Source organism: Alkalimarinus coralli, from assembly GCF_023650515.1.
In the GTDB taxonomy this organism is placed as follows: domain Bacteria; phylum Pseudomonadota; class Gammaproteobacteria; order Pseudomonadales; family Oleiphilaceae; genus Alkalimarinus; species Alkalimarinus coralli.
Genome location: NZ_CP096016.1, coordinates 1030414 through 1088084, shown reverse-complemented (window position 1 = coordinate 1088084; position 57671 = coordinate 1030414). Strand labels below are relative to the sequence as shown.

Annotated in this window: 51 protein-coding genes and 3 tRNA genes (2 of these 54 only partly in view); 8 read left to right on the top strand and 46 right to left on the bottom strand. The window is 46.0% G+C overall.

Annotation, left to right across the window (positions count from 1 at the left end; translation table 11 throughout):
* The 33 genes from MY523_RS04825 to fliT form a co-directional block, all read right to left on the bottom strand.
* Window positions 1-174 carry the start of an RNA polymerase sigma factor FliA gene (locus tag MY523_RS04825; protein ID WP_250657675.1) on the bottom strand. Its footprint begins 558 nt before the window's first position, so the window shows 174 of its 732 coding nt (coding positions 1-174); its start codon is at window positions 172-174; its stop codon lies beyond the left edge, outside the window.
* 11 nt (window positions 175-185) lie between these two features.
* A complete protein-coding gene (locus MY523_RS04820; RefSeq protein WP_250657674.1) occupies window positions 186-998 on the bottom strand; it encodes a MinD/ParA family protein in 813 nt (270 codons plus the stop codon).
* A 473-nt stretch (window positions 999-1471) separates the two neighbouring features.
* Window positions 1472-2818 carry a flagellar biosynthesis GTPase FlhF gene (flhF, locus tag MY523_RS04815; protein ID WP_250657673.1) on the bottom strand — a complete coding sequence of 449 codons (1347 nt, stop codon included), beginning with the start codon at window positions 2816-2818 and terminating at the stop codon, window positions 1472-1474.
* A gap of 107 nt (window positions 2819-2925) precedes the next feature.
* Window positions 2926-5097 (bottom strand): flagellar biosynthesis protein FlhA, encoded by a 2172-nt coding sequence (flhA, locus tag MY523_RS04810; protein ID WP_250657672.1) that lies wholly within the window; start codon window positions 5095-5097, stop codon window positions 2926-2928.
* Window positions 5098-5269: 172 nt separating this feature from the next.
* Window positions 5270-6403 carry a flagellar biosynthesis protein FlhB gene (flhB, locus tag MY523_RS04805; RefSeq protein WP_250657671.1) on the bottom strand — a complete coding sequence of 378 codons (1134 nt, stop codon included), beginning with the start codon at window positions 6401-6403 and terminating at the stop codon, window positions 5270-5272.
* A 1-nt stretch (window position 6404) separates the two neighbouring features.
* Entirely contained in the window at window positions 6405-7193 is a 789-nt protein-coding gene (gene fliR, locus MY523_RS04800) for a flagellar biosynthetic protein FliR (RefSeq protein ID WP_250657670.1), read from the bottom strand.
* Window positions 7194-7246: 53 nt separating this feature from the next.
* Window positions 7247-7516, bottom strand: a complete 270-nt coding sequence (gene fliQ, locus MY523_RS04795) for a flagellar biosynthesis protein FliQ (RefSeq protein ID WP_250657669.1) — start codon at window positions 7514-7516, stop codon at window positions 7247-7249.
* A gap of 12 nt (window positions 7517-7528) precedes the next feature.
* Complete coding sequence (gene fliP / locus MY523_RS04790; RefSeq protein ID WP_250658774.1) at window positions 7529-8266, bottom strand: flagellar type III secretion system pore protein FliP; 738 nt, start codon at window positions 8264-8266, stop codon at window positions 7529-7531.
* 31 nt (window positions 8267-8297) lie between these two features.
* A complete protein-coding gene (fliO, locus tag MY523_RS04785; RefSeq protein ID WP_250657668.1) occupies window positions 8298-8825 on the bottom strand; it encodes a flagellar biosynthetic protein FliO in 528 nt (175 codons plus the stop codon).
* Window positions 8826-8903: 78 nt separating this feature from the next.
* Window positions 8904-9368, bottom strand: a complete 465-nt coding sequence (gene fliN / locus MY523_RS04780; protein ID WP_250658773.1) for a flagellar motor switch protein FliN — start codon at window positions 9366-9368, stop codon at window positions 8904-8906.
* Between the two features lie 34 nt (window positions 9369-9402).
* Window positions 9403-10407 (bottom strand): flagellar motor switch protein FliM, encoded by a 1005-nt coding sequence (gene fliM, locus MY523_RS04775; protein ID WP_250657667.1) that lies wholly within the window; start codon window positions 10405-10407, stop codon window positions 9403-9405.
* An 11-nt stretch (window positions 10408-10418) separates the two neighbouring features.
* Complete coding sequence (locus MY523_RS04770; RefSeq protein ID WP_250657666.1) at window positions 10419-10934, bottom strand: flagellar basal body-associated FliL family protein; 516 nt, start codon at window positions 10932-10934, stop codon at window positions 10419-10421.
* Between the two features lie 504 nt (window positions 10935-11438).
* Complete coding sequence (locus tag MY523_RS04765) at window positions 11439-12674, bottom strand: flagellar hook-length control protein FliK (protein WP_250657665.1); 1236 nt, start codon at window positions 12672-12674, stop codon at window positions 11439-11441.
* A gap of 205 nt (window positions 12675-12879) precedes the next feature.
* The gene (locus MY523_RS04760; RefSeq protein ID WP_250657664.1) at window positions 12880-13227 is read right to left on the bottom strand and encodes an Hpt domain-containing protein; all 348 of its coding nucleotides are present in this window, start codon (window positions 13225-13227) and stop codon (window positions 12880-12882) included.
* A 71-nt stretch (window positions 13228-13298) separates the two neighbouring features.
* On the bottom strand, window positions 13299-15017 hold the full coding sequence (locus MY523_RS04755; protein ID WP_250657663.1) for an ATP-binding SpoIIE family protein phosphatase: 1719 nt from the start codon (window positions 15015-15017) through the stop codon (window positions 13299-13301).
* Between the two features lie 88 nt (window positions 15018-15105).
* The gene (locus MY523_RS04750) at window positions 15106-15408 is read right to left on the bottom strand and encodes an STAS domain-containing protein (protein WP_250657662.1); all 303 of its coding nucleotides are present in this window, start codon (window positions 15406-15408) and stop codon (window positions 15106-15108) included.
* 191 nt (window positions 15409-15599) lie between these two features.
* The gene (locus MY523_RS04745; protein WP_250657661.1) at window positions 15600-16667 is read right to left on the bottom strand and encodes a protein-glutamate methylesterase/protein-glutamine glutaminase; all 1068 of its coding nucleotides are present in this window, start codon (window positions 16665-16667) and stop codon (window positions 15600-15602) included.
* A gap of 93 nt (window positions 16668-16760) precedes the next feature.
* A complete protein-coding gene (gene cheD, locus MY523_RS04740; RefSeq protein WP_250657660.1) occupies window positions 16761-17405 on the bottom strand; it encodes a chemoreceptor glutamine deamidase CheD in 645 nt (214 codons plus the stop codon).
* A 53-nt stretch (window positions 17406-17458) separates the two neighbouring features.
* Window positions 17459-18280 carry a CheR family methyltransferase gene (locus MY523_RS04735; RefSeq protein ID WP_250658772.1) on the bottom strand — a complete coding sequence of 274 codons (822 nt, stop codon included), beginning with the start codon at window positions 18278-18280 and terminating at the stop codon, window positions 17459-17461.
* Between the two features lie 73 nt (window positions 18281-18353).
* Entirely contained in the window at window positions 18354-18905 is a 552-nt protein-coding gene (locus MY523_RS04730) for a chemotaxis protein CheW (protein WP_250657659.1), read from the bottom strand.
* A gap of 52 nt (window positions 18906-18957) precedes the next feature.
* Window positions 18958-21102 (bottom strand): chemotaxis protein CheA, encoded by a 2145-nt coding sequence (locus MY523_RS04725; protein ID WP_250657658.1) that lies wholly within the window; start codon window positions 21100-21102, stop codon window positions 18958-18960.
* A gap of 69 nt (window positions 21103-21171) precedes the next feature.
* Window positions 21172-21534: a response regulator gene (locus tag MY523_RS04720; protein WP_250657657.1), complete on the bottom strand. Its 363-nt coding sequence runs from the start codon at window positions 21532-21534 to the stop codon at window positions 21172-21174.
* Window positions 21535-21597: 63 nt separating this feature from the next.
* Window positions 21598-21864 carry an STAS domain-containing protein gene (locus tag MY523_RS04715; RefSeq protein ID WP_250657656.1) on the bottom strand — a complete coding sequence of 89 codons (267 nt, stop codon included), beginning with the start codon at window positions 21862-21864 and terminating at the stop codon, window positions 21598-21600.
* Window positions 21865-22102: 238 nt separating this feature from the next.
* A complete protein-coding gene (gene fliJ / locus MY523_RS04710; RefSeq protein ID WP_250657655.1) occupies window positions 22103-22534 on the bottom strand; it encodes a flagellar export protein FliJ in 432 nt (143 codons plus the stop codon).
* A 65-nt stretch (window positions 22535-22599) separates the two neighbouring features.
* The gene (gene fliI, locus MY523_RS04705) at window positions 22600-23979 is read right to left on the bottom strand and encodes a flagellar protein export ATPase FliI (RefSeq protein WP_250657654.1); all 1380 of its coding nucleotides are present in this window, start codon (window positions 23977-23979) and stop codon (window positions 22600-22602) included.
* Entirely contained in the window at window positions 23948-25030 is a 1083-nt protein-coding gene (locus MY523_RS04700) for a flagellar assembly protein FliH (protein WP_250657653.1), read from the bottom strand. Before MY523_RS04700 ends, fliI begins: the two co-directional genes overlap by 32 nt.
* 24 nt (window positions 25031-25054) lie before the next feature.
* Entirely contained in the window at window positions 25055-26086 is a 1032-nt protein-coding gene (gene fliG, locus MY523_RS04695; RefSeq protein WP_250657652.1) for a flagellar motor switch protein FliG, read from the bottom strand.
* The gene (gene fliF / locus MY523_RS04690) at window positions 26079-27800 is read right to left on the bottom strand and encodes a flagellar basal-body MS-ring/collar protein FliF (protein WP_250657651.1); all 1722 of its coding nucleotides are present in this window, start codon (window positions 27798-27800) and stop codon (window positions 26079-26081) included. Before fliF ends, fliG begins: the two co-directional genes overlap by 8 nt.
* A 212-nt stretch (window positions 27801-28012) precedes the next feature.
* Entirely contained in the window at window positions 28013-28387 is a 375-nt protein-coding gene (fliE, locus tag MY523_RS04685; protein WP_250657650.1) for a flagellar hook-basal body complex protein FliE, read from the bottom strand.
* Between the two features lie 233 nt (window positions 28388-28620).
* Window positions 28621-30069, bottom strand: coding sequence for a sigma-54-dependent transcriptional regulator (locus MY523_RS04680; RefSeq protein ID WP_275975308.1), 1449 nt, complete (start codon window positions 30067-30069; stop codon window positions 28621-28623).
* Window positions 30070-30088: 19 nt separating this feature from the next.
* Window positions 30089-31438 carry a sensor histidine kinase gene (locus MY523_RS04675; RefSeq protein WP_250657648.1) on the bottom strand — a complete coding sequence of 450 codons (1350 nt, stop codon included), beginning with the start codon at window positions 31436-31438 and terminating at the stop codon, window positions 30089-30091.
* A gap of 432 nt (window positions 31439-31870) precedes the next feature.
* Entirely contained in the window at window positions 31871-33307 is a 1437-nt protein-coding gene (locus tag MY523_RS04670; protein ID WP_275975289.1) for a sigma-54-dependent transcriptional regulator, read from the bottom strand.
* A gap of 311 nt (window positions 33308-33618) precedes the next feature.
* Window positions 33619-33927, bottom strand: coding sequence for a flagellar protein FliT (gene fliT, locus MY523_RS04665; RefSeq protein WP_250657646.1), 309 nt, complete (start codon window positions 33925-33927; stop codon window positions 33619-33621).
* 139 nt (window positions 33928-34066) lie between these two features.
* Between fliT and MY523_RS04660 the strand changes: the two genes are divergently transcribed.
* Window positions 34067-35146 carry a mechanosensitive ion channel family protein gene (locus tag MY523_RS04660; protein ID WP_250657645.1) on the top strand — a complete coding sequence of 360 codons (1080 nt, stop codon included), beginning with the start codon at window positions 34067-34069 and terminating at the stop codon, window positions 35144-35146.
* A gap of 86 nt (window positions 35147-35232) precedes the next feature.
* Here the strand turns inward: MY523_RS04660 and MY523_RS04655 are convergent, their stop codons facing one another.
* The 10 genes from MY523_RS04655 to MY523_RS04610 all read right to left on the bottom strand — a co-directional run bounded on the left by MY523_RS04655 (window position 35233) and on the right by MY523_RS04610 (window position 45781).
* Window positions 35233-36561, bottom strand: a complete 1329-nt coding sequence (locus MY523_RS04655; protein WP_250657644.1) for a sodium ion-translocating decarboxylase subunit beta — start codon at window positions 36559-36561, stop codon at window positions 35233-35235.
* A 15-nt stretch (window positions 36562-36576) separates the two neighbouring features.
* Entirely contained in the window at window positions 36577-38355 is a 1779-nt protein-coding gene (oadA, locus tag MY523_RS04650) for a sodium-extruding oxaloacetate decarboxylase subunit alpha (RefSeq protein ID WP_250657643.1), read from the bottom strand.
* A 51-nt stretch (window positions 38356-38406) separates the two neighbouring features.
* Window positions 38407-38652: an OadG family protein gene (locus MY523_RS04645; protein ID WP_250657642.1), complete on the bottom strand. Its 246-nt coding sequence runs from the start codon at window positions 38650-38652 to the stop codon at window positions 38407-38409.
* Window positions 38653-39043: 391 nt separating this feature from the next.
* Window positions 39044-39120 (bottom strand) — tRNA-Arg (locus MY523_RS04640).
* Between the two features lie 127 nt (window positions 39121-39247).
* Window positions 39248-39324, bottom strand: a tRNA-Arg gene (locus MY523_RS04635).
* 20 nt (window positions 39325-39344) lie between these two features.
* Window positions 39345-39434, bottom strand: a tRNA-Ser gene (locus MY523_RS04630).
* Between the two features lie 119 nt (window positions 39435-39553).
* The gene (gene csrA / locus MY523_RS04625) at window positions 39554-39745 is read right to left on the bottom strand and encodes a carbon storage regulator CsrA (RefSeq protein ID WP_250657641.1); all 192 of its coding nucleotides are present in this window, start codon (window positions 39743-39745) and stop codon (window positions 39554-39556) included.
* Between the two features lie 290 nt (window positions 39746-40035).
* Window positions 40036-41256, bottom strand: a complete 1221-nt coding sequence (locus tag MY523_RS04620; protein WP_250657640.1) for an aspartate kinase — start codon at window positions 41254-41256, stop codon at window positions 40036-40038.
* A gap of 105 nt (window positions 41257-41361) precedes the next feature.
* Complete coding sequence (gene alaS / locus MY523_RS04615; RefSeq protein WP_250657639.1) at window positions 41362-43986, bottom strand: alanine--tRNA ligase; 2625 nt, start codon at window positions 43984-43986, stop codon at window positions 41362-41364.
* 406 nt (window positions 43987-44392) lie between these two features.
* The gene (locus MY523_RS04610; protein ID WP_250657638.1) at window positions 44393-45781 is read right to left on the bottom strand and encodes a DUF5610 domain-containing protein; all 1389 of its coding nucleotides are present in this window, start codon (window positions 45779-45781) and stop codon (window positions 44393-44395) included.
* Window positions 45782-45940: 159 nt separating this feature from the next.
* Between MY523_RS04610 and MY523_RS04605 the strand changes: the two genes are divergently transcribed.
* The gene (locus tag MY523_RS04605; RefSeq protein WP_250657637.1) at window positions 45941-46828 is read left to right on the top strand and encodes a prenyltransferase; all 888 of its coding nucleotides are present in this window, start codon (window positions 45941-45943) and stop codon (window positions 46826-46828) included.
* A 106-nt stretch (window positions 46829-46934) separates the two neighbouring features.
* Entirely contained in the window at window positions 46935-47423 is a 489-nt protein-coding gene (locus MY523_RS04600; protein WP_250657636.1) for an RDD family protein, read from the top strand.
* 53 nt (window positions 47424-47476) lie between these two features.
* Here the strand turns inward: MY523_RS04600 and lptG are convergent, their stop codons facing one another.
* Together lptG and lptF are read right to left on the bottom strand one after the other, a co-directional pair.
* Window positions 47477-48538, bottom strand: a complete 1062-nt coding sequence (lptG, locus tag MY523_RS04595) for an LPS export ABC transporter permease LptG (protein ID WP_250657635.1) — start codon at window positions 48536-48538, stop codon at window positions 47477-47479.
* Window positions 48531-49622: an LPS export ABC transporter permease LptF gene (gene lptF, locus MY523_RS04590; protein ID WP_250657634.1), complete on the bottom strand. Its 1092-nt coding sequence runs from the start codon at window positions 49620-49622 to the stop codon at window positions 48531-48533. Before lptF ends, lptG begins: the two co-directional genes overlap by 8 nt.
* A 329-nt stretch (window positions 49623-49951) precedes the next feature.
* Here lptF and MY523_RS04585 point away from each other — a divergent pair, with 329 nt between their 5' ends.
* The 5 genes from MY523_RS04585 (at window position 49952) to MY523_RS04565 (ending at window position 56614) form a co-directional block, all read left to right on the top strand.
* Entirely contained in the window at window positions 49952-51439 is a 1488-nt protein-coding gene (locus MY523_RS04585) for a leucyl aminopeptidase (protein ID WP_250657633.1), read from the top strand.
* A gap of 199 nt (window positions 51440-51638) precedes the next feature.
* A complete protein-coding gene (locus MY523_RS04580) occupies window positions 51639-52070 on the top strand; it encodes a DNA polymerase III subunit chi (RefSeq protein ID WP_250657632.1) in 432 nt (143 codons plus the stop codon).
* A 101-nt stretch (window positions 52071-52171) separates the two neighbouring features.
* Window positions 52172-52579 (top strand): hypothetical protein, encoded by a 408-nt coding sequence (locus tag MY523_RS04575; RefSeq protein WP_250657631.1) that lies wholly within the window; start codon window positions 52172-52174, stop codon window positions 52577-52579.
* A 155-nt stretch (window positions 52580-52734) separates the two neighbouring features.
* Complete coding sequence (locus MY523_RS04570; protein ID WP_250657630.1) at window positions 52735-55563, top strand: valine--tRNA ligase; 2829 nt, start codon at window positions 52735-52737, stop codon at window positions 55561-55563.
* Window positions 55564-55660: 97 nt separating this feature from the next.
* Window positions 55661-56614: a 2-dehydropantoate 2-reductase gene (locus MY523_RS04565; protein ID WP_250657629.1), complete on the top strand. Its 954-nt coding sequence runs from the start codon at window positions 55661-55663 to the stop codon at window positions 56612-56614.
* Window positions 56615-56843: 229 nt separating this feature from the next.
* On the opposite strand, the gene MY523_RS04560 is transcribed toward MY523_RS04565, so the two are convergent.
* Window positions 56844-57671 carry the end of a methyl-accepting chemotaxis protein gene (locus tag MY523_RS04560; protein WP_250657628.1) on the bottom strand. The gene runs 1203 nt beyond the window's last position, so 828 of the gene's 2031 nt are visible here — the last part of the coding sequence; the start codon falls outside the window, past its right edge; it ends in the stop codon at window positions 56844-56846.

Genomic DNA, 57671 nt, shown 5'->3' with positions numbered 1-57671 from the left:
TAACAGCCCCATCATACCGGACTGGATCAGGTCATCCACCTGCACGCTTGCCGGAAGCCTTGCCATCAGATGATAAGCGATACGCTTCACCAGTGGCGCGTGCTGCCGAACCAGACTATCAGCCCGTTCAATATTCGAATCACTATACATCATTTGGCCGTGTACCAATGCCATAAATTAATAATTTACGCCTGCACCAAACGCTCAACAAAAAACTCCAAGTGCCCTCTCGGTGACGAAGGCAAAGGCCAGCTATCCGCTTTTTGCGCTAACGACTTATAGGCTAGTGAAGCTTTTGCACGAGGGTAAGCATCCAATACAGCCCGCTGACGTTGAACTGATTTTTTAACTGCCTCATCGAATGGAATGCTACCAACGTATTGAAGGGCAACATCAAGAAAACGATCTGTTACTTTAACGAGTTTTGAATAAAGGTGACGGCCTTCCTGCTGTGTTTTGACCATATTAGCCAACACTCTAAAGCGATGAATTCCGTAATCTCTGTTTAGTAATTTAATAAGCGCATAGGAGTCGGTAATTGAAGTCGGTTCATCAACCACCACCACAACGATTTCCTGTGCGGCCCTCAAAAAGCTAACCACACTGTCAGATATACCTGCGGCTGTATCCACAACCAATACATCCAAATCGCCTGAGATTTCGCTAAACGCATTAATCAAGCCAGCATGCTCCAAGGGGCTTAAGGAGACCATTTTTTGAGTCCCGGATGAAGCTGGGACAACTTTAATTCCCCCAGGGCCTTCGACCATCACATCTCGCAAGCCACACTCACCTGAAAGAACATCTGCTAAATTTCTGTTCGAAGTAATTCCCAAGAGAACATCAATATTTGCCAACCCCAAGTCCGCATCAAGCACCACGACTCTTCGCCCCATAGAGGAGAGCGCCAAAGCTAGGTTAATCGATACATTACTTTTGCCAATACCGCCTTTACCGCCTGTAACAGCAATAACCTGGACTGGATTTGAATTACTCATACAGGTGTTTATCCCCTATTACTGCAATTTGCTCTATTTCTACAATCTCATTTATTACTACGATCTTAGTGGCACTTACCTAAAACATAATGACTCTGTACTGTCATTCCCGCGCAGGCGGGAATCCATTTGGAACGGAGTCTATAACCCTATGGATCCCCGCGTTCGCGAGGATGACAAGCTTAAGTCAGTGCCATTCACTACGATCTCATTTATTACGACTATCTTATTGCTCTTAACGGAAAAGGCATGCTTCGGCTGAAACTATTCAGTTCTTTGTGCCGCAGCGTTATTTAACGCTTAACCGCTTTAGCTGAAATAAACTACTTTTATTGTTATCACAAACGAAGCGATATATGTTTTCTCAATCGGCCAATTCGATCAAAAAACAGACATTTTATTCACTTAGATAGCTATAAAACAACTAAACTTTTCATCAGTTTAGCAGAGGATACTGTTTTATGTTCTTAATTTCAGGCTGTGTTGCCAAAATACATTGAAGTTAGCTCATTGGCGCGCCCGGTATTATGTATCCGGCCTTGCGTATTAGACAATAACTCTGCTTCAAATTTTTCCTGCTCTTTAAATAACGTAATCGCTTTGCTAACAATGATATGCGCTTTTGCCAAATGAATATCATCGGGTATTTTTTGCCCATCAGTCACATAAGCGACCGATAAACCGCTTAAGTAAAGGAAACTAATTACCTCACCCAGGCTAACAGCCTCGTCCAACTTAGTAACCAGGCACCCTGCCAATCCGACCATCTTATAATAATGGTAGGTGGATTTCATAATCTGGGTTTGTGTTATTGCCGACAGAACCAGATAACTTTGAATATCGAATTTTGAATTACGCAACTCATGCAGCTGCTCAGCCCAATCAGGGTCTTGGTGGTTAAGCCCGGCAGTATCGATAAGTACTAACTTCTTATCCTGTAGCGACTCCAGCACATCGTCCAGCGGGTTTTGTTCATCCACGACTCTAACAGGGATATTTAAAATACGACCAAAGACCATTAGCTGCTCATGCGCGGCTATTCTATATCGATCAGTGGTGATTAACGCAATTGAGTCAGCCCCATGCTCCAACACATACCGCGCAGCCATCTTGCCAATTGTTGTGGTCTTACCTGCACCTGTCTGTCCAACCAATGCATAAATGCCTCCCCGGTCAGTTAGCTCGGCATCTTCAACCGCCAACACATGGGATAACTCAGCCAGAACCCGATTCCAGGCTTGACTGATATCGGTTCCATTTTTTACCCCCGGCAACAGCGCATCGATTAAAGAGCGCTCAACCCCCATACGGCAAAGCCTGTCTGAAATATTATTCTTAACAATTGAACGATCAGCATCACTTTCGACTGGCGCTTCATTGCTGCTCTGAATTTGCTGATTAAGCAGCCCTTTAAGATGGCTTAACTCAGCCTTCATCTGCTCAAGTTCTGAGGGCGCTGCAGCTTCGCCTGCTTTTTCTGAAGTAATTGCTTGAACAGGCTGTACAGGTTCATCACTACCTGCGCGCCTATTTCTAACACCATTTATTTTTTCGCGCGCCCGCTCCATCTCTTCCTGTAATCGAACATGGCGCTCTGCTTGCATTCGGCCAACCTGAGTCGGTGAAGGGGCCTTATCTTGCCCTTCTATTGTCTCAACCTGACTCATTGCTAGCTGCTCATCATAGTCCAGTGCAGTTACTATCTCGACGCCACCACCCACTTTTTGGTTTGAAAGAATAACCGCATCTGCCCCCATCTCCTCACGAACCATGCGCAAGGCTTCTTGCATAGTTGCGGCAAAAAAACGTTTTACTTTCATGGCGTCTCTCCTAAATTCTTTCAGTTGTCCGCAATTATTCGGCGACAACACGATCGTCTGACATATTAATTGACGGCGCTTTTTGTTTTTGATGAAAACGCGTCAAATTACTGACCTACGGTTGCGACAATTGTTATTTGCTTATTATCAGGCACTTCCTGATAAGAGAGCACATGCAACCGCTCAATACCAAACCTTACAAACTTCGCTAGCACGGGCCTCAATGGCGCTGAAACCAGTAGTATTGGTGGCTTACCCATCACCTCCTGGCGCTGAGCGGCATCGTTCAATGACCGTTGTAATTTTTCTATCATTCTCGGTTCAAGAACGAGCCCTACATCATCCCCTGCGCCAACTTTCTGTGCTTGCTGTACAGACTTAAGCAATAGTTGTTCCAGTTCAGGGTCTAAGGTGATAACGGGGATTTCACTCTCCGCTCCACAGATATTTTGAATAATCAGTCTCTTAAGGGATTGCCGTGCAGCAGCGACTAACATCACCGGGTCCTGAGTTTTAGGTGTCACATTCACGACCGCCTCGGCAATACTTCTCATATCACGTATAGGCACGTTCTCTATCAACAGACTTTGCAGTATTTTCAATAGCAAGCTAACTGACAACGTTGACGGAACCAGCTCTTCTCCAAGCTTCGGAGAGGCTTTTGTCAGCTGCTCCAGCCACTGTTGAACCTCTTCATGCCCAATCAATTCGTGAGCATGTTTTTGTAGAATTTGATTAAGGTGAGTTGCGACAACCGTACTGGCGTCTACCACCGTATAACCCAGTGTCTGGGCATGATCTTTCTGGCTGGGCTCTATCCATACAGCATCCAAACCAAACGCAGGGTCTTTCCCCTCAATCCCCTCTAGTTTCCCGAATACCTGGCCCGGGTTAATGGCAAGCTCTCTATCAGGATGAATCTCCGCCTCAGCCAGATTAACGCCCATAAGGGTAATGCGGTATACGTTGGGCATTAAGTCGAGGTTGTCCCTGATATGGACCGACGGCATCAAAAAACCCAATTCCTGAGACAGTTTTTTCCTTACCCCCTTAATTCTTCCCAGCAACTGCCCCCCTTGGGATTTATCGACCAAGGGAATAAGGCGATAGCCGACTTCGAGCCCGACAACGTCAACCGTTAGAACATCATCCCAGCCCAGCTCTTTGGTTTCGCCCGAAGGTACCGGGGCCTGAGGTGAGCCGCCAGGTGCCGGAGAAGGTGCAGCGCCTGGAGCAACCGCCCCTGCGCCACCTGGCGCCCCCGCTCTAACCACACCTTCATCAACCTGACCTCTGTTCTTGCGATACCAAATATAGTAAGCGCCTGCTGCCGTCAAAACGCCCAACCCCAAAAACGCGAAATGAGGCATCCCTGGAATTGACCCCATAATAATCAAGATGAGAGAGGCAACCGCCATAGACCTTGGCGAAGAGAACATCTGGTCAAACATTTGGTGAGACATGTCTTGCGTGGTGCTGACACGCGTCACCATAATTGCTGCGGAAGTAGACAATAGCAACGATGGAATCTGCGCTACCAAGCCATCACCAATCGTTAGCAGCGAGTATTTCTGCATGGCATCGCTGAACTCAAGATCGTGCTGAACCATGCCTATGGATAAACCGCCAACAATATTGATAACCAAAATCAGCAGGCCTGCAATCGCATCACCTCGAACAAACTTACTGGCACCATCCATTGAGCCATAGAAGTCAGCTTCTTGAGCAATGCCTTCCCGACGCGCTTTTGCTTCGTCCTGCCCGATTAGGCCGGCATTTAGGTCGGCATCAATCGCCATTTGCTTGCCTGGCATTGCATCCAATGTGAAGCGGGCGCTTACCTCTGAAACCCGGCCCGCACCTTTTGTCACAACAGCAAAGTTAATAATCATCAGTATCGCAAATACCACCAGACCGACAGCGTAGTTACCGCCAATAACCACCTCTCCAAACGCCTCGATTACTTTACCCGCTGCATCGCCTCCTTCATGCCCCCAGAGCAACACCACGCGCGTAGAAGCAACATTAAGCGCCAGTCTTAATAGCGTTGCGACCAGCAATATTGTCGGGAAAATAGCAAAATCAACAGGGCGCATGGCATATACACACACCAGCAATACGACAATCGCCAACGCGATATTAAAGGTAAACAACAGATCCAGAAGGAAGGGGGGCATGGGCAGTACCATCATGCCCAAAATAACCAGTAGCAATACAGGAATACCCAGGTTTCCCTGAGTTAGGCTTTTAAGGTTCTGTACGCTGAAGGCTTGTTCCATACTTATTCCGGTCAGGATATAAAAACGATATGACGTTTTTTTGACTTAATTGAGTGAATACGTATGTCTATAGCAGGAACTGTACCTACTTTTTGATTTGGATTGTTTTAAGTAAAGAAAGGCGTGAAATTTACTTTAACACCGCACTGTTAAGCAGCTAACAATGCAACGTTTAATCGTGCTTCAGATCATCCGGTATTGGGAAATCAGGCATTTGTGGTTTTGGATTGGCGCCGCTGCGGTAACGCCGTAGCTGGAATATATACGCTAGAATCTGTGCAACCGCCACATAGAGCCCACTTGGAATTTCATCCCCCACCTCAGAGTTGTAGTATATTGATCGTGCTAAAGGCGGAGCCTGTACAATTTCAATTTTATGTTCGTTGGCTATCTCTCTGATTTTAAGCGCGATCTCATCACCACCTTTGGCAAGAACCACGGGAGCAGCCATCGTGTCGCCATCATATTTTAATGCGACAGAGAAATGGGTTGGGTTAGTGATAACGACATCCGCTTGTGGGACATCCTGCATCATTCTGCGCTGAGCCATTTCCATTTGTAGCTGTCGAATTTTTTGCTTAACTTCTGGTTTCCCTTCGGTATCTTTATATTCGTCCTTAACTTCCTGCTTTGTCATTTTCAGCTTTTTATTGTGGTCGTATAGCTGAAATGGCACATCAACGACCGCAATAACAACCATTGAGCACGCCAGCCAAAACACAATCCAGACTAAAATATCAAGCGCATGCCCCATAGCCGGGATAACAGATTCGGCACCCACTGCAAGTAGCTCTGCCGTATAAGCATTGAGCATCAACAGCGCAACCGTCACAACGACACCGACTTTTGCAATACTCTTAACCAGCTCTACCAGTGACTTTAAGGCAAACATTCGTTTAATGCCTTCAACCGGATTTAAACGACTAAATTTCGGGGCGAGCGCTTTTGTTGAAAATAACCAGCCACCCAGACCAACAGGGCCTAAAATAGAGGCAACCAACAATATTGTTAAAAAAGGAGCCATAGACCAGACCACTTCGGAAAAGCTATGTCCAAGAAACAGCCCCATCTGACCTATATCAAACAGTACTTCCCGAGGAAACGAGAAGCTATGTAGCATTACGCTTTTCAGCGCCATGCCTAGGTTTTCCCCGAACATTAATAATCCGACCGCACCGCTAATGAGAATGGCCATGGTATTAAGCTCTTTCGAGCGGGGGATTTGCCCCTCCTCCCGAGACTTTTGCAAGCGTTTGGCGGTGGGTTCCTCACTTTTGTCAGCGCTACTATCTTGACCTTCAGCCACTTTATACCCCTAACATCTGTCGGAGAAACTCAAAAACATCACCACTAAAGCGCTGAAATTGAGGCAAAAATCCTACAAAGCCAACCCAGATGATCAACATTCCGAATAGTTGTGAGATAGGAAACCCCAATGCAAATACGTTCATCTGAGGCGACGCTCGGGACATAATGCCAAACGATATGTTAACAACCAGCACCGATGTTATGACCGGTAATGAAACCAGCAATGCTGCCCCAAACATCCAGGATATCCGGTGTATCATCTCCCATAGAATCTCAGGGGTGAACCCATTAGCGGTAAACAAGCTACCCGCAATAGGCCAAACCCTAAAACTCTCCAAAAACAATTCAATCATCACCAGGTGGCCATTTGTAGCCAGAAACAACAACGTTACACAAATCAGGTACAGCTGTGATAAGACAGGCACCGACACACCATTCGTGGGGTCAACCATGGAGGCAAAACCGAGTCCCATCTGCATCGCAATGATTTGGCCCGCAACGACGAAAAGTTGTACAAAAAGCACGAACATAAAGCCCATTGTGCTGCCAATAAACATTTGTTGTATCAGCACGCCTATTGAAGACAACGACAACGGATCCACAATAGGGGGAACATCAATAAGCGGGGCAACCAGTATGGTGATCATCATCGCCAGGCCCAACCTGATTCTGGCTGGAACGAGCTGGGTTCCAATAATCGGAATGATCATAAAAAAGCTGGCAACCCTGAACAGCGGCCATAGATGCCCTGCTATCCAGTTGAAGATAACCTCTTCAGTGAACTCCACTCAGCCCCCTGATCCTATCCAGCCGGTACACTTAAACATTTGCTTGCACCGAGCTAGCCTATCAACATAGGAATATTAGTCACCAGCCGTTCAAAATACTCAATCAAACGCTGCACCATCCAAGGCCCCATAACAATAATGACGGCCAGGGTAACCAATAAGCGAGGCAAGAAGCTCAGGGTTTGCTCATTTATTTGGGTCGCTGCCTGAAACACGCTCACCATCAGACCAACAACCAGGCTGGGCGTAATGATAACGGTGACCATCAATAAGATGAGGTATAGCGCTTCACGTACCAGCTCTACTGCCACTTCAGGGGTCATTCTGTACGCTCCTCAGATTCCGAAACTGGCGGCGAGAGTACCAATAATAAGCGCCCAGCCGTCAACCAATACAAACAGCATAATTTTAAATGGCAGCGAAATAATCATTGGCGACAACATCATCATCCCCATTGCCATCAATACACTTGCAACCACCATATCGATAATCAAAAAGGGGATAAACAAGATAAACCCAATCTGAAAAGCCGTCTTCAACTCACTTGTTACAAACGCAGGCATCAAAACCCAAAAAGAGACATCCTCAAGTGTTTCATATGTCTTACCGGAAATTCGTACAAACAGGTTTAGGTCATCCTCTCGTGTTTGAGCCAGCATAAAGTCCCTAAAAGGGAGACTCGCCTTTTCCAAGGCCTCCTTTGGCGCAAGTGTTTCATCGAGATAAGGCTGGATTGCGGTTCGGTTCGCCTCTTCCAGAACAGGGGTCATGATAAATATCGTGAGGAATAACGATAAACCAATCAGTATCTGGTTTGAAGGGGTTTGCTGCAGCCCCAGCGCCTGACGCAGAATAGAGAAAGAGATAATAATTCGAGTAAATGATGTCATCATCATTAACGCTGCAGGAAGAAACGTTAATGCCGTCATCAGCGCCAGTATCTGAATAGTTACCGTATACTTTTGCTCACCACCCTCTTCCGTGACCATAGTTAAAGCAGGAATACCAGCAGGCTCAGCAACCGCAGAAAGAGACAACACAGATAGTGCCAAAACGGTGACGCCTGCCAACATCTTATTCAAAGGTCGCCTTCTAGGTAAGGATCTACTCTGCAGAGCCTTTACTAAGGATTGCCTGGAGGCGGCTGGAAAAATCAACAGCGGTTTTATCATTTTTATTAACGACCGGTTCATCAAAAGAATGTAATAAATTAATGTTATGCTGGGTAATACCAACCAGAAGTTGCTTGTCCGCCACCTCAATGAGTGCGATTCGCTCCTTAGCCCCCACAGGGATCGCTGATATGATCTTCATTTGCTGCTGATTTGAAACGGCGAGCCCCGTGAAACGTTTCACGAACCATGCAATGGCAAAAATAAGCGCGATAACAGCGACTAACCCAAGCACGGCGTTTAGCCAGGCAGTCGAGTCTATACCCGGTGAGGGAGCCCGTTTTGAGTTGGCCGCAGGCGGTGCAGGTTCAGCAACTTCGACACTGGCATCATCAGAGTTAACGACGGTTTTACGAGTAACAGCGTCTTTAGCAGCCAGCCGTTCGCTAGACGCTTTGGATACAACCTGAGTTGACTCGACAGCAGAGACAGCGCTTACCAAACACACCGATAAGAGCACTGCCAGCAGGCAACGCCACACTCTCAGATAACACAAAGAACTGAGTTTACAGGGCGCATTGTCCCAACACACCATACGCTATTTCAACCGTTTAATACGTTCTGATGGACTCACTACATCCGTTAAGCGAATACCGAACTTTTCATTCACCATAACCACTTCCCCATGGGCAATCAGCGTACCATTGACCAGTACATCAAGCGGCTCACCAGCCAGTCGATCAAGCTCAACAACGGACCCCTGGTTGAGTTGCAGCAAGTTCCGGATAGGAATTTGAGTGCTCCCGACCTCCATAGAAATCATAACGGGAATATCAAGAATAACATCCAGGTCAGGGTTTACACCTGAAGCACCTCCTTGTGCGGGCGTGCTTTCAAAATTCTCAAGTGGCGCAGCTTTAATATCATCATCACTTTTGTCGCCTTCGGTAGCCTCGGCTTCTGCCATCGCTGCAGCCCACTCATCATCGACACTATTGGCATCATCTCCAGATTCAGCCATGGCTGCGCCCCACTCCTCGGCTAACTTCTCGTCTTCTGTCATTCCTGCTTCACCCTGCTCCTCAGGTACATCATTTTCACTCATCTTTGTCATCACTCCCGGTTTTACTCAAGAAAGACTCCTGCCGCCCAACCCGGCTCTCAATTTTTAACGCCAAACTTGGGCCTAGGCTCCCGACCTTAGCTTTGAACATGGGGATTTTGTTCGCCGTCATTGTCACAACCTCAGGGATATCCACTGGAATAACATCCCCTGGTTGCAGGTTAGAAACATCCCTTAGAGATATCTGCTTCTCAACCAATGTTGCATTAATCGGAATTTGCGCATCAAGAATATCCTGCTGGAGTGCTTTTACCCAACGTTCATCAACATCATCAATGTCACTTTGCACACCCGCATCCAGAACCTCGCGGATAGGTTCAATCATTGAATAAGGCACCGCGACATGTAAATCACCGCCACCGCCATCAAGCTCAATATGGAACGTGCTAACAACCACCACTTCACTTGGGCTAACAATATTAGCCATAGCCGGGTTAACTTCAGAGTTAACATATTCAAAGTCAACCTTCATCACCGCATTCCAAGCCTCTTTCATATCGATAAAGACTTGCTCAAGTACCATTTGAACGACACGAATTTCAGTTGGCGTAAACTCTCTACCCTCAATTTTTGCGTGTCGGCCATCTCCCCCAAAAAAGTTATCCACCAGTTTAAAGACTAGTTTGGCATCGAATATAAACAGTGCCGTACCGCGAAGCGGTCTTATTTTGACAAGATTCAAACTCGTTGGAACATAAAGCGTATGGATGTATTCGCCAAATTTTAAAATCTGAATCCCCCCTGTTGCCACATCCGCATTTCTGCGCAACAGGTTAAATAGACTTATTCGGGTGTACCTGGAAAATCGCTCATTAATCATTTCCAGCGTGGGCATTCGCCCACGAACAATACGATCTTGGCTGGCAAGGTCATAACTCCTGACACCTTCATCATCAAGGTCGTCATCGGTATCAATGTCACCGTCATCAACGCCATGTAAGAGCGCATCAATTTCGTCTTGTGATAATAAATCCTGCACTTGCCTTCCCGTTATTGCATGACAAAATTAGTAAATAATACCTGCTCAATCGACGAGCCACTGGCCTCTTTCTCAAGCATTTCGTTAATCAGGCTTAAAGACGCGTCTCGCAGTGCAGTTTTGCCTTCTGCGGTTTGAAGCTTTTCAAAGTCCTGCCCACTAAACAGCATGATCAATTTATTACGAATCAAAGGCATATGCAGCTCCATAGTGTCTAAAGATGCTTGATCACGACTTTGAACCGACACAAAAACCTGCATATAACGCTGTCGACCAGCAACATCATAGGTCACAACAAAAGGGGGCTTGATATCCAAATACACGGCTGGCTTTTTGACCTCCTCAACGGCGGCCTGCTCCTCACCAGCTTCAGATTCACCACCATCACCCTTTAAGAAAAAAAGCGTAGCGCCAATTGAAAGTCCGATTGAAAGTATTACCACGATTGCCACAATGATAATAAGTTTCTTGTTTGACTTACCGCCCTGCTCTTCTTGATTTTCGCCTTTCTTATCGTCTGCTGCCATGTCAAATTCTCGTCATTAATCCCCATGACACCCGTCATGCCTAGATATAGAGCAATCCTTGTGCCAATAAATTTCAACTATTCAATCAGTTATAACTCATTTCTAATATTCATTGTAGCCTATTAAGCTAAGAGATAAATCTGATTGAGAAGAACAAGACAGTATTTGTCTGTTGGCGAGGAAAAGATGGGCTGCGCACCAAAGACTTCGAGATACCCGTAGCCGTGATACAGCGCAGCAGAGCCAAGGAGCCCGCCACACTGAAATCTCAAATAGTCCAACCCTGATTTCAGTCGTACCTCCTTTCATCAAGGCTACAACTTATATGCGCTTACGCACCAAATAATGTTAGAAATCATCAACCGCTACGCTTAAGCAAGCGCTATTCGGATCTGGAGTAACAAATGAAGACCTGGAATTTTGAAGATTCACAACATAGCGGACATAGCAATAGAATAAATATTACAACTAACAGGGTAGCTACCGATCAATCAGCCCTCCCCGCTATGCGTAAAAATCAACCAGGTTATCCAGCGTAATTGAGTCAGTGTCACTTACCGTCCTATCCCGGCTCAAGCTATCTTCTCCATCGCTACCAGATTGGCCGCCCCCCTCGCCTTCGACATCTTCACCAGATTGTTGCTGAGAAGATTGATCAGATACATCAACGTGCGCCAGGTCAACACCGTTCTCACTCATCATTTCACGAAGCCGGCTAACATTCATTTCCAGCAACTCACGAACACCTTGATGCTGGCTATTAAAGGTGACTGTTGCCTGGTCATTCTGAACATTTATCTTAACCTCCATGGGGCCAAGATCTTGAGGGTTGAGGTGTATCTCCGCAAATTGGATTTTTTGATTCGCTAACCAGATGATTTTATCATTGACCTTGTCTCCCCAAGCACCTTGAGAAACCGGCAAATCAACCGACGTCGTATAGGTCTTCAAGGTCGACTGGCTTTCCTTCAACTGAATATCGTTGAAACGAAAAACCTCTTTCACATTTGCCTCACCATCGATATCGACATCAACCTCCAGTTCGGCTAATGACTCTACGCCTTTTTCAAGTGATGCCTTGAGTTGCTCCAACGTCATCAACTTTTCCGTGGGTTGTGACAAAAGCGCATCATCGCTCAGTGCGCCTGCACTTGCAGCAGCACCACTCATTGCAGACGTCGGATTCATAGATTGACTTAAAGTAACAGATTGACTATATGCTGACAGATTGCCGGAGGCTTCCGCTACACTATTTGCCAGTTCGAGTTTGTTGCCAAGTACCGCTGAAGCGTTAAGCAAAGCAGAGTCTTCTTCAGTTTCTGAAATAAGCGTCAGAGGGTCTGTTGAATCGGTTGCTTCTGGGTCTAAAGCTGCCGCTTGCTGACTCTCAAGCGCATCCAACTCACTCAGCGATAACCCGTGCGCCATTTCACCTGATAACTCTTCCTGAGAGATATCTGCGTATTCGCTACTAGCCGCCTGCTCAGGCAATTCTTCGCCGTTTTGCTCAACGTCAGCGGCAACAGATGCCCCTTTGGAATTAGGTTTTACGTCATTCTGACTGTTTTTTGCGTCATGGGCAGACTTCGAGTCAGACACTTTATCCTGGGTATTTCTTTCCTGCTTACTCAACTCTTTCTCAAAGCTGTCGGCCTCAGCACCACGGCTCTCTGACGCGCTAGCCTTGGGCTTATTGCTAGAATGACTTGTTAAATCAATAGATACCGGTAGTGAATTCATAAGCTGCTCTGTAATAAACAATTGATCAACAAAACGCGAGTAAAGCCATACCGGCCTCAGTAGTTCGAGCCAATATAACCAGATCAAGATCGGTATTCACGACTGAACACACAATCTCTCTCAGTTAATCAGCAAAATACAGACCAGAATATCAGGAGGGGGAAATACTGGTTACAAAAAACCTAAACCCATAAATGGAAATGCACTAGGATAGCTGTTCTTTTAGCAGCTCAGCAACCCTGGAAAACTCTCGTTCTATTTCAGTCACAAGTTCATCAATACCTTCCAAGTCGCCTTTTTTGCCTTTAACTTCGGCATCCATGCAGAGCTGTGCAAGCACAGGGACACCAATATTGGTACAGCTTCCTTTAAAACTATGTGCGGCTCGGGAGAGAGACTCCGCATCTCGTGCTGAAGCAGCACCTTGAATCTGAATAATCCGTTCGGCTGAATCGTGCAGGAACGTTTCCAATAAAATATCAAACTCTTCTTCCATTACCTCTTTTAATTCAGCAAGCGCTGAAAAATCGAGATGTTCCATATTTTCACTCATAGATTAACCTATTTGCTATCCAAGTCTGGCGATATCAACGTATAAATTCATAATAGACAACTTTAGCAAGATTAACGACCCTCGCTAATCTCTGGTTGCCAGGCAAATTCGGCTTCCACAGTACTGCCTGTTCCTGTGTATTCGAAGTGCCGACATAGAGAAACCAGTAATGGTATTCCTCGGCCCGAATAACGGTCATTGCTCATTTTTGCTTGCTTGAAGCCACTATAATCAAACCCTGTACCGCTATCCTCAATTTTTATTTTTAGCAGCCCACCCATGCCTTCTGGAACGTGATCAACTGAAATTTTGACCCACTCATCCTCCAGCCGCTCTAACCGCTCTGCCCTTAGCGCATAATATTGAGAAAAACCTTCCGGCGAATTTTTCAGCCCAGAATCCAATTTCAGTACACCATGCTCTAGAGCGTTAGAGGTCAACTCTGCCAGAATGGTGTAAACCTGCCCGCTAAACAGACGAAGACCCGGCACCTCCATAATGACATGAAGCAATAACGGTAATGGGTTAAAGTCTTTAAGGGTTTTCCCCCGGAGTTCATAACAAAGTGCCCAGTTTACCGGCCCAATCAATGCACTCTTAAGAAGGTTGGAACTCACATCTGTTGATAGATCTTCCTCTCTGACCATTTCCACTTCTACCATGGTCAGGTCGTCATCACGCTCTCCTTCACCAATAAAGCTATGAACCCTCTGTTTTATACTGGAGAACAGCTCAGCAGCTTCGTGTTGCTCCTGATAGACCTGATAAAGCCGATCTTCACCAAACATTTCGCCACTAACATTACGGGCTTCAATAATTCCGTCTGACCACATAAAGAAGCGGTCTCCAGGAGACATCTCATAACGATAAGTTTCTGTCGCAAAGCGGCTTGCCTCTAACACCCCCAACGGGAGGTGATTAGATGATATTTTAATCAGCTCGCCATTGGTTCTATAAATAATAGCTTCCGGTAACCCGCCAACCCATATCTCTACGTCTCCCCTTGCGAAGCTCATATCTATCATGCACGCACAGCAAAAAAAGCCAACAGGCAGGATTTGTTTTAACTTTTGGTTGATCTCCCTGAGCACGTCCGTCATGGCAAAACCTTTATTGGTCATACCATAGAATATTTCTGCAATTGGCATCGCGCCTATCGCGGCAGGAAGTCCGTGGCCGGTAAAATCTCCGAGTAACACATGCATTCCACCCGACGGTTTTTGGCAGGCCAATAACACATCACCATTAAAAACGGACAACGGGGATAACAAGTGTTTGATGTTCTTTGCATGGAGGCAGCCAAGGTGAGCCACGTTATCGAAAACAGTTTTGGCTACTTGCTGTTCCTGAAGGAGGTGTTCATTGTTCTCTGCAATCTGGTCTCGTTGAAACTGCAGCGTACTATGCATGATACGCATTCGATTAAATGCGTTAATTTTGGCCTGTAAGATAACACGGTTGTATGGCTTGGATAAGAAATCATCACCGCCCGCATCCAGACACTTGGCTAATGATGGTGCATCCGTGAGAGAGGTCAGGAATATAATCGGCACTAATTCCTCACCCGCAAGCTGCTTAATACGTCTGGCCGCTTCAAAGCCGTCCATTCGAGGCATCAAGGCGTCCATCAAAACAATCTCCGGGGCAGACTGTTTAAACTTATCTACTGCTTCTACGCCATCTCTAGCCGTTACCACTTTATGACCTTGCTTACGAACGATAGCTTGTAAGATCATACGATCAGAGTCATTATCATCCGCAATCAAAATTTTAAGTGGCTCTGCGTCCATCAGTCCCCCTAGAGTAGCCTGTTATGGCTGGCTGCGAGAAAAAACCTTGCGCAGCGCCATTCAATGCGTGACCGAACGGCTGAATAACTTACTTAATTACAAACAACTGTTCGAAATTAGATATTGTAAGAATCTTCTTAACGTCGCTATTACAATTGCTAATGGACACATTAGCGTGATCTCCGCCCGCAAAGTCCCTCAGCAACAATAACATCCCCAATGCAGAGCTATCCAAATAGGTCGTCTCTTTCATATCGATAAGATACTCTTTTACGTTATCGTTATTCTCGTAAGAGTCCCTGAACTCCTGGTGCGAACTAAAGTCAAAACGCCCCTGAATCCTTATAGTCAATACACTACCGTCCGCTGACTTGCTCGTTGTAATAGACATTTCGCCCCCTGATCAATAAAGCGCTGCTTCAATGCAGCAATGAAAAACTGTTTATACTGAAATTTAGCCAATTTTGCTACTTTGGAATGACAAAGCGACCAAATATGCGTACTCCAGACTACCTGTAACAAATTAATAACTAAGAGAAATAATAAACACTAAATACAAAAAAGGTAAATTATAAATTGTATCTAGCTCAAATTTTGTCGATTACTACAGCAACTCAGTGCTTTTGAAAATATTTTTTCCAACGGCAATACATCTACCGCAGCACCTATTGCAACAGCGGCACCCGGCATCCCCCATACCACACTACTTTCTTTGTCCTGTGCAATGGTATGGCAACCTGCATCTCGCATCTTCAACAAACCGTTAGCGCCATCCTTACCCATACCCGTCAGTAATACGCCAACAACCTTACTCCCGGCGGCGTCCAATACCGACTCAAACATCACGTCTACAGCCGGGCGATGGCGATTCACCGGCTCAGACTTATCCAGCTTAGTGTAGTAGGCGCCGCCTTTATAGACTATTTTCAAATGGTGATCGCCAGGGGCGAGGTACGCGCAACCATTCTCCAGTTTCATATCGTCTTTGGCCTCAAAGACAGAAATATCGCAGATTCGATTCATTCTATCAGCATAGGTGGCGCTAAAAACCGGAGGAATATGCTGCGACAACAACACCGGCGGACAGTTAACAGGCATACCCAGCAAGACTTCTTTAATGGCTTCTGTGCCTCCTGTCGATGCCCCAATGGCGATAATATAGCCGGGTCTAAAACCGTAAGGCGCTGATTTCTCCCTCTCGATGGGAATACGGCTGCGCGCATTCTGCATACGTTCCAGTGTATATACATTGGCCGTTGCCGCAGTTCTAACCTTTTCAATAATATCGATTGAGTACTGATGTAAACCTTGCACCTGATCAACCTTGGGTTTGGGAAGGTAATCAACGGCCCCTAAATCTAACGCTTCAAGCGTCGCTGGAGCCCCCTTTTCAGTCAGTGTTGATATCATTACCACGGGCATTGGCCTAAGCTTCATCAAATTTCGCAGAAACGAAATGCCATCCATCTTGGGCATTTCAATATCCAGTGTTAATACGTCAGGATTGAGCTGCTTTATTTTGTCTCGCGCATCATAGGGATCTACCGCAACGCCAACCACTTCGAGATCGTCTGCTGAATTAATTATCTGGCTCAATAGTTGGCGAATAAGCTCGGAGTCATCAACCACCAATACTTTCACTTTACTCACTGACGACTCTCCTTAAACCACTCTCAATACCAACCATGCCTACAACTGCCTCCCCTAACAAACGACACAACTGTCGCCTAAACACACCTGATGCTAAAACAACTCAACCTCGCCCGAGGCTGGCTTCTTATTAATATCCTCAATATATGCTTTTTCACGCTGTATAATTGTGTCGTTTCTTGTTTGCTTCATTTTTCTCACTTTAACCGCGCCCGTATCTGGGAAATAGAGCACCTTTCTCGGAAATGAACCTCCCACATCCGACGCAGCTATTTGTAAGCCCTCGTCTGACAGGTAGTGTTTTACAAACTCGATATTCCGAAGCCCGATGTTTGTCATATTTGACAGCACGTTTCCGCCACCAAACACTTTAACCTCAAGGTTCTTCCGCTCACCTCCGGCCTTCAGTATCTCGTTGATAAGAAACTCCATCGCCCAATTTCCATAACGAGACGCTGAACTGATATGATTCGACCCCCATTGCGATGACGAGTGCTCACCTTGAACAGGCAGCATAAAGTGGTTCATTCCGCCAATGCCATGAATCCTGTCCCTGATACAGGCAGATACGCAGGATCCTAATACCGTAACAATCATCTCACCATGCAAGCTGACATAGAGTTCCCCTGGCATAATCTTGGCTGCGGCCAGGTTCATCCTTTTGTCCCAGTATCGATTTATATGTTCGAACCCTGGCAATGCCCGAGGGGCCTGAATTTTGATATCGCCATTTTTCATTAATGACCTATTAACTCTTGTTTTACTTTAAAATACTGCTTTCATGTACATCGTTAACGTATCTTTTTATATATGGTTTTTCCCAACGAAGTGAATCGCTCTGTTACTTTATGAAGCGATTCCGAGTGCCCTATAAACAGGTACCCTCCATCAGCCAAAATGTCCGCATAACGATCAAACAGCTGTCGCTGCGTATCCTTGTTAAAGTAAATCACGACATTTCTGCAAAAAATAATATCGAACGGCCCCTTCATGGGCCAATCTTCCAGTAAATTAAGCCGCTTGAAGCGCAAACACTGTTGTAACGCGGGCTTTACCTTAACAACCTCCGGGTTTTGGCTATCTTTATAAAACCACTTCTTTTTGCTCTGCTCCGTCAGCGTGTCAATTCTTGAGATGTCATAAACCCCATTATGGCCGTGACTCAGCACATTTGAGTCCAGGTCAGTAGCCAGAATTTTGCAATCCCAGCGCGCCATATCCATATTCTCATTTACGGTAATTGAGAGGCTATAGGGCTCCTCCCCCGTCGAGCAGCCTGCAGACCAGATTCTTAGGCGCTTATTGAGGCTGTTTTTACGCTGAATGTCTGGCAGAGCCGTCTCTTTTAGAAAATCAAAATGATGGGGCTCTCGAAAAAACGAGGTTAAGTTGGTTGTTATTGCATTAATAAAAAGACTAATTTCCGGAGAGGATGAATCCGATATTAATTCACAGTATTGGTCAAAGTTAGACAGCCCCAATGCACGGGTTCGCCTGGCAAGACGCCCATAAACCATATCGCGCTTATGCGCGCCAAGAACTATTCCGGTATAGTTATGGGCTAGCGCACTAATGACCTCAAAATTCTCGTCGGTCATTGGGAATTCACGCACTTGTGTAGGTATTGCCATAGCCCTCTTACATCTGCCAAATTGATAGTATCGAAAAATTAATGCTCAGGAACCACTAACCAAGTTTTGCACGCCCAACCTCACTAAGATCAACATCATCAGGTGCAGTGAGCAGCTTATTAATATCAAGAAGGATGACCATTTTATCTTCGCTACTCCCTAATCCCTTAACAAAAGCAGTATTTTTGTTAAATGTTAATTCTGGTGCGGGGTGTATATCAGCAGTGGAGAAATTGCTCACATCAGAGACGGCATCAACCACAATCCCCATAATTTTTTCACTGTTGCCTGATTTTACTTTCACCACTATGACGACCGTTACGGGGCTGTATTCAAACTGCTCAATTCCAAACCGAAGGCGTAGATCAGTTATAGGAACAATCGCACCACGCAAGTTAATAACACCTTTCAAGTAGGCGGGTGAATTCGGAATTTCAGTCGCAGGCTCCCAACCCCTTATCTCCTGAACCGACAAAATATCGACGCCATATTCCTCATTATCAATGAAAAACGTCAGATACTGCTCAGAGGGCTCATGGGCGATGGCATCACTAATTTCTTCGTTAATGCGCGCCACATCAGCATCAGCACTCTGTTGCTCAGCCATTTACTCTCCCTCCAGCATATTGGCGCTCTCGTTAGAGCATTCCCGGTTAATGTCATGCCGCACAGTCATCACCATTACTCACGGTTTTATACTCGTAACGTTGAACGCCGGAAAGTTTAATTAGCCCTGAGATATCAAGGATCAGCGAGACGGTTCCATCTCCCAGAATTGTCGCGCCAGACACCCCTTCCACCTTTTTATAGTTCTCTTCCAAACTCTTAATCACCACTTGCTGCTGGGCTTCAAGATCATCAATTAGAATGGCTACTTTCATATTATCCCCTTCCACCACCACAAGCAGACCGTCTTCCATTTCGTTGCCATCCGGCTTTATGTTAAAAATTGAGGACAATCTGATAATCGGTACGTACTCATCACGTAACCTGAGCAAATCGCAGCCACCGACAACCCTGTGCAACATACGCTGGAATGACTGTATTGACTCAACAATAGAGATAAGGGGAAGGATATAAATGTGTTTTCCGACACGAATCAGCTGACCATCCAATATCGCCAAAGTAAGCGGTAGTCTGATGGTAAACGTACTCCCCTCTCCTTCAACTGATTCAACCTCAACTGATCCGTTTAGCTCATTGATATTTCGGCGAACCACATCCATTCCAACGCCTCTGCCTGAGATATCAGATATCTGATCGGCAGTAGAGAAACCCGGCCTGAAAATAAGATCATGAATTTGATCATCTGCCAACGCATCACCATCAGCCACAAGCCCGTTTTGCTTTGCTTTTTCAAGAATTCTCGTTTTGTTAAGGCCCGCGCCATCATCGATAATTTGAATGACAATATTGCCCCCTTGATGGAAGGCGTTCAGGGTAATGGTGCCAGTTTCGGGTTTGCCTGATTTAACTCGCTGTTCTGGCGTTTCAATACCATGATCCAGAGAGTTGCGAACCAAATGAACAAGCGGGTCACCAATCCTTTCCATCACCGTTTTGTCCAGTTCAGTCTGCTCACCAAGCATCTTTAGCTCAATTTTTTTGCCCATTGACCGGCTCAGATCGTGAACCAAACGAGGGAAACGGCTAAACGTAAAGCTAATCGGCAACATCCGAATGCGCATAACACTTTCTTGTAATTCTCTTGTATTCTGGCTCAGCTGCTCAATACCTTCGAGCAGGCGCGGCAAACTATCCATAGAAAAATCAAGCCCAAGTTCACCCAGCATAGACTGCGTTATAACAAGCTCACCTACCATATTGATCAAGTCATCGACCTTATCTATTCCAACCCTTATCGAAGAGACTTCCACCTTCGACTTATCCTTAGGCTCAACCGAAGAAGGCTTGGTGGGTTCTTTTGATGAAGCGGCAGGACTAACAGCCGGGCTTGAATTGGACGCCGGGCTAACAGGCGCAACACGCTGTTCCTGTTGCTCTGGCGGTGCTTGCTCGGCAATATCGGGCTGTTCATCATGGCTATCAACCTTGTCCGCGCTATCACCTGAAGACAACGGTTCAATGGTCAATTCACTTTCATCAACGACCCATTCAAACACCTCCTCGACAGTAGACTTGTCAACATCAGCCTCCAGTAGCAGTGTCCAGGCCAGGTAACACGCTTCAGGGTCAATTGAGTTAATAGGAGGAAGTTGCGATATATCAGCCGTAACAGTTAAAGGCCCAAGAGATTCAAGCTCCCTGAACATCCGCAATGGATCATTGCCAGTGCGCATCACGTCTAATTCAGGCTTAAAGTAAATTTTCCACCCTGATGATGCTGAGCTATCTGACTCTCCAGACTCAGACAGCGCATCAGACGGGTCGACCTCAGAAGTGTCAGAAGCCTGACCTTTAGACAAAATGGCTTCAAACGTTTGTTGTATTTCTGCTGCTTCGGGGATCTCACAGGGTTCGCCTGCATCATGCTGCTGAATCATCCGGCGAATACAGTCTACGGACTTCAGGAACAGGTCTACAATCTCTAATGTAATTTGCCTTGAGCCACTGCGAATCTCATCGAGTAGCGTTTCAACAACATGAGTAAAGCTGGCTACATCATTAAACCCAAATGTCCCGCTGCCTCCCTTGATAGAGTGAGCTGCTCGAAATATTTCGTTAATTGTCTCTGAGTCTACGTTATCTGGCTGCAAGTTCAGCAGCGCAGATTCCATGACATCAAGGCCTTCATAACTTTCTTCGAAGAACACCTGGTGAAACTGACTAAGATCGATACTCATGGCCCAGAACCAACATTTATATGTTTGTTAAAATGCTATCGAAAAGCATGTATGTCACTCAATACGCCGTTAGCCCAGCACTTTTTTTATCGTGGCCAGCAACTGATCAGGGTTAAAAGGCTTAACAAGCCAACCTGTTGCACCCGCCTGTTTACCCTCCATTTTTTTGTCGCCTGTTGACTCTGTCGTTAACATCAAAATAGGAGTGAATTTATAATTGGGTAACGCTCTTAACTCTTTTACCAGTGTCAAACCATCCATGACCGGCATATTTACATCAGAGAGAACCAGATCCACCTGAGTTTCTTTTGCTTTTTCCAGTGCCTGCTGTCCGTCTGCGGCTTCAACAACTTGGTGCCCCGCGCCTTTAAGCGTGAAACTCACCATTTGGCGCATGGATGCTGAATCATCTACAGCCAAAATTATTGCCATCTGTAACTCCATATTTTAGGTTAATTGTTTGTATTTGACGGTTAGGGTTGAACATCAAGCGATCTAAAGTCGAAGTAGCTCTTTTAACCCTAATGTAGCAGCGGAACAACATAAAACATCTGAAGGCTCCTTCCAGGATGCAGCAACACCTGCCTCATCCATGGCAGAAAAGAATGACCCCAAAAGCTGCAGCACAGCAGTATCGACTCTCATTACTTCAGAGCCATCAATAACTACCGGGCTGCTTTCCTGGAATATCTTTTCCAACTGGCTACTCAGCGCTTCTGCTTGAGCTATTCCACAATTACTTTCGAGAACTAATTCAGCCATACCACTCATGCTAAAATCCGCTTATAACCTTACTGCTCCATCTTCATTGTGCACACACAGCAAGCCACAACAGGCCCCAGCACTATGCGCCATCTATTACCTAACTCTAGTCGGCTTTTCGGAATTTGCTAAAAAAATCCATAGATTTCAATAACTGATGATAAAAACCAGAGATATAAGGGGGTTTAGAAAAGAGAGGTGTAAAAAAGGAGTATCAGACAGCTCAAGAGCGTTGAGGTTAGTGCCGCTTACGCTGGGAAAGCTCGTCGATCATCTGTTGTTCTTTTTTATCAATTTCCCGGTCTTCTTCATCTCTAAACCGGTCTATCAAGCCATCCATACCTTTCTGTTTTTCGTAAAGTGATTGCCAATGAAGTCTGGCTTTACTGAATTGCTCTTCTGCCAGCGTAACAGCTTTCTGCTGCTGCTCGATCGCCCCGCCCACTTGAGAAAGAAAGTGTTGGTATGTGGCGCAGTTCTCTGCGGTCGCGCCAGTAGAAAACGCATCACGCAGGGCTTGTTGATACTCTTGCTGATATTGAATAAGTTCCTGTAATTTAGCGCGCTGCTGATTGAGGCTACTTTGCGCGGTCTGCATCGCCTTTAACGCCTCATCCTCTTTTCTTTTTGCCAATTCAAGAACAACTTGTAACCTTTTTGATCTTCTCATAACAAGCCTTGGCTATCTTTACAGGGGCCGATTTACTGAGGCCGTTTTTACTAAGTCCGTCTTTACTAAGATTGGGCCTGGTTTTGCTCAGTTTCAGGTTGTGCAGCACCGCCGCCTTCACCAATGACCTGCGCCAACGCTTCAACGCTCATCGGGTAAGGGGACTTATCATGCAAACTTTGCTGTAAAAACCGTTTCATAGGCTCAATACGCTCAATCGCAAAGTCTGTTTCAGGGTCTGAGCCAGGCACATAGGCGCCAACGCTTATAAGGTCTTTTGCTTGCTGGTATCGGGCGTATACCTGTTTGAATTTCTGCGCATTTTTCATATGTTCAGGACTTACGATGTGAGGCATTACCCGGCTAATCGAGGCTTCCACATCAATAGCGGGATAGTGCCCCTCCTCTGCCAAGCGTCTGGATAGCACAATATGACCATCAAGAATTGCCCTTGACGCATCTGCAATAGGATCCTGCTGGTCATCCCCTTCTGTAAGTACCGTATAGAACGCGGTGATTGAGCCACCTCCCGGCCGCCCATTTCCTGCCCGCTCTACCAGCTGGGGTAGTTTTGCAAACACCGATGGCGGATATCCCTTGGTTGCAGGAGGCTCGCCAACAGCCAACGCAATCTCTCTTTGAGCTTGTGCATAGCGAGTTAGCGAGTCCATCAACAGAAGAACATTTTTACCTTGATCTCTGAAGTACTCAGCAACACGCGTTGTTAACATCGCCGCGCGAAGTCTCATCAATGGAGAGTCGTCGGCGGGCGCTGCAATGACAACAGATTTCGCCAACCCTTCTGGCCCCAAAATATCTTCAATAAACTCCTTTACTTCTCGGCCACGCTCACCGATTAACCCGACGATGGTAATGTCTGCCGATGTAAACTTTGTCATCATTCCCAGCAGCATACTTTTACCAACGCCACTGCCAGCAAAAAGCCCCAGGCGCTGTCCTGTGCCGACCGATAACATGCTGTTGATTGCACGTATACCCACATCCATTGACTCTCTTATTGGCGCACGATCCAACGGGTTAATGGTTTGACCGTTATAAGGAATGTGAGCGTTTGGCTGTAAAGGCCCTAAGTTGTCAAGCGGCTCAGCCGCACCATTTATCACCCGACCTAACAAATTAAAACCAACAGGGATATGGCCTGCACTATCAATAGGAATAACCCGTGCCCCCGGTTTCAAACCATCAATGGCGGTTAACGGCATTAAAAACATTCTCTCACCGTCAAACCCGACCACCTCTGCCTCTACAGGCTGCAAACCACTGCCCACGATTAAACAGCGTTCGCCAACGACCATCGGACAACCTACGGCCTCAAGCGTTAGCCCGACCATACGGGTGAGCCGCCCAGTTACCTCTGGCGGCACCTCTTGAGGCACCAGGCCTTGATATTGTTTAATTCTCTCGGGAAGGTTCATTTGAGTCATCACCAGGCTGGGTCGCCGGGTTAGGCGGCTCTGCCGTCGAGCCAGAAGATTCAGTCATTAAGTTAGAGGTTTGAGTCTCACTTGATAAATCTGAGGAGGGGTTTTCTTTTATGCTATCTGTCCCATCTTCAGCTTCACTGTCTAAAGATGGCTTGTCAATTCCGTCAGGGCTATTTCCGTCAGCGCTATTTCCGTCAGGGCTCTGTCCGTGTGCATTTTCGTCCTCTTCACTTTCAAGCACGTCCCGGTGAAAGTCTGTCATATCGTCCATAGAGTCTGCCAAGTCCGGTACTTCATCAGTTGGCAAGCTTGAGGAGTGCTGATCCAGCATCTGTTGAACTGTTTTCTGAAAACGCTTTTCTACCGTTGCATCTATCTGGCTGTGCAGGGTTTCAACCTTACACCCACCAGGTAAAATTTCATCAGATTTAATAACCTGAACACCTTCTGCAATAGCGTCGGTAACAGCCACGACCGTTTCGAAATCTTCACTATTGACCCAGACTTTTACATTTGACGCGCTTGTTGGCAGTGACGCTAATGCATCGCTGAGCGTTTTGCGAACTTGTTGGCTATCAATAGATAGCTCTCGCATTATCACTGCGCGGCTAATTGCCAGCACAAGATTCAGCAAAGCCTCTTCAAGCTCGTCTTCATGCAGCTTTATTGGGTCAAGCAGTTGCTTCATTATGCTGTTCAGTCGAGCGATATTTTCATCAATCTCACTCTGCTTTTGCTGTTGTCCTGCTGCCTGACCTTCCTGAAGGCCTTGTTGCTTACCGCTTTCAAGCCCTTCCTGAAAGCCTTTTTCAAGCCCTTCCTTATGACCGGCCTGTAACCCTTCCTCTTTTCCCTGATCAAAACCGGCTTGATAAGCCTCTAGCCGTATCTTCTCTAGATCAGCTGCGGTTAGTGGTTTAACCGGTATCTCGGCTGATGACACCTGCGAGCGAATAACGTCATTCCCTCCCGGCTGCATAGATGGCAGTTCCCATCGCTCATATGCAGTTAACTGATCAGCAGGAATCCGATTACTTTTTTTATCTGGCATATTGAACCTCACAACGGTTCATCGTTATATCATCTCTTCGCCAGCACCGCCCAGTGAAATTTCTCCGGCATCAGCCATTCTGCGAGCAATCGTTAAGATATCTTTTTGCGCCCCTTCTACTTCGCTCAGTTTAACTGGGCCTTTTGCTTCGAGGTCATCTCTGAGCAATTCGGCTGCACGCTTAGACATATTGTTAAAGATTTTTTCTTTCAACTCTTCATCGGAGCCTTTTAACGCAATAATAAGCACATCCGATGAGACCTCTCTTAACAGAGCCTGGATTCCGCGGTCATCAACATCTTTGAGGTTGTCAAAGACAAACATTAAGTCCTCAATTTCACTACCCAAGTCAGCATCGGTCTCTTTAATGCTATCCATCAACTCCCCTTCTACACTACTATCCAGGAAGTTCATGATATCTGCGGCACGCTTAACGCCACCAATTTTACTGGTTTTAGTCGAAGAGCTACCTGAAAACTGCTTCTCGAGAATCGCATTTAGTTCTTGCAGTGCCTGGGGGTGTACCGCATCCAGTGCTGCAACTCTCATGACGATATCAAGCCTGACTTTTTCGTCAAAGTTAGTCAGCACCTCTGCTGCCTGATCGGGGTCTAGATAAGAGACAACAATAGCCTGGATCTGAGGGTGTTCGTATCGAATAATGTCTGCGACAGATCGAGATTCCATCCACTTTAAGGTGTCTAACCCTGTGGTATTTCCACCGATCAGGATTCGGTCAATCAGGCTCGATGCTTTGTCTTCACCCAATGCCTGAGTCAACATGGTTCTAATGTAGTCGTCAGCACCAATCCCCATACCGGTCTGGTCACCAACCGCTTCAAGAAACTGCCCTGTCACCGCTTCTACTTGTTCCTGGGTCACATCAGCAAGCTGCGTCATCGCTGTACCTACTCGCTGAACTTCTTTTGGCCCCATATGCTTAAGAATTTGCGCAGCATCCGCCTCACCTAAAGACATCAAAAGGATAGCCGCTGCATCTACTCGCCCTATCTTGGGAAGTTTCTTATCAGCGCCACCCGCCTGCTCATCAGTCATCAGCATTCACCCATTGTCTTACCACTTGTGCCACTCTCGCTGGATCTTCTACCACTAATCCTTTTAGCGCGTTCAGTTGTTTATCATACCCCTCTGATGCGCCAGGTAAAAGGAATTCATCCGTTGAGCTTAAGGTTACTTTCCCTTCTGGTGCACCTTCCCCCAACTGGTCAAGCTCAGCCAAACCATCTTCGTCACCCGCTAAAGCAAGCTCTTTGGCCTGCTGGCCACTTTGTGCCAGACTTTTTAGTGTCGGTCTTACTAAACCTAGTACAAGAATCAAAATCACGATACCGGCCATAATGGGCTTTACATAATCCAGCAGCCAAGGCTGCTGCCATAATGGCGTTTCTTCAAAGGGGATAATCTCTTCTGGAGCAAAAGGCGTGTTGATTACATTGACGCTATCACCTCTGGAAGCGGAGTAACCTACGGCATTTCTCACTAACAAGGTTAAGCGTTGAAGCTCACCTTCAGACCACGGAGCAAAGCTAACCTCACCGGTTTCAGGGTTGACCTTACGAATATCATCAATCGCCACGGCAACAGTCAGCCGTTTTATTCGTCCTGGTTGTTGCTTGGTGTAACTAACAGTGCGGTCAACTTCATAGTTTCGGGTTGTCTGTTTTCGCAGGTCAGAAACGCCAGCGGCACCTTCCCCGCCCGCTTCACCTGCAACTTCTGGCACGGTCGCGTCCCCTGGAGGCTGGTTTGATAAAGCGCCGGGGATGCCACCCTGGGTACCCGCCACACGCTGCTCATCAAGCGTTTGCTCACTGCGAATGGCCTGCATATCAGGGTTAAATATCTCCTCAGCCTGCTCGACCGAGGTAAAGTCTACTTCTGCTGAGACTTCGGATCTAAAACGGCCACTGCCTAGTATGGGCTCTAAAATGCTCGAAACCCGCCCATTAAGTACTTTTTCCATTTTTCGCGAGTAGTCAAATTCACGGGACGCCAAACGATCTTCCGAGCTTTCATCTTGTTGGGATAACAGGTTCCCCTTTTGATCGACAACCGTGACGTCTTCTTTGTTCATCTCTGGCACACTACCAGCAACCAGGTTAACCACCGAATCAACCTGCCCCTTGGCTAATGGCCGCCCACTAAACACCTCGACAAAAACAGATGCGGTTGGTTTTCTGGTATCTCTGACAAATACTGAACGCTTTGGAATGGCGAGATGAACCCGTGCACTTCTAACATTCCTTAAACTGGATATGGTTCTGGATAGCTCGCCCTCCAACCCTCTTTTAAAACGAGTTGACTCCATAAACTGACTTGTTCCGAGCCCCTGTTCCTGGTCAAGTAGCTCGAACCCGGCAGGTTTCTCTTCAGTAATTCCTGCTGCCGCCAGCTTGAGTTTTGCCCGATGGATCTCACTGGATTCCACTAACAGTACGCCGGTCGAAGGGTCGATTTTATAGGTAATATCGTTCTGGTTTAGCAACGTGGACACTTCATTAATATCCATGTTGTTAATATTGCTCATGATAGGCTGATAATTGGGTTCCTGAGCCCAAAGCACAACGAACAAGCCTAAAGCGACACTGGCTGACAAACCGACCATCAGGCCAATTTGACGCATCAGGTTGAGCTTGTTAAAGCCCATAAACATTTCGCTGTCCGGCTCACTCGGTGAGATAGGGTTAGACACTGCTGAATCCGTCGTAGCGGGTACATTGTTGTTAGTTTCTGCAGGAACGCTAGCCATGACCTTACACCTGTTTTTTACGCTGACTTGCTCGATAACTTAATAGAGAGTTTTGCACGACTACTGCGCTTACAAATACAGCGTTAAAAAATGACTCAAAATGCTCATTTATAGACCATAAACTGCGCTTTTTCGTCATGTTTTGCCTTGTCTTTGATTCGCTCATAACGCCGTGCAAAGCTCTCGAATAAAAATAAAACCCTGACGAGCCTTTAAATTGGCATCTTCATAATGTCTTCGTATGCCTGAACCACTTTATTCCGAACTTGGGTTAACGCTTGAAAAGAGACTGATGCCTTTTGCGACTCAATCATCACTCGCGTTATATCAACCGTAGGATCACCCTGTTCATAGGCTGTTTTTAATGCAGATGAGTTTTGCTGGGTTTCATTAACACTATCGACAGCTCTCGAAAGCAACGAACCAAAACTCTGAGCGGGTTCTGTCGGTTTAACCGCCGTCACGTTCGATGTAGGAGACGGCTCTTGCAGAGCCTCTGGCCGTTGAACCTGGGCCTTAAGATTTCGCATCTCCGCCAGAACCTGATTGATATCAGCTCTGCCTGTAACTTGACCTATACCAGACATGCTTGCCTCCTCATGTTTAAACCCCGCACTGCTAACGTCATGAATAGCTATGGCGTTTTTGGCACTCCGCGTACTGCCAATTTTCTGTCAGGATTTACAAATAAAATGTTATTACAAGGTTATAAGCATAAAGCAGGCCAGTTTTTATCAGCCCAAAAAAAAGGGGCATAAAGCCCCTAGACTGAAGACGATTGAAATTTAAAAACCAAGAACTAATAACTTATAACCAAGAACTAAGCCGCCGACATCTCGGCATCCAAATCAATGCCACACTCTCTCATGCGAGCCATCTTGTATCTCAGCGTTCGCGGACTGATACCCAGCTTTTCTGCGGTCTGTTTTTTACGGCCTTTTTCTTTGCGAAGCATATCGATAATAATCTTAAACTCACGCTGCTTAAGATCCTGCCCCAGTACGCTGGCACCATCAATCTCGAGTGAGTCCTCGGTTCGCCCATCCACCATCGTTAGCGCATCAACGTCTGACGCATATTGATTAATAGCGGAGTTCGCTGGGTTCATGGCAAGCGAGTCTCCGCCAAAATTTTGGCCCGTGCCTGCATCCAGGCATAAGTCGGCTTGAGAGATAACATTTCCCTGTTGAAGAATTAACGCTCTTTGTACCGCATTATCCAGCTCGCGAACATTGCCCGGCCAGTCATATTGCTGCATAACAGACTTGGCTGACTGGTCAAAAGCCATCGGCGGCAATTTCATCTTAGCAATATGGTCGCTTAACAATCTTTCTGCTAACGGAACGATATCCAAAGGCCTCTCTCTCAAGGGTTTCCACTGCATTGGAAATACGCTTAAGCGATAGTACAAATCTTCCCTAAATTTGCCTTCAGCTACGTACTCCTTTAAATCTCGGTTAGTCGTCGCTAAAACACGAACATCTAGCGAAATTGTTTTTCTGCCCCCAACGCGCTCGACTTCTCGTTCCTGAATAACACGCAACAATTTAGCTTGCAGCCCCAAATCCATCTCAGATATCTCATCCAGCAAGATAGTTCCGCCATTCGCCTGCTCGAACTTTCCAGGCGCACTGTTATACGCCCCGGTATAGGCACCTTTTTCATGCCCAAACAGAATGGCTTCAAGCATATTCTCTGGTATTGCAGCACAATTAAGCGCGATAAATGGCTGGCTGGCTCTCGGCGAGCAGGCATGTATGTATCGAGCCAACACCTCTTTACCTGTTCCACTTTCACCTGCAATCATAACCGTTGAGTCAGATGCGGCGACTTTTCGTGCCAGCTGAAACAACTGTCGACTAAACGGATCTTCAGCAACAGGCTGCCCCTCTTTTGATGTACTCACCGTTCCTAACACGCGCTTTACTGATTCAATCAGTACACTTGGCTCAAACGGCTTAACAATATAGTCAACAGCACCTGACTGCATAGCAGAGACTGCATCACTAATCTGGCCATATGCGGTGATCAACATCGCAGGGATTCCTGGAAACTGGCGATGTATATGCTCTAGTAACTCATGGCCATTCATGCCTGGCATATTGACATCACTAACGACCAATTCAACGGTTCGCTTTTCCAGTATTGGAATTGCAGACTCTGCTGAATCAGCTGTAATGCACTCGTATCCAGCAATTTCGAGCGTTGTGCTGAGTGCTTCACGGAGTTCTCTGTCATCTTCTACAATTAGAATCGTTGTTTTAGCCATCATAATTCTCCACAATCAACTATGCTTTGCTCTGCTGTTCGTGTACCGGCAGCGTAATCACCGCCTTGGCGCCTGTATCATTTGAAGTGATATAAAAACGCCCATGATGCGCTTTCACAACAGCTTGAACCACTGGCAACCCCAGCCCTGTACCGTGCGATTTCGTGGTATAAAAAGCGTCTAGAATTTTATTTTTTTGTTCAGCCGAAAAACCAGGCCCATTGTCTGATACTTCTATATTGATATAACCTTTACCAGGTGACAGTATTTTGACGCTCAGCTCTACATTGTCAGGCTTTGCCTCTAGGCTGTTGTTAATCAGGTTCAAACAGGCCCCAATCAATGTGTCTCTATTGCATAATAAAAAAGTATTTTCCGATGCGTCATGCCATTCAACTTTGGCATTAGCGTTCTTTATGGGCGTGTCGGCAGCAAGCTTTAACTGATCAAACAAGTCTGATGCCTTAATACTTTCCGCCAACCGAGTCTCGCCTTTAGCAAATACCAGCATGTCTCTAATCTGGTGTTCCAGATGCGTCAGTCTGGACATGATTTTACCTGCGCACTTCTGTCTCATCTCATCACTGATTTCTGGCTGATTTAGGTGACCCGCATAAAGCATGGCTGTCGAAAGCGGTGTTCTAATTTGATGTGCTAACGATGCAACCATGCGACCTAACGAGGACAAGCGCTCCGTTCGACTCACTTTGGCCTGCAACTCTCGCGTCTCGGTTAAATCGGTTAAAAGCACTAATTGGCCAGGCCCCTCCGACATTGAGCGGGTTTCGATACGAACACGACGCCCATCTTTGAGTGAGACTTCATGACCATCATCGTGGCGTGGTGCAAAGCAACGCTTAATGATATTGACCCAGTTCTCTCCCAGTAAAGGTTCACCTAATAACCCCAGCGCGGCTGGATTACACTCATTGACAATGCCTTTACCATCCAGCACCACAACCCCTGCCGGGAGTACGTCAAGCAGCGTTGACAAGCGATCCGCAATTCGCTCTTTTTCTTCAAGCTCCTGCCTGCGCTGTTCAACTTCGGTATTTAACTCCCCATTCAGCTGACTGACTCGCTTTTCGAGCGTTCGATAAGAGTCTGTTAATTGCACCGACATACGACTGAACAGCTCTAATGCCTGCTCTACCGGGGCCCCCTCTCCACCCGTTGAACTATCAGTACCCGATAGCTCGGACTCTGGCAGCATTGCACCAGCAACATCTCCATCAGAAAATAGAGTGTCAATATTGCGAACGCTCGACTCTTTGCCCTGCCGTTTAAATGCGCCACCATATGACTCAACAAGTCTTCCTTTTGGAATACCTGCCACGTTGGCCAGCATAATAGGTTCCTGATAATTCATTTTGCTCCCCTTTCGTATGTCATGATCAAAACATGACCACTGAAGAAAACTTTAGTTACTAGAGCTACGTTACTCAGCCCAAGTGACTATACCAAGCGAGAAAACGTTGCTAGATTTGATATACCCAGCTTAAAGCACTTAGTATGCCATCACAGGTTTATCGTTATATTTCAGCAATTTATAGATACACTAAAAACATAGGAGTCAATAATACGACGCGAAAAACAAATGACAGAGAAAGATATAGACGGGTTTCAGTTCAAGTAAGAAGGATTGCGAATTGAGGAAAGGTAACACAAATAAAGGAAATTCATATGTTTGAAAATGATAGCGGTGTGCGAGCACGCACACCTCGAGAAGCCTGGTCGGAGTCAGTTATTTGAAGCCATTTCGGCCAATAGCGCGATGGATTAAGTGCAGCTAAGCGAAGTGCTAGGACTGATCATCCTCCTTATTGTTTAGCCCGTACTTCCTGACTTTCTCAACCAAAGTCGTGCGCCTGATCCTAAGCTTTTCAGCTGCACGGGCAACAACACCCGACGCTTCATCCAGTGCTTGTTGAATCAAGGTCTTTTCCAGATTGGCCAGATAGTCCTTCAAATCAACACCATTGACAGGCAGCAGCGCAGGAGCATCGACGCCAAGTACAGGCGGAGCAACAGGCATCGAGCTGTCGAGCGCAGCCAGATTTTCATCACCATCATCGATATGTCGGTACTTGTTAGGTAACTCCTGCACACCAATCACGTCATACGGATGTGTAATCGACAATCGCTCTACCAAATTGGCGAGTTCACGGACATTTCCCGGCCATTCATGGCGACACAGGCTCATAATAGCGGCCGAGTTAAACCGAATCGAGCCGCGCTTTTCAGTTTCCATTCGGGATATTAGCTCGTTCATCAAAAGCGGGATATCTTCCACACGCTCTTTTAAAGACGGCATTTCAATTGGGAATACATTGAGGCGATAATATAAATCTTCTCTGAAAGATCCATCGACAATCATCTCTTCCAGATCTTTATGGGTGGCAGCAATTACTCTTACGTCACTCTTAAGCGTTTTATTACCTCCTACCCGTTCAAATGTTCGCTCTTGCAGCACCCGCAGAATTTTAACTTGCATATTGAGGGGCATATCACCGATTTCATCGAGAAAAAGAGTCCCTCCTTCTGCCAGCTCAAAGCGCCCGGCCCTGGCTGTTATGGCGCCGGTAAAAGCGCCTTTTTCGTGACCAAAAAGCTCACTTTCCAGTAGCTCCGCAGGGATCGCACCGCAGTTAACCGGTACAAAAGGCTTGTTTCTTCTGTGAGAGTTATAATGAAGATTGCGAGCAACAACCTCTTTGCCCGTTCCTGATTCACCAGTGATCAGAACACTCACGTCTTTATCCGCAACCTGAGACATCAACTCTCGTACATTGTGAATACCGCGACTCGTTCCTACCAGGCTCCTGAATAGCTGAACTTGCCTTTGCTGGCCTCTTACTCTGCGACTCGAAAACTGCTCACGGAATACTTGTGCTCGATACAAACTATCAATGGTTTTGTTGTAATTGAGAGGGAATTCCAGTTTTGCAATGACCTTCTTGCGCAGCTCTTCGTCAACCGCGTCTAGTGAGCTGTCAGCAGAAACCAATACGGGTATGCCTGCATCCAGGCCATTCAATGACTCCAAGAAGCCAGGCATTTTTTCTGCCCTAGAGTCGATAAAAACTAACGATAACTCTTCGGTGGAATCAAACTCATTGTTAATACACTCTAGCCAGTCCTGAGTACCGCACTCGACCACTTCTTCGTCCAAAAACTCAAGAATAACCCTCAGATCACGACGCAAAAGCGGGTCATCGTGAATTAACAAAATCTTCATTTCCTTCCGCATGGGACAGCAAACCCTTATCGTAGTTATAAATATATTTGTTATTACTAATATTGTAGAAGTAATTGATATTGAAGATCAGGAACCCGACAATCACCACAAGGAACAATAAGCTAAATTTCTAAAAAATCAGTAGCCTATAGCGAGTTCTTATTACTTATATGAGTATTAAAGTAGGTAAAACAGGATTGGTCAAATTAATGACGTATATTTCAACAATATAGTGTCACAGGCACGTAAAGAACGTTTTTTTGGCGTATAAATAGTGCAATATTTGAGCAGCACAGGGAACGGCAGCAGGGTCAGTAACCTGACGACTGTATATACTGGCTAATCGCATTTCGCTCTTTGTGCAACTTCTTCAACTCATGCCCCAACTCCATCTTTCGCTCCATATTTCCAGCGCTTAGGCGATCATAAACAGATTGTAGCTTAATAAGAAGTTGACTTAGCGCTTGGCGATCTTCCTGCGCAGCGGCTGATGAGACGCACTCACTGATAATATTTTTGGCAGACAAATCAAGTCTGGCGACCTCATCCCAGTCAGCCTTTTCCAGCGCAGCTTCCAGATTGCGAATAAATACCGCCAGTTTTTCAAATTGTTGATTCATAAACTCTCTCGAAGGAATAGTCTTAAGCAAGCTGGCGAAACACATATTCAACCAAGCAATGCTTTCAGTTTAATTCGATAAAAGGTTATATTCCACTAAACGATTAATGAAACCTGCTTACAAGAACGGATGCTCTTATATGCAAACATTTTTAGATTGGCTAACTGGCTACCATCCCTACTTACCCTCAGTAATAACCACTACGGTCGTTCTTGCGCTATTAATTGCGACCAACCGGGTCACACTGAACAGGCTTTCCAAAAATCAGGGAAAGCTACTCCGTCAGCAGCTACTTATGATTGTCTTCACGTTCATAGGCATTATTGCAATCCTCATATCATTACCGATCAGTGATGCAATCAAAGGCCAGATATTCAGTTTACTCGGCATTATCATCAGTGCTGCTATTGCACTTTCTTCTACAACGTTTGTAGGTAATGCAATGGCAGGGTTGATGTTAAAGGGTGTAAAGGTATTTAGGATAGGAGACTTCATCCGTGTAGAAGGACATTTTGGGCGAGTGTCTGAACGAGGGTTACTGCATGTTGAGATTCAGACCGAAGATCGAGACCTCACCACCCTTCCCAACCTGTACTTGGTAACAAACCCCACCAAGGTTATTCATGTCGAGGGCACTGTTATCTCAGCTGAGGTCAGTCTTGGGTATGACGTCAACCGAAAAGCAATCGAAACGCATTTATTGGAAGCCGCAGTACTGTGTGATTTAGAGTCACCCTTTGTTCAAGTTATATCGCTTGGGGACTTTTCCGTACTCTATCGAGTTTCGGGTCTCCTTAAAGAGGTCAAAAAAATCATTACCGCACGCTCTGAGCTGCACAAAAACATTTTGGATACTCTTCAGGGCAATGGTATTGAAATCGTATCGCCTAACTTTATGAACACCCGCGCATACAACCCAGACCATCACTTTATAGCCCGTACACAAAATAGCACCACAACAAACGAAAGCCCTAATGAGGTCGAAATAGAAAGTATTTTATTTGATAAAGCTGAGCAAGCAGAAACACTAGGCTACATATCAAAAAAGCTCAAGCGGATATCAAGCGGGAAAGAAAAGCTGGTAGGCATACTGGCAAACACCACAGACGAGGAAGAGATCAATAAGCTACAGCATAGAATTGAGCACCTTGAAGCCATTGAAACAAAACTCACCAACTTTAAGTCAGAGCTGGATAAAGAAAATCAGACTAAAAAATAAAAAGCCCCTGCTTCAAAAAAGCAGAGGCTTTGCTTTACAACCAGTTTGAACAATAGAGAGTAAGTCTCTATTGTTCTTGCTAGCCATTACCCAAGAAACTTAATCATGACGCCCGCAGCGACTGCCGACCCGATAACGCCAGCTACGTTCGGCCCCATCGCATGCATCAATAAGAAGTTCTGAGAATTGTTATCCAAGCCCACTTTGTTTGACACACGTGCTGCCATAGGCACCGCAGATACGCCTGCAGAGCCAATCAGCGGGTTTACTTTATGAGTGCTAAACACATTCATAAGTTTAGCCATTAATACGCCTGTAGCCGTACCAACAGCAAATGCAGCCATACCGAGGAACAGAATGCCCAACGTTTGAAGGTCCAGGAACTTATCGGCGCTTAGCTTTGAGCCCACTGAAAGACCCAAGAAGATTGTCACAATATTGATTAAAGAGTTCTGAGCAGTATCTGAAAGGCGATCAACAACACCAGACTCTTTCATCAAGTTACCAAGACAAAACATACCAAGTAAAGGCGCAGCATCAGGAAGGAACAACGCCACTAGGATTAGTACCGCAATTGGGAACAATATCTTCTCAAGCTTGCTTACTGTGCGGAGCTGAACCATTTGAATTTTACGTTCTTCAGCTGTGGTTAAAGCATTCATGATTGGCGGCTGAATAACCGGAACCAGCGCCATATAAGAATAAGCAGCAACCGCAATCGCACCTAACAAATGAGGAGCAAGCATACTTGATACAAAAATAGACGTTGGACCGTCCGCACCACCAATAATACCAATGGTAGCAGCCTCTTCAATTGTAAAGGCCATGCCATCAATACCTAAGCTCGTTAACAAGGCAGCACCTAGAACGGTACCGAATATGCCAAACTGAGCAGCAGCACCCAACAAAATTGTTTTAGGGTTAGCAAGCATAGGACCAAAATCAGTCATGGCGCCAACACCCATAAATATAAGCAGCGGGCCAACCATTGATCCAATAACAACATTATAGAAGTTAGTAAGCATGCCATTAGCGTATCCATGATCAGTTGCAATATGTTGCGCCGCTGCGACTGTTGCACTATCAGCATGTTTATATGCATCTTTAAATGCATATAACGCCTCATTTGTCATACTCTGACCAGCTTCATATGGCACTTTCAATACATCAGATAAAGCCAGCAAAACTTCAGGCTTCTGAAAATGAATAGCGTTTTCCACCGCCGACAGAGCAAGCCCGGCTTCTGGAATGTTGGCAAGAATACCGCCAAAACCAATCGGTAATAATAGCAATGGCTCGAACTTCTTCCGAATCGCCATGTACAGAAGGACAAGGCAAATGATGATCATTGCACCCTGACCTAAAGACAAGTTATACAGACCACTACCGGTCCATAAGTTAAGTAAATTATCCATCGATTTATAACCCTATTACATAGTTAATAGCGTGTCGCCAACTGCAACAGAGTCGCCAACTGCAACATTGATGCTACCGACTGTACCAGACTTAGCTGCTCTAACTTCGGTTTCCATCTTCATGGCTTCAAGAATAACTAATACGTCGCCTTCCTGAACGGCTTGACCAGCAGATACAAGTACCTTGAAGATAGTTCCGGCCAAAGGAGCAGGAACAGGATCACCACCGCCCGCCGGCATTGGTGCAGCAGCAGGAGAAGCTGGAGCCGGAGCTGCGCTGCCACCCGCTGGCGCTACAGCAGAAATATCTCCGCCTTCTTCAACCTGAACTACATAGTCTTGACCTTCAACAGTCACAGTGTAAGTCTCTGGACCGGTAGATACCTTCACTTCATTACCGGTAGGCACTGGCTCAAACGCATCAGGGTTACCACGGTTTTCAAGAAACTTCTCGGCAACTTGAGGGAATAACGCATAGCTAAGTGCATCATCGATGACATTCTCAGCCAAGGTAAAGCCCTTATCTTTGGCCAAGGTTTCAACGTCAGATATGATTTTATCAAGTTCATTTTCCAACAAGTCAGCCGGACGGCAGGTAATCGCTTCTGCACCATCAAGCACTCGATCCTGAAGTTCCTTGTTATATGGTGCAGGGGCTGCGCCATACTCTCCTTTAAGGATGCCTTGAGTCTCTTTAGAAATAGACTTGTATCGCTCACCGGTTAAAACATTGATAACCGCCTGAGTTCCCACAATTTGTGAAGTCGGTGTAACCAATGGAATATGACCAAGATCTTCACGTACACGTGGTATTTCTTGAAGAACAGCGTCAAATTTATCTGCCGCACCCTGCTCTTTCAGCTGATTTTCCATGTTGGTCAACATGCCACCCGGAACCTGAGCAACAAGAATACGTGAATCAGTACCACGCAGAGCACCTTCAAACTTCGCGTACTTCTTACGAACTTCACGGAAGTAAGCAGCAATTTCTTCTAGAAGTAACAGATCAAGACCTGTATCGCGATCAGTACCTTTAAGGGCAGCAACGACAGTTTCTGTTGCCGAGTGTCCATAAGTCATAGACATGGACGAAATAGCCGTATCAACTCGATCAACACCCGCTTCAATTGCTTTCAGGATAGCCATATCCGACATACCAGCGGTTGCGTGGCAGTGCAGCTGAACTTCCAGGTCTGTCTCCTGCTTAAGGCGAGAAACCAGATCAAAACACTCATATGGAGAGATGATACCTGCCATATCTTTGATTGCGATAGAGTCTGCACCCATATCTTCAATCTGTTTTGCCAGAGAAACCCATGCCTGAGTATTGTGAACCGGGCTGGTGGTGTAAGACAGTGTTCCTTGCGCGTGCTTACCTTGCTTCTTAACTGCTTTAAGCGCAGTTTCAAGATTGCGAGGGTCATTCATTGCGTCAAATACACGGAAAACATCGACTCCGTTTACTGCTGCACGCTCAACAAATTTTTCAACAACATCATCAGCATAGTGGCGATAACCTAACAGGTTCTGACCACGCAACAACATTTGATGCTTAGTGTTAGGCATCGCTTTTTTGAATTCGCGAATTCTATCCCATGGGTCTTCCCCAAGAAAACGGATACATGTATCAAAAGTAGCACCACCCCATGATTCAAGGGACCAGAAACCTACTTTATCTAGTTTTTCTGCGATTGGGAGCATGTCGTCAATACGCATGCGCGTTGCAAATAGTGACTGGTGAGCGTCACGCAAAACAACGTCGGTAATACCTAACGGTTTTTTAGCATCTGTCATTGCATTCAAGCCTTCTGTTAAAGGTTTATTCCGTTGTATCAAACTCGCTACTTATGGGCGCGAGCGATATTTTGCAACTGCAGCTGAGATAATAGCCATCAGTCGAGGGTCGTTCATCGGAGTGGCAGGTTGAGGTTGAGCTGGGGCAAGCGGTACTTCCGGTGCCGGCGGCTCAAGTTTCATTGCCAACTTCGACATAATCGTTGTAGCGCCGATCAATACGATGAGAAATACGAATACGAACCCCATTCCCACTGCCATTAATTCGAACGCTTGAGACATCAATGATTCAGTCATTATTATGAAACCTGTCGTTATGTTTTCATTTTTGCGGCGAAGCAGAATTCACTAGGGTGCTATTCATTTAGAAATACTCCCTACGTCATTTAGAAGTACATTTCTTTATAAGAAGTACGACCTCTTAATAACGAGCACTATTTCGCGTGAAAAATCTTGGGTAATGTACCCATTATCCAGCATGTAAGCAACTAAAAGAGCGGTACAAAGGGCGTTTTCAAACACTATCTATTTGTTTTTATTAGATATAAATACCATGAATATTGGTTATTATATATTTGCGTATCACTTATTACCCCTTTCTATCTAAACCCAGTAGCAACAAACAGCAACTGCGCAGCTAATTATTCAGGCAAAAAAAAAGCCACCCATATGGGTAGCTTTTCTATTATGGCGCGGCTGGGAGGATTCGAACCTCCGACCGCCTGGTTCGTAGCCAGGTACTCTATCCAGCTGAGCTACAGCCGCTTAAACTTTTTAAACTAGAACATGCTGCCTTATAACAGCTTAAACTAGAACATACTGTCTTATAACAGCCATTCAAACTATTGCATTTACCCACTTATAACCACGATATAGAAATCAGAAGAAATAATGGCGCGGCTGGGAGGATTCGAACCTCCGACCGCCTGGTTCGTAGCCAGGTACTCTATCCAGCTGAGCTACAGCCGCATGCAATGTAGTAAAACGAATGGCGGAGAGGGAGGGATTCGAACCCTCGATGGGCGTAAACCCATACGCCCTTAGCAGGGGCGCGCCTTCAGCCACTCGGCCACCTCTCCGTAGAACGCGGTGCATAATACCACAATTATTATAAATTCAAAGTGCTAATTTATTTTAATTTACTTAATCTTAAACAAGCCTGAAAAACCGCCCCATAAACAGGGGCGGCCACCCAGAATTACTCGTCGTCGTACTGAGGATTCGTTTTTTCTTTCTGAATCCTTTGATAGATCTCCTCGCGGTGCACCGCGACTTCTTTTGGCGCATTGACGCCAATCCGAACCTGATTCCCCTTAACGCCCAGCACTGTCACTGTAACGTCATCCCCAACCATCAGTGTTTCTCCCACACGACGGGTCAATATAAGCATCGCTTATCTCCTTACGTAGATATTAGACCTGTTCCAAATATTAAAGCATTTCGTACTGCTTCAGTTAAAAAGGGTTTCAGAGTAATAATTATTATTGACCAAAATCCCAAGTAAGGATTAATCAGCACCCCTCCCAAAGGCCTGGTGCCAAAAGCTTGCTTCCGACAAATTAGCAAGCTTCCTCAGAATAACCGTGAGAGAAAACCCCCGCTCCCACTTCATCAACTATAGCAGCTCTTTTTTGGTTATGTAAAAGCGTCCGCTAGAACTGACACACCTTAAGCTACCATTTACTCTTCACTTAACTCAAAAGAACTGTGTAAAGAACGCACTGAAAGCTCCAGATACTTTTCTGCAATGACGACAGAAATCTTGATTTCAGACGTAGATATCATCTGAATATTGATCCCTTCTGCCGATAATGCATCAAACATTTGTGTCGCCACGCCAGCATGCGAACGCATGCCTACGCCGACAATTGAAACCTTGGCAATCTTATCATCGCCTGAAACCTCTCTTGCACCAAGCTCGCTAGACACTTTCTCCAGAATAGCCTTGGCTTTGCTGTAGTCATTGCGATGAACCGTAAAGGTGAAGTCGGTATGATTATCAGCCCCTACGTTCTGAACAATCATATCAACTTCTATATTGGCATCACTCACTGGCCGCAATATCTTAGAAGCAATACCTGGAATATCAGGCACGCCCTGAACCGTTAACTTGGCTTCATCACGATTAAACGCAATACCTGATATAACCGGCTGTTCCATATTTTCATCATCCTCTATAGTAATCAAAGTGCCTGGGCCATCCTCAAAACTGGAAAGAACCCGAAGTGGTACATTATACTTACCTGCAAATTCAACGGCACGAATCTGTAAAATTTTCGAGCCCAGGCTCGCCATCTCTATCATTTCTTCAAATGTAATACGATCCATTCTACGAGCACTATCCACCACCCGAGGGTCAGTGGTGTACACTCCATCTACATCAGTGTAAATCTGACACTCATCAGCCTTCAGGGCAGCAGCCAGCGCAACACCTGTAGTATCCGAACCTCCACGCCCCAAGGTAGTAATATTGCCGTTTTCGTCTACCCCCTGGAAACCAGCAACAACCACGACCCGACCCGCATCAAGGTCTTTACGCATATGTTCTTCATCAATGGTTCGGATACGCGCTTTAGTGTGAGAGTCGTCAGTCGTAATTCGAACCTGGCCCCCAGTGTAGGACCTGGCTTCACAACCGCGTTTATTTAACGCCATGCTTAACAGAGCAATGGTAACCTGCTCTCCAGTAGATACCAACACATCCATCTCGCGAGGAGTCGGCTCATCCATAATTTCATTTGCCAAACCTAACAGTCGGTTCGTTTCACCACTCATTGCAGAGACCACAACGACGATATCATGCCCTGCATCCCTGAACGATTTGACCTTATCTGCAACTGCTTCGATTCGCTCGACGGAACCTACGGACGTACCGCCAAACTTTTGAACATATAATGCCATTACCTAATTCACTTCCTATTTAACAGTACCTAAACAAGTACTTAAAGCCCCAAAAACCGACTCAATATTCCTTAAATCGAACTCAATGCGCTATCAGGCGCCTCTCTATAATTGACCTTCAACCCAACTCTTAACCATATCCAAAGCATCTTGAATCTTGTCAACATCACTACCACCGCCCTGTGCCATATCTGGGCGCCCACCACCTTTTCCTCCGACAATGGCAGCAGCCTGCTTCATTAGGTCACCGGCTTTTAACTTACCTGAGATATCTTTAGTCACACTGGCAACCAGGGTAACCTTACCACCTTCATCTGATGCCAATAGCACAACAGCCGTTCCCAACTTGTTTTTAAGTTGATCTGCCGTATCCATAAGTGTTTTTCGGTCAGCGCCTTCCAGGTTTGCAGCCAGCACTTTAATATTTTGAACATCGATTGCCTGACCTGCCAAATCATTACCTGCAGAGCTTGCAAGCTTTGCTTTCAGTTGCTCAAGCTCCTTCTCCAAGGCTCTATTCTTATCCAGAACCCCTTTAACCTTTTCAGTGAGATTATCGCGACTTCCCTTAACCAGTGAGGCGACCTCCTTCAACTGACACTCACCTTCTGCAACCCACTCTTCGGCTGCTGCCCCCGTCAGCGCCTCAATGCGGCGAACACCCGCTGCAACACCAGACTCGGATGTGATAACAATACTACCAATATCCCCGGTTCGCTTAGCATGCGTACCACCACACAGCTCAACCGAGAAAGCATCCACCCCCATACTCAGCACGCGAACCGAGTCACCATACTTCTCACCGAATAGCGCCATTGCGCCTTTTTCACGAGCGCTATCCATGTCGGTAATATCTGTTTGTATCGCAGTGTTTGCGCGAATGTGCTGGTTGACCATACGCTCCACTTCTTTCAGCTGATCAGGCGTTACAGCTTCGAAGTGCGAAAAGTCAAAACGTAGCCGCTCTTCGTTAACCTGCGAGCCTTTCTGCTCCACATGCTCTCCCAGCACCTTGCGCAACGCTGCATGAATCAAGTGTGTCGCAGAGTGATTCAACGCGGTCGCCTTACGTTTTGCCTGATCCACGACGGCAACAACCTGCTGCCCTTCAGACAAGCTACCAGAGACAACCCTCCCAATATGAAGGTGATTTGAACCTTCTTTCTGGGTATCTGTCACTTCAAACTCGCCTCCATCCCAGCGGAGTACACCCCGGTCACCGACTTGTCCGCCAGACTCGGCATAAAAAGGAGTTTCACTTAAAACAACGACGGCCTCTTGCCCTGCATTGGCTGCTGACGGTTTGCCTTCTACAAAGACAGACCGAATCGTCTGTGCGGCCTCTAAATGATCATAACCGGTAAACGCAGTTTCGCCCTCAATCACCAGGTTTTCATTATAATCAACACCAAATTTACTTGACGCTCTCGCCCGCTCCCGCTGAGCCTCCATCGCCTTTTCATACCCTTCCTGATCCAGCGTTAAACCCCGCTCTCTTGCAATATCATTCGTTAAATCGACGGGAAATCCATACGTATCATAAAGCGTGAAAACGGTTTCTCCGGGTATCACTGTGCCGCTCAATGCTTTGATATCCTGCTCTAACAATGCAAGCCCTTTATCAAGCGTCTTTGCGAACTGCTCCTCCTCTTGCAACAATACCCGCTCTACCTGAGATTGTGCTTTAGCCAACTCAGGATAAGCCTCTCCCATAATATCAACTAAATGTGCAACCAGCTTGTGGAAGAAGGCACCTTGCGCGCCTAACTTATTACCATGACGAACAGCCCTGCGAATAATACGGCGCAGCACATTTCCTCTACCCTCATTGGAGGGCATAACGCCATCAGTTATTAAAAATGAACAGGAGCGAATATGATCTGCAATCACTCTTAATGAAGCCTCAGTGGTTGCAACACCACCCAACACAGAGGATGCCTTCTGTAGCAAATCCTGAAACAGGTCGATCTCGTAATTACTATGTACCTCCTGCATAACCGCTGCAATTCTTTCCAACCCCATACCGGTATCTACAGATGGTTTGGGCAACGGCTGCATTTCACCATTAGCCGTACGGTTAAATTGCATGAAAACAACGTTCCATATCTCTATATAGCGGTCACCATCCTCTTCTGGAGTACCTGGCAAACCGCCTTCAATATCTGGACCGTGATCGTAGAATATTTCAGTACAAGGGCCGCATGGCCCGGTATCTCCCATCTGCCAAAAGTTGTCAGAGGCATACTGAGCCCCCTTGTTATCCCCAATCCGAATAACCCTTTCAGCGGGAACACCCATATCATTCGTCCAGACATCGAACGCTTCATCATCCGTTGCATACACGGTCACATATAGCTTGTCTTTCGGAATATTCATCCAGGACTCAGAGGTCAAAAATTCCCACGCAAACCGGATAGCCTCTTTTTTGAAATAGTCGCCGAAGCTGAAGTTTCCCAACATTTCAAAGAAGGTATGATGACGAGCGGTATACCCGACATTTTCAAGGTCATTATGCTTACCCCCCGCCCGAACACAACGCTGAGAACTTGTCGCACGAACATAGGCTCGCTTTTCGCGCCCTAAAAAGGTGTCTTTAAACTGATTCATACCCGCATTGGTAAAGAGTAACGTTGGGTCGTCTGCCGGAACCAAAGAACTACTGGGCACAACTTCATGCCCATGCTGATTGAAGTAGTCAAGAAACGCTTTACGTACCGCTGCTGTTTTCATAAATAGAACCGTCTGCGAGCTTTTAGTTATAATTTAGAGTCCAATAGTATGCACAAAAGGCAGTTTAATAACCCCATCAATGCCATTCAAACTTAAACGAAACTGCTCAAGTTTTTGCTTCAATCTGGCACCCGTTAACACCGACTGGAGTTTGACGATGTCTCTACGAAGTTAGATTTGTACTGCACTTTAAAGAACTGCGTACTCTACCATATAAAGTACTGAGTAAAAAATTGCCAAATCAAAGATTTTTTCATCTTTATCGCATACCGTGTCCCGGCTTTCCAAATACATGCTCAACAATAAAAAAAGCCCGGCTGTCATGCCGGGCTATTATATATATTTAAAGACCTGTAATCGGTTCTACCTTCAATACAGTTCTACTTTGCAGCAGAACTCAAGAGACCTACAATCTTCCCAGTAGCGTACTCATATACTCCTGCATTTGCTCAAGAGGAGTAGACTCAGCCAGTTCGACAGGTGCATCTTCGATGCGGTCATTTACCATTTGATCGAAAAGGTCTGAAACAAGCTTCACTGGCTCAGCGAAAGCATTGGCTTTATCAAACGCGGCCTGCAAACGGTCAAAGAAGTCAGCCAGGGGATCAAACCGGCCACCAAAGTCTACTGTGCCCGTTTCCGCGCCGCCTAAATCAGCAATTTGCTGATATGCTGATACCTGCTGAACAGAGGTTTGAGATAGATTCACAGAGAAGCCAGCAATTTCCTGCCCATCAAACCCAAGTTCCAATGCACTCTGGAATGCTCCCTGAAAATCTCCAGAAAAGAACTGTTCAGACATGCCTTCAATCTGGAGCATCAAGTCGTTAAGCGCTTGTATCTCACCCTCATCAAGCTCACCATCTACAGAGTAACTATATTGCCCACTCTGATATTGCCCCACCAATTGGCTTGACTCAAAACCAAATCTATCTGAAGACAGTTCGCCTCGCTCAAATGACGCTTGAATTTGCTCAAGGTTAAATGAAACCACGTCACCGTCTTGCGTTGTAATCTGAATAGCGGCACGCTCTGAGAGTGAACTAAAAGAACTGTAACCGGCATTTATACCTGAATTTCGATTCGCAACGCCTCGATCAGCTGCATTTACTTGATCGTTTGTTGTCTGTTTATCATCAACTTGCTCGTTACCCTTATCTTTAGATGTCGCACTAGGCGATGTTAACGCCTGCTCAGCTTCGTCGTTGGCGTCAACCAAAGACTCAGCAGCACCTCCATTGACGTATGTGTCAACAAAACCATCAATGCCAGTGTTTATCTTCTGAAAACTCTGATTGACATCATTGTCAAGTTCATCAGTCATCAAGCCAAGACTTTCTATCTGCTCCCTGGCTTGGCCAAACCCGATTTCGACACCTTCCCTTGCCTGACTCAATAAATCATCGAGGCGCTCTGGAGACGCACCAGCGTCAGCCTCTTGCTTAATTCTATCTTCTACAAAGCCAAGCACATTATTTGCCACATCATCGACTGATGGCGGCTGAAAAGCAGGCGCGAAAGAAGAGGTTACTTGAGAAGACCTTGCGCCTGTAAACTGTACTTCAAGCTCTTGCTCAAGAATCTTTACGCCTTTTTCATGACTGGAAAATGAACTACTTGAAAAGCTCAGTGACACTTCATAAAGCGACACCTGTACTGAGTTTTGCCCGTTATTTTGATCCTGCAGCTGCCCACGATGGTTACCTAAATGCTTGCCTTGGTTTTCGTGCTGTTGAGTCGTCAGTTGACTCGATAGTTCGTTAAACCGTCCTAATAACGCTGAAACTGAATTCATCGTTTTTACCTCAATTCTAGAAGCTATATTGTTATTCTATGCTGCGTGGGTTGAGCCGCTCAAAACACATTAAGCAAACTATTCTTATGGAGCTTAACGTCAACATCTGGTAAAACTTTAGGAACTCTTTATTGCTAAAGCTCACGCTATTAAAACAAAATGGAATCAAGCCACATTGCAAGCTTAGACGAAAACATAAAACCAAAGTATCGTTTTCACAAAGCGCTCAGACCATTTTCATTCCCTGTTGCGCTAATTACCTGTAGCTTAGGTGTCGTTGCGGGGTGGACTATGAGCCTTGGTACACCTGAAACAGCAGCACTTGTTTTACTTGCAGGGCTGCTGTTGCAGGCAGGAGTCAATCTCATTAACGATCATACAGACCTGAAGAACCCTGTAATAAAGCCGCACCTCAGTTCTGCCGACATACGCCAAATTAACCTTAACTATAGAGTTGGCTGGCTGTGCTTTACCTTCTGCTCAGTAATTGGGCTGTACCTAACGTATCAGACCGGCATCTTTCTTTTAATACTTGCGATTATTGGCGGCTTCGGAGCTTTGTTTTACACAACCGAACCCGTTCATTACAAGAGACGCGGGCTAGCAGTCATCTTGGTATTTTTTCTAATGGGCGTTCTAATGGTTTATGGTGCCTTCTATGCGGTTACAGGTATTCATTCCGTTGAGGTAGTCATTCTATCTATCCCGGTGAGTTTTTTTACGTCTGCTCTGCTTTTGTCCAATGAGCTACGAGACTATGCCTCCGACAAAAATGAAGGGCTTAAAACACTCACCGTTCGTTTAGGGCTTAACACTGGGCGAAAACTCTATGCATTTTTGATTGCATTAGGCTTTATATCAGTCGGGATAATCATTTCAGATCAGCAACTATGGATTCAGAGCCTCGCTTTGATACCCGCGTTAGTTCTCTCATTTTTTGCGATTTATATCGCACTGGTAAAAGCAGACCTTAACAACCTTCCCCCTATGACCGGGCGTCTATACCTTGTCTTTGGGTTAGGCCAAATAGCGGTGTTGCTACTATAGACTTTCGCTTTTTGAGTTATGAGACAACCTAAACGCATGATATAGTTGCCTCCCCCACAGCGAAGCTCCGCTGATTTTCAATTAGTATTGGACTTTTAATAGAACTATGCCAAAAGTATTCCCTGAAGAAAGCAGTCAGATTTCTAAAGCACCACTATTAAGACGGCTCGTAGCCATGCTTTATGACACATTAATATGCGCCGCATTAATGCTGGTCACTACAGGTATCTATATGGCGATTAGTGCCAGCATTATTGGCACAGAGAATTACAAGGAGATGGCTGAGGCGGGCTCAAGAAGTAGCGACCCCCTGCTATCCTCAGTCCTGTTTATTACCCTTTACCTCTTTTTTGGCTATTTTTGGACTAGAACGGGGCAAACACTGGGCATGCAAGTTTGGCACATACGCATACAGAACAAGAATGGAATTTCAATCAGCTGGCTACAAGCACTTTTACGCTTTATGATGGCGATTATTTCATTTGCAAGCTTTGGGCTAGGTTATTTGTGGATGCTGGTCGATAAAGAAGGCATGACATGGCATGACCGGTTTTCAGAGAGCGTCGTTGTACGCATACCCAAGAACAAAGAGTAATTGCGTCAGCCTTCAGTTATGGCGAGCAAATAACGTGACTCCCGGCCTAACCGTTATCTGGCCCGCCTTAGCAGGTAGAACCCTAACAGTAAGCTGACAGTGATTGGCGCAAGGGTTGCGATAATCGGGTCGAACCCGAACACCAGGCTTGATGGGCCTAATAAGTCCTGCATATATTTAAACAAAAGCCCAACAATAATACCGGTGAAAACCCTGAACCCCATGGTTACCGATCGCAACGGGCCAAACACAAACGAAATCGCAACCAGTACAAGAACAGCAGTCGTCAGCGGCCTAAGCACCTTCTTCCAAAACGACATAAGATAAACGTTAGCGCTTAGACCTTGTTCAAGCAGGTAGTTTGAATAGGTATACAGACCACTGATAGATAGATTATCCGGTTTAATAACAAGCACTCCCAGTACTTGAGGCGAAAGCTCGGTGCTCCAGTCTAGCTGGTGGGAGCGAATAACAGCCGTCTCTTCCTGCGTTACATTTGTTTCACTTACATCCTCAAGCAGCCAGCTTTCACGCTGATAAATCGCCCTTTTTGCAAATACTGCTCGCTTAAGCCACCCCTCTTCCGAGTATTCAAACAGTGAAACACCATGCAGCTCACCATTAGGCTCAACAGCATTAAAGTGCATAAAAGTGTCACCTTCCCGATGCCAAATGCCGCGCTTTGAAGCTAAACTTGAATCTGTCCCCTGCGCAACCGCTCGCTGGCTTTGAGCAATTTTTTCGGTATACGGCGCAACATACTCCCCTAACAAAAGCCCTACTATAACGATGGCGATTGCAGGCTTCATTGCTGACCAGACAATTCTACGCGTCGACACCCCTGCAGCACGAATAATCGTTAATTCACTATTGTTAGCAAGTGCCCCCAAGCCAATCAGGGAGCCGATAAACGCGGCTAATGGCAGGTAATCATATATTCTTCTGGGCAGCGTCGTTAAAACAAACACCATCGCTTCGGTCACTTGGTATTCGTTTTTTAACTCCTCAAGCTCAGCGATAAAACTGAAAACAAGATCAAGTGATAACACAACCAATAAAACCAACAGCATTGCAGCCGCAACGCTTGAAATAATATAGCGATCCAGTTTACGCATTTCTGGACCTCCATCGACGAACAATCGCACCTTTACCCAGCAGCCCCATCGCTATAGCGAAGAACAGCAAGTGCACCCACCAAACACCCACCCAGGCTGGAATTTTTTCTTTACCTAACGCATTGCGGGCGACGATAAGCAATCCTAAATAGGTTATATAGATCAACATTGCCGGGAACAGGTGAAAAAAGCGCCCCTGACGAGGATTCACTCTACTCAGTGATATTGCCAGCAGCGTCACAATAGGCACCAGCATTGGCAGAGAAATACGCCACTGCAATAAGGCAGTGTACTTGGGGTTTGATGAGTCCCAAAGCTCTAGCGTACCAATAGATTCGTCTTTTCTTCCTCTACGTTCTTCTGGTGGTTCGGCTATTTTTAATCCATATGACTCAAACTCAATAACATTAAATTCAAGCTCGCCTGGCATTCCCTGAAAACGTTTGCCATCGTGCAGCACAAGAAAACGGCTCCCGGTGTTGGGGTCGACATACTGAGTACCGGTTTCTGCCGTGGTTAGGACTAACGACTTCCCATCCGTCGTTTTTTCCGAGATAAAAACACCTTGCAACTCTTTTTTGTCATCACTTAATGCTTCTGTATAGGTAACACGCTGGCCGCTTTTAAGGGCCTGAAAACGTCCCGGGGCCAACATTTCAAACTCCGTCAGTTTTGACTGATCCCGGAAGATTTGCTCCACATTTTGCATCCCCCATGGAGATATAATCAGACTCATGGCCCCCACCAGGAACATCACTATCAATGACGTACCCATCGTTAGCATGACCAGTCGGCGTTCACTCATTCCGCAGGCAAATAGTACCGTCATTTCACTTTCAAGATACATTCGGCCATATGCCAATAATATCCCGATAAAAAGCCCTAAAGGTAAAATCAACTCTAGAAAGCCGGGCATCCGGTAGCCCATCAAGGTAAACAGAACATCGGCGGATATTCCGCCGGAAGCGGCCTGAGACAGGTACTTGATAAATCGGCCACTCATAAAAATAAGCAGCAAAATACCTGACACCGCAAACATGCTAGTCAATAGCTGTTTAGCCAAATAACGGAAGATAATAAACAATCAAATATTTCCTGGAGTCGTTGCAGAATGGCATATACCAGTGCAAGCCAATTCTTTGTTTTTTTATTAAATTTAGCTTATTGCTTTTCCTAAAACCAGCCCCATAGTCTAAAGGCTAACATATAACAGCGTAATCAATAATAGCCGCATTTTAACTGGAATGAGTTATGAAAAATACCTGTGTTTAACGTAAACTTTGACGAAACGTACAAACCGAATTTAAATTACCCTCTCATAACTCGTTTTTTTGCAGTTACAGCTAATGTAGTTACAGTTAATAATGTATTTGATCTCCCCAGATACGACTACCGCCACACACAGGAGCACCAATGAAATACTCTTTAGAGAAGCGCGCACTCGAAAAACAACAATCAGACTGTATTGTTCTTCCTTTATTTGAAGACCTTCAATTATCTCCTGCCGCCAATTATGTTGATCAGTCAAGTGGCAATAACATTACCAAGATTGTAGAGCGGAAAGACTTTGATGCAAAAGCCGGTTCAACAATGTTACTTTCAAGCGAAAGCGAGCAGCACACACGTATATTGCTAATGGGACTCGGCAAGCAGGATGCATTTAACCCGGCCACACTTAAAAAGTCAGTTCTTGCTGCCACCAACGTTGTCAAAAACACCCAAACCAAAACAGCACTTTTTGCCTTGAGTGGTATCACACTGCCAGACTACAGCAGCGCGTGGCTGGCGCGGTTTTCTATTGAGGCCATCAGTGATGCGCTTTATGTATTTGATGAGTTCAAAACCCAAAAGGCCGACAAAGTTACACTCGATGCCGTTTCATTTTATTGTGGTGAAGACATAGACGACGCATTGGTTGAGCAAGCCATTAAAGAAGGCAGCGCGATTGCTTCTGGTGTTTCAGTTACCAAAACACTTGGCAACCTGCCCGGCAATATTTGCACCCCCACTTACTTGGCCGAAAAAGCCAAAGTCATAGCCAAAAATAACAATGCGATCTCTACCACCGTTCTGGATGAGAAAAAAATGGCATCGCTGGGTATGCACTCTCTGCTATCAGTGTCAGCTGGAAGCGAGGAACCTGCTCAACTCATTGTCATGGAATACAAGGGAGGTAACGCATCAGACAGGCCTCATATTCTGGTAGGAAAAGGCATCACATTCGATAGCGGCGGCATCAGTCTGAAGCCCGGCGAAGCGATGGATGAAATGAAGTATGACATGTGCGGAGCCGCAAGTGTTTTCGGCACCATGACCGCAATCGCAGAGCTGCAACCCGCCATTAACGTTACTGCGATCATTGCTGCAGCCGAGAACATGCCCGATGGTAAAGCCACTAAACCTGGGGATATTGTCACCACGCTTTCCGGGCAGACTGTAGAAATTCTTAATACCGATGCAGAAGGCAGACTCGTTTTATGTGATGCACTAACCTACGCCGAACAACATCACAACCCAGCCTCAATTGTTGATATCGCGACATTAACAGGCGCATGCATTATTGCTCTGGGGCATCACACAACAGGGCTGCTTGGCAATGATGACAGTCTGGCCGACGAGCTTCTAAATGCAGGTACGAAAGCCGCAGACAAAGCATGGCGACTGCCATTGTTTGATGAGTATCAAACTCAGCTGGACAGCAATTTTGCTGACATGCAAAACATCGGCGGCCGCCCTGCAGGTACCATTACCGCAGCTTGCTTCCTATCTCGCTTTGCGAAAGAAATGAAGTGGGCTCACCTTGATATCGCAGGCACGGCCTGGACGTCAGGCAAGAACAAAGGTGCAACAGGCAGACCCGTGCCGATGTTAACCCAATACCTGCTAAACAAGGCAGGCTAACCTGGTCGGGCGTTACGCAAGCTATTAACATTACAAAAGCTTTCATTGTACGAACTATCATTGTACGAACTACCATTCGTACAAACTATGTTAGTCTGGAACTATGTTAGTCTGGAACTAGGTAGCCTGAGTAACGCCCGCACGCCGAACCATAGAGATTAAGTTGCTGGACTTCTCAAATACACATCGACCCCAAATTATGGCCAAAGCAGACTTTTACATTCTTAATAGTAGCGACCATCGTTCTCGACTTGAGTTCCTCTGCCGCCTAATAGAAAAGACCACGAAGCTAGGTCATAAAATCTACATCCATACAAACAACGAACAACAAGCAACCGATGTAGACGACTACTTATGGACATATAAAATTGAGAGTTTTCTTCCTCATGACCTCAGTACCGATGCGCCTCCCTCGGCTCCAGTTACAATAGGTTTTTCCAACGACTGCCAATACCACAACGACTTGTTGATCAACCTTGCAAGTGAACTTCCTGCTTTTTATAAAAACTTCGAACGAGTCGCAGAAATTGTCACTCAGGACGATAAAACCCTTAAAGAGCTTCGCAGTCATTATCGGCAAATTAAAAACGATGGTATCGAGGCACTTATTCATGATTTTAGGCAAAAATAACACTGCATACTCACGGGAAGGCGTGACACGAACGTATCATTTATAGAGAACAGTAATCAACGAACTTTGAAAGCAACACAGCGGATATTCTGGACAACCACATGGACGACATACCACTACTAAAAGACATCGTTACAGATAACCAAACAACCACAAGCCAGGTCAGTAAATCAACACCTGAAAAAGACTCAGAAACAGCCTTCTCGCCCCCCAACACTAGAAGTGAGGGCAAGGAAAACCCCTTCTTACCTTACGAACACTTGGCAAAACTGGCACTGGAGAGAGAACAATTCACCCAGAGCCTTGAGGCGTTTACTGAGAACCTAAAGCATGAGCAGCCATATCGAGAACGGACACCTAAAGCTCAGCGCCCCCTAACATCCAACAGTAATGATGTTATTGTGCGAACCATAACAAGCAATATAATCAAGCAATTAAGACCTATTATTGAAGAGAAAGTCGCTTCAGAATTGGAGCGCTATTTTGAAGACACCAGTGAAGGCGCTTAACTGTATTTTTTGTCACAGCCACGCTCATAAATACTGTTCAACGGAACGGCCAAACGCTACCCGTTCATTGAACAGGCATGTATAATGATGCGATTTTTCCCGCTCAGGGAATCGCACACTCTTCCAAACTAATTAATACCTTTGCAGATGATATTATGGAAAAAACTTACCAGCCAAGCGAGATAGAACAAAACTGGTACAACACGTGGGAAAAAGCCGGCCACTTCAAACCTTCCGGTGAAGGTGAGTCATATTCAATCATGATTCCACCTCCAAATGTCACCGGCAGCCTTCATATGGGGCACGGTTTTAACAACACCGTTATGGATACCTTGATCCGTTATCATCGAATGCAAGGCCGGAATACACTTTGGCAACCCGGCACCGATCATGCGGGTATCGCCACTCAAATGGTTGTTGAACGTCAACTGGCCGCTGAAGGTGTCACTCGTCATGACCTGGGTAGGGATAAGTTTTTAGATAAAGTCTGGGAGTGGAAGGAACAGTCAGGCGGTACAATTACCCGCCAAATCAGACGTTTAGGGTCCTCTGTCGATTGGAGCCGTGAACGATTCACAATGGACCCTGGGTTATCAGCAGCCGTTCAGGAAGTATTTGTTCGCCTATACGATGAAGGGCTTATCTATCGCGGTAAAAGACTGGTTAACTGGGACCCTAAACTGCACACCGCAATTTCTGATCTGGAAGTACTCTCCGAAGAAGAGACGGGCTCAATGTGGCATTTCCGTTACCCTCTTGAGGATGGCTCCGGTCACTTGGTCGTTGCAACGACCCGTCCTGAAACCATGTTAGGTGATACTGCCGTCGCGGTGCACCCCAAAGATGAGCGCTATGCCGATTTAGTAGGCAAGAACATACGCCTCCCCATAACCAACAGGCTAATTCCGATTGTCGCGGATGACTATGTAGATAGAGAATTCGGAACTGGTTGTGTGAAGATCACCCCTGCTCACGATTTCAATGACTATGAAGTTGGCAAGCGCCATAACCTCGCCCTGATCAATGCTCTTGATCGCGATGCGAATATCTTGCCCGAGTTTACAGTCATTACCTTCGACAACTACGAAACCCAGCACGGTGAAAAAGCACCTGAAGCCTATGCGGGACTAGAACGCTTCGAAGCCCGTAAAAAGATTGTTGAAGAGCTGGATTCATTAGGCTGCCTGGAAAAAATTGAACCTCATACTTTGAAGGTTCCTCGGGGAGACCGTTCTGGCGTCGTTATAGAACCCTGGCTAACCGATCAGTGGTATGTCAAAACAGAGCCTCTAGCCAAAGAAGCCATTAAAGTCGTTGAAGACGGCGACATACAATTTGTACCTAAGCAGTACGAAAACATGTACTTCTCCTGGATGCGAGACATTCAGGACTGGTGCATTTCCCGCCAACTATGGTGGGGGCATCGAATCCCTGCATGGTATGACAATAGCGGCAACATTTACGTAGGTCGCAATGAAGAGGAAGTACGTCAAAAATACAATCTTGATGCAAGCACAGCCATTCATCAGGACGAGGATGTACTTGATACCTGGTTCAGCTCTGCCCTGTGGACATTCTCAACACTAGGCTGGCCTGAGCAAACCAAAGAGCTTGAGACATTTCACTCGACTGATGTTCTGGTTACAGGTTTCGACATCATATTTTTCTGGGTTGCCCGAATGATCATGATGACAACCCACTTCATCAAAGATGAAAATGGCAAGCCTCAAGTTCCTTTCAAAACCGTGTACGTACATGGTTTAGTGAGGGACTCGCAAGGCGCCAAGATGTCAAAGTCAAAAGGGAACGTCCTTGATCCGCTAGATATTATTGACGGTATTGATCTGGACTCGCTTCTAGACAAGCGAACCTCTGGCATGATGCAGCCAAAGATGGCCAAGAAAATTGCCAAACAGACAAAAGATGAATTCCCGGAAGGCATCTCTGCATACGGTACCGATGCACTGCGTTTCACGTTTTGCTCACTTGCGTCAACGGGCCGCGATATCAAATTCGATATGGGTCGCGTTGAAGGTTATCGAAACTTCTGTAATAAGATATGGAACGCTGCCCGTTACGTGCTAATGAACACCGAGGATAAGGATTGCGGACAACAAGGCGGCGACGTAAATCTTAGCTTGGCAGACCGATGGATTGTTTCAAGGCTACAGCAAACCGAGCTGCAAGTTGCCAAAGCAATGGATAATTACAGGCTTGATCACGTCGCTCAAGCGATATACGAATTCGTATGGAACGAATACTGCGATTGGTATCTTGAACTTTCGAAACCTGTGCTTTGGGATGATAACGCCAGCGAAGAGACACTTAGAGGCACACGCCAGACCCTGGTTAGAGTGTTAGAAACGATACTACGCCTTGCTCACCCGGTAATGCCGTATATTACTGAAGAGATCTGGCAGCGCGTTGCGCCATTGTCCGGCAAGTCTGGCGAAACCATTATGACTCAGCCATACCCTGTCGCAGATGAAAGCCGTATTGACCAAGTGGCAGATGGCGATATTGAGTGGCTTAAAGGCGTTATTGTTGGCGTGAGAAACATTCGGGGTGAGATGAATATTTCACCAGCCAAGCCTATTTCACTCATGCTTAGAAACGGCACAACCGAAGATCAGCGCCGCCTTAATGAGAATGAAACCTTCCTTAAGTCATTGGCTAAAATAGAGAAAGTGACCTGGCTCGGTAGCGAAGAAGCGCCGCTTGCCGCTACTCAACTGGTAGGTGATATGGAAGTCCTCGTTCCGATGGCAGGTCTCATTGATAAAGAGGCGGAAATCGCTCGCCTAAGCAAAGAGGTTGAAAAGGTATCTAAAGAGCTTCAACGAATTCAGGGCAAGCTTTCGAACGAGAAGTTTACCAGCAAAGCTCCTGAAGAGGTGGTTGCTAAAGAAAAAGCTAAGCTCCAAGATGCACAAAGCAGTTACGACAAGCTACATGAGCAGCTGGAGAAAATAAAGGCGATATAGCCCATACCAGGGTGGGCAAAAAACCCACCCTGTCTATTTTCCCTCCCTGCCAGCCTCCAACGTCATTTACCCTTCCCACTCATTGTTAAACAGAACTATGGCAGATAAACCCACTATTCATATACTCGGGCCCGGGGCACTTGGCAGTTTATGGGCAGCAAAGCTTTCGCACGATAATGAAGTCATCCTGCTAGTCAAACCAGATGTGAATAAATCTCTCTCCCCCAAGCACCATTCGTTTCAATTTATAAATCAGAATGAGGCAACGACAATTACCTTGCCTTGCGAAGGTTCCAGCACCTTGCCTTGGGAAGACGGTACCCCCTTCTCTCTTAATGACACCCCAATCGATACACTCTTAGTGTTTACCAAGAGCTACGACACACTGAAGGCGGTGCAACAATTGACAAGTAGAATAATACCATCAAGTCGTATCGTGCTTTTTCAGAATGGCATGGGCAGCCAACAGGAAGTGACTCAATTACTATTCAACAACACGGTTTATGCCGCATCCACAACCGAAGGTGCCAACCGCCCTGACAAACAAACGGTTATTTATGCGGGCAAGGGAGAAACCTGGGTAGGCCCAATATCAAACAAACAAAGCCAGCTCGATGCCGAAAAGCTATCAGCTCTCCTCTCAAGTTCAGGCCTCAACGTATCCAGTAGTGATAATATATGGGAGAAACTGTGGCTTAAGTTAGCAATCAACTGCGCGATCAACCCTTTCACCGCCTTGTTAGATTGTAAAAATGGCGAGTTAATCGGACAAACACTATTTGACTCCAATATAACGCCACTCTGCAATGAACTTTCAGAGGCCATGCTAGTCAACGGCGTAACCGTAAGCGCGTCTGAGCTCCAGTCAAAGGTCATCGATGTCATAAAAAAAACGCATCAAAACATTTCTTCAATGCTGCAAGATGTTCGAGCAGGAAAACAAACCGAAATCGAATATATCAATGGCTATATTGAACAGATAGCACAGCAAAATAACCGTAAGTTCCCCACAAATCTATTTCTACTAGAAGAAGTAAAAAGAAGATTTTAAGGAAGCTATTTGTGAAGCTGAATAGGTTTATTCCTTTATTACTGCATACAGACTTCCAAAAATCCAGGCAGCTATTAGCCCCCTCCTCAACGCTATTCACAAGAGTATTATTTAACTCTATACATCTAAACAATAAGCGCTAGAGCTAATTCAGATAATTTGTGTTAATTCAATATTAACAAACAGCGATGATCACCAAGCAGCGCTGTTTTTTAGTTGGCAAATTGGCCTAAATTTTAAAGGTACCCACTACCGCCTGTAACGAACCGGTAAGCCCCGACATCTCTTTACTTGCACTCAATGTATCGTTGGCGTTGTCAGCAGTCTCCTGCCCCAAATCAGAAATCAGTTTGACATTATTATCAATATTGGTCGCCACCGCACTTTGCTCTTCTGCAGCACTGGCTATCTGATGGCTCATATCAACAATTGACGATATACTTGAAGCAATGCTGACCAACGCTTCAGAGACCTTACTGGACTGTTCTACGGTCACGTCTGTCGTTGTATGGCTGCTCTGCATAGAGCTCACTGCCTCTTTAACCCCTTTCTGTAAACGTTCGATCATCGACTCGATCTCTTCCGTCGACTTTTGAGTTCTTTGGGACAAGGTTCTCACCTCGTCAGCAACAACCGCAAACCCCCTACCTTGCTCCCCCGCTCTTGCCGCCTCAATAGCCGCATTTAGCGCAAGCAGATTGGTTTGCTCTGCAATGGCCCTGATTTCTACCATAACCTGGCTGATATCTTCGCTATCTTTGCTTACGCGATTAATGGTATCAACCGAACGCTTGATCTCTTTAGAAAGATGGTCAATTGAGGTTAGCGTCTCATCAACCACCAATTTGCCGTTGTTGGCTTCTGTATCCGCCCCCATCGCTGCATCAGACACTGTCTGTGACGCTGAAGCCACTTCCTGAACAGTATCAACCATTTGGTGCATCGCTTCTGATATTTGGGCAGTTTCGTACATCTGCTTCTGCACAGCGGTACTATTGGATACGGCAGTGACATTCACTCTTTGCGCCTGATGATCGACATCAGCTGTTGTACCAGT

Bases quoted from the DNA above. Each gene is read 5' to 3' on its own strand.
- fliE (WP_250657650.1), bottom strand. From the start codon at position 28,387: ATGTCTGGTATAGGTCAAGTTACAGGCAGAGCTGATATCAATCAGGTT.
- csrA (WP_250657641.1), bottom strand. From the start codon at position 39,745: ATGCTTATATTGACCCGTCGTGTGGGAGAAACACTGATGGTTGGGGAT.
- oadA (WP_250657643.1), bottom strand. From the start codon at position 38,355: ATGACAGATGCTAAAAAACCGTTAGGTATTACCGACGTTGTTTTGCGT.
- MY523_RS04670 (WP_275975289.1), bottom strand. From the start codon at position 33,307: ATGAAGATTTTGTTAATTCACGATGACCCGCTTTTGCGTCGTGATCTG.
- fliI (WP_250657654.1), bottom strand. From the start codon at position 23,979: ATGACTCAAATGAACCTTCCCGAGAGAATTAAACAATATCAAGGCCTG.
- MY523_RS04770 (WP_250657666.1), bottom strand. From the start codon at position 10,934: ATGGCAGCAGACGATAAGAAAGGCGAAAATCAAGAAGAGCAGGGCGGT.
- MY523_RS04725 (WP_250657658.1), bottom strand. From the start codon at position 21,102: ATGAGTATCGATCTTAGTCAGTTTCACCAGGTGTTCTTCGAAGAAAGT.
- MY523_RS04580 (WP_250657632.1), top strand. From the start codon at position 51,639: ATGGCCAAAGCAGACTTTTACATTCTTAATAGTAGCGACCATCGTTCT.
- lptG (WP_250657635.1), bottom strand. From the start codon at position 48,538: ATGCGTAAACTGGATCGCTATATTATTTCAAGCGTTGCGGCTGCAATG.
- fliF (WP_250657651.1), bottom strand. From the start codon at position 27,800: ATGGCTAGCGTTCCTGCAGAAACTAACAACAATGTACCCGCTACGACG.
- MY523_RS04700 (WP_250657653.1), bottom strand. From the start codon at position 25,030: ATGCCAGATAAAAAAAGTAATCGGATTCCTGCTGATCAGTTAACTGCA.
- alaS (WP_250657639.1), bottom strand. From the start codon at position 43,986: ATGAAAACAGCAGCGGTACGTAAAGCGTTTCTTGACTACTTCAATCAG.
- MY523_RS04660 (WP_250657645.1), top strand. From the start codon at position 34,067: ATGCAAACATTTTTAGATTGGCTAACTGGCTACCATCCCTACTTACCC.
- fliJ (WP_250657655.1), bottom strand. From the start codon at position 22,534: ATGAGAAGATCAAAAAGGTTACAAGTTGTTCTTGAATTGGCAAAAAGA.
- MY523_RS04600 (WP_250657636.1), top strand. From the start codon at position 46,935: ATGCCAAAAGTATTCCCTGAAGAAAGCAGTCAGATTTCTAAAGCACCA.
- cheD (WP_250657660.1), bottom strand. From the start codon at position 17,405: ATGAAAAATGGCGATATCAAAATTCAGGCCCCTCGGGCATTGCCAGGG.
- fliP (WP_250658774.1), bottom strand. From the start codon at position 8,266: ATGTTGGCAGGCGTCACCGTTTTGGCACTATCTGTGTTGTCTCTTTCT.
- MY523_RS04820 (WP_250657674.1), bottom strand. From the start codon at position 998: ATGAGTAATTCAAATCCAGTCCAGGTTATTGCTGTTACAGGCGGTAAA.
- fliG (WP_250657652.1), bottom strand. From the start codon at position 26,086: ATGACTGATGAGCAGGCGGGTGGCGCTGATAAGAAACTTCCCAAGATA.
- MY523_RS04720 (WP_250657657.1), bottom strand. From the start codon at position 21,534: ATGGCAATAATTTTGGCTGTAGATGATTCAGCATCCATGCGCCAAATG.
- fliT (WP_250657646.1), bottom strand. From the start codon at position 33,927: ATGAATCAACAATTTGAAAAACTGGCGGTATTTATTCGCAATCTGGAA.
- MY523_RS04620 (WP_250657640.1), bottom strand. From the start codon at position 41,256: ATGGCATTATATGTTCAAAAGTTTGGCGGTACGTCCGTAGGTTCCGTC.
- MY523_RS04575 (WP_250657631.1), top strand. From the start codon at position 52,172: ATGGACGACATACCACTACTAAAAGACATCGTTACAGATAACCAAACA.
- flhF (WP_250657673.1), bottom strand. From the start codon at position 2,818: ATGAAAGTAAAACGTTTTTTTGCCGCAACTATGCAAGAAGCCTTGCGC.
- MY523_RS04755 (WP_250657663.1), bottom strand. From the start codon at position 15,017: ATGGACGCAGAGCCACTTAAAATTTTGATTGCGGATGATAATGACTCT.
- flhA (WP_250657672.1), bottom strand. From the start codon at position 5,097: ATGGAACAAGCCTTCAGCGTACAGAACCTTAAAAGCCTAACTCAGGGA.
- MY523_RS04680 (WP_275975308.1), bottom strand. From the start codon at position 30,069: ATGGCTAAAACAACGATTCTAATTGTAGAAGATGACAGAGAACTCCGT.
- MY523_RS04565 (WP_250657629.1), top strand. From the start codon at position 55,661: ATGGCAGATAAACCCACTATTCATATACTCGGGCCCGGGGCACTTGGC.
- MY523_RS04585 (WP_250657633.1), top strand. From the start codon at position 49,952: ATGAAATACTCTTTAGAGAAGCGCGCACTCGAAAAACAACAATCAGAC.
- MY523_RS04730 (WP_250657659.1), bottom strand. From the start codon at position 18,905: ATGGCTGAGCAACAGAGTGCTGATGCTGATGTGGCGCGCATTAACGAA.
- MY523_RS04645 (WP_250657642.1), bottom strand. From the start codon at position 38,652: ATGACTGAATCATTGATGTCTCAAGCGTTCGAATTAATGGCAGTGGGA.
- fliQ (WP_250657669.1), bottom strand. From the start codon at position 7,516: ATGACCCCTGAAGTGGCAGTAGAGCTGGTACGTGAAGCGCTATACCTC.
- MY523_RS04610 (WP_250657638.1), bottom strand. From the start codon at position 45,781: ATGAATTCAGTTTCAGCGTTATTAGGACGGTTTAACGAACTATCGAGT.
- fliN (WP_250658773.1), bottom strand. From the start codon at position 9,368: ATGACAGAAGACGAGAAGTTAGCCGAGGAGTGGGGCGCAGCCATGGCT.
- MY523_RS04570 (WP_250657630.1), top strand. From the start codon at position 52,735: ATGGAAAAAACTTACCAGCCAAGCGAGATAGAACAAAACTGGTACAAC.
- MY523_RS04760 (WP_250657664.1), bottom strand. From the start codon at position 13,227: ATGAGTGAAAATATGGAACATCTCGATTTTTCAGCGCTTGCTGAATTA.
- MY523_RS04655 (WP_250657644.1), bottom strand. From the start codon at position 36,561: ATGGATAATTTACTTAACTTATGGACCGGTAGTGGTCTGTATAACTTG.
- MY523_RS04675 (WP_250657648.1), bottom strand. From the start codon at position 31,438: ATGAATTATCAGGAACCTATTATGCTGGCCAACGTGGCAGGTATTCCA.
- MY523_RS04605 (WP_250657637.1), top strand. From the start codon at position 45,941: ATGGAATCAAGCCACATTGCAAGCTTAGACGAAAACATAAAACCAAAG.
- MY523_RS04765 (WP_250657665.1), bottom strand. From the start codon at position 12,674: ATGAATTCACTACCGGTATCTATTGATTTAACAAGTCATTCTAGCAAT.
- MY523_RS04750 (WP_250657662.1), bottom strand. From the start codon at position 15,408: ATGTCTATTACAACGAGCAAGTCAGCGGACGGTAGTGTATTGACTATA.
- MY523_RS04715 (WP_250657656.1), bottom strand. From the start codon at position 21,864: ATGGCTGAATTAGTTCTCGAAAGTAATTGTGGAATAGCTCAAGCAGAA.